This is a genomic window from Marivita sp. (assembly GCF_022763305.1).
Taxonomy (GTDB): Bacteria; Pseudomonadota; Alphaproteobacteria; order Rhodobacterales; family Rhodobacteraceae; genus Marivita.
The window spans coordinates 1-53126 of sequence record NZ_JALEGT010000014.1; the positions used below are offsets into that span (position 1 = coordinate 1).

The 53126-nt window shown below is 63.6% G+C and carries 60 protein-coding genes, 2 tRNA genes, 1 pseudogene and 1 riboswitch; of the genes and pseudogenes, 27 read left to right on the forward strand and 36 right to left on the reverse strand.

The window, feature by feature from the left end; genetic code table 11:
• Positions 1-278: 278 nt before the first annotated feature.
• From cutA to MRY75_RS01855, 14 genes and pseudogenes are all read left to right on the forward strand, one after another.
• On the forward strand, positions 279-587 hold the full coding sequence (gene cutA, locus MRY75_RS01790) for a divalent-cation tolerance protein CutA (RefSeq protein WP_292305434.1): 309 nt from the start codon (positions 279-281) through the stop codon (positions 585-587).
• A gap of 42 nt (positions 588-629) precedes the next feature.
• Complete coding sequence (gene rlmJ, locus MRY75_RS01795; RefSeq protein WP_292305435.1) at positions 630-1397, forward strand: 23S rRNA (adenine(2030)-N(6))-methyltransferase RlmJ; 768 nt, start codon at positions 630-632, stop codon at positions 1395-1397.
• Positions 1394-2062 carry a hypothetical protein gene (locus MRY75_RS01800; RefSeq protein WP_292305436.1) on the forward strand — a complete coding sequence of 223 codons (669 nt, stop codon included), beginning with the start codon at positions 1394-1396 and terminating at the stop codon, positions 2060-2062. Before rlmJ ends, MRY75_RS01800 begins: the two co-directional genes overlap by 4 nt.
• 39 nt (positions 2063-2101) lie before the next feature.
• Positions 2102-2539 carry a TerB family tellurite resistance protein gene (locus MRY75_RS01805; protein ID WP_292305437.1) on the forward strand — a complete coding sequence of 146 codons (438 nt, stop codon included), beginning with the start codon at positions 2102-2104 and terminating at the stop codon, positions 2537-2539.
• On the forward strand, positions 2536-3276 hold the full coding sequence (locus MRY75_RS01810; RefSeq protein WP_292305438.1) for a PhnD/SsuA/transferrin family substrate-binding protein: 741 nt from the start codon (positions 2536-2538) through the stop codon (positions 3274-3276). The genes MRY75_RS01805 and MRY75_RS01810 overlap by 4 nt, the downstream gene beginning before the upstream one ends.
• A 113-nt stretch (positions 3277-3389) precedes the next feature.
• The gene (locus MRY75_RS01815; RefSeq protein ID WP_292305439.1) at positions 3390-4163 is read left to right on the forward strand and encodes an ATP-binding cassette domain-containing protein; all 774 of its coding nucleotides are present in this window, start codon (positions 3390-3392) and stop codon (positions 4161-4163) included.
• A gap of 27 nt (positions 4164-4190) precedes the next feature.
• Positions 4191-4919 carry a transporter substrate-binding domain-containing protein gene (locus tag MRY75_RS01820; RefSeq protein ID WP_292305440.1) on the forward strand — a complete coding sequence of 243 codons (729 nt, stop codon included), beginning with the start codon at positions 4191-4193 and terminating at the stop codon, positions 4917-4919.
• A gap of 83 nt (positions 4920-5002) precedes the next feature.
• Entirely contained in the window at positions 5003-5884 is an 882-nt protein-coding gene (locus MRY75_RS01825; protein WP_292305490.1) for an ABC transporter permease, read from the forward strand.
• Complete coding sequence (locus MRY75_RS01830) at positions 5881-6687, forward strand: ABC transporter permease subunit (RefSeq protein ID WP_292305441.1); 807 nt, start codon at positions 5881-5883, stop codon at positions 6685-6687. Before MRY75_RS01825 ends, MRY75_RS01830 begins: the two co-directional genes overlap by 4 nt.
• Before the next feature lie 83 nt (positions 6688-6770).
• Positions 6771-8105 carry a glutamine synthetase family protein gene (locus tag MRY75_RS01835; RefSeq protein ID WP_292305491.1) on the forward strand — a complete coding sequence of 445 codons (1335 nt, stop codon included), beginning with the start codon at positions 6771-6773 and terminating at the stop codon, positions 8103-8105.
• 63 nt (positions 8106-8168) lie between these two features.
• Positions 8169-8852 (forward strand): type 1 glutamine amidotransferase, encoded by a 684-nt coding sequence (locus MRY75_RS01840; RefSeq protein WP_292305442.1) that lies wholly within the window; start codon positions 8169-8171, stop codon positions 8850-8852.
• Positions 8849-10201 (forward strand): annotated as a pseudogene (locus MRY75_RS01845) (glutamine synthetase family protein); the annotation flags it as partial. The gene MRY75_RS01840 and the pseudogene MRY75_RS01845, both read left to right, overlap by 4 nt.
• Positions 10202-10318: 117 nt before the next feature.
• Complete coding sequence (locus MRY75_RS01850; protein ID WP_292305444.1) at positions 10319-11623, forward strand: FAD-binding oxidoreductase; 1305 nt, start codon at positions 10319-10321, stop codon at positions 11621-11623.
• A gap of 85 nt (positions 11624-11708) precedes the next feature.
• A complete protein-coding gene (locus MRY75_RS01855) occupies positions 11709-12899 on the forward strand; it encodes an aminotransferase class I/II-fold pyridoxal phosphate-dependent enzyme (protein WP_292305445.1) in 1191 nt (396 codons plus the stop codon).
• Here MRY75_RS01855 and phaR read toward each other — a convergent pair whose 3' ends face one another.
• The 3 genes from phaR to phaC all read right to left on the reverse strand — a co-directional run bounded on the left by phaR (position 12900) and on the right by phaC (position 16022).
• Entirely contained in the window at positions 12900-13475 is a 576-nt protein-coding gene (gene phaR, locus MRY75_RS01860; RefSeq protein ID WP_292305446.1) for a polyhydroxyalkanoate synthesis repressor PhaR, read from the reverse strand.
• Positions 13476-13642: 167 nt separating this feature from the next.
• Complete coding sequence (locus MRY75_RS01865; RefSeq protein ID WP_292305447.1) at positions 13643-14092, reverse strand: phasin family protein; 450 nt, start codon at positions 14090-14092, stop codon at positions 13643-13645.
• 136 nt (positions 14093-14228) lie between these two features.
• The gene (phaC, locus tag MRY75_RS01870; RefSeq protein WP_292305448.1) at positions 14229-16022 is read right to left on the reverse strand and encodes a class I poly(R)-hydroxyalkanoic acid synthase; all 1794 of its coding nucleotides are present in this window, start codon (positions 16020-16022) and stop codon (positions 14229-14231) included.
• A 111-nt stretch (positions 16023-16133) separates the two neighbouring features.
• On the opposite strand from phaC, the gene phaZ reads away from it, so the two are divergent.
• Positions 16134-17408, forward strand: coding sequence for a polyhydroxyalkanoate depolymerase (gene phaZ, locus MRY75_RS01875; protein ID WP_292305449.1), 1275 nt, complete (start codon positions 16134-16136; stop codon positions 17406-17408).
• 50 nt (positions 17409-17458) lie between these two features.
• Here phaZ and MRY75_RS01880 read toward each other — a convergent pair whose 3' ends face one another.
• The 3 genes from MRY75_RS01880 to MRY75_RS01890 form a co-directional block, all read right to left on the reverse strand.
• The gene (locus MRY75_RS01880) at positions 17459-18427 is read right to left on the reverse strand and encodes a Gfo/Idh/MocA family oxidoreductase (RefSeq protein WP_292305450.1); all 969 of its coding nucleotides are present in this window, start codon (positions 18425-18427) and stop codon (positions 17459-17461) included.
• Positions 18428-18518: 91 nt separating this feature from the next.
• Positions 18519-19415 carry an RNA polymerase sigma factor RpoH gene (gene rpoH, locus MRY75_RS01885; RefSeq protein WP_292305451.1) on the reverse strand — a complete coding sequence of 299 codons (897 nt, stop codon included), beginning with the start codon at positions 19413-19415 and terminating at the stop codon, positions 18519-18521.
• A 153-nt stretch (positions 19416-19568) separates the two neighbouring features.
• The gene (locus tag MRY75_RS01890) at positions 19569-20594 is read right to left on the reverse strand and encodes an RluA family pseudouridine synthase (RefSeq protein WP_292305452.1); all 1026 of its coding nucleotides are present in this window, start codon (positions 20592-20594) and stop codon (positions 19569-19571) included.
• On the opposite strand from MRY75_RS01890, the gene MRY75_RS01895 reads away from it, so the two are divergent.
• Positions 20593-20898 carry a DUF6476 family protein gene (locus tag MRY75_RS01895; RefSeq protein ID WP_292305453.1) on the forward strand — a complete coding sequence of 102 codons (306 nt, stop codon included), beginning with the start codon at positions 20593-20595 and terminating at the stop codon, positions 20896-20898. The two genes, MRY75_RS01890 and MRY75_RS01895, sit on opposite strands and share 2 nt — an antisense overlap.
• 3 nt (positions 20899-20901) lie before the next feature.
• Here MRY75_RS01895 and MRY75_RS01900 read toward each other — a convergent pair.
• Together MRY75_RS01900 and MRY75_RS01905 are read right to left on the reverse strand one after the other, a co-directional pair.
• Positions 20902-20978: transfer RNA gene (locus MRY75_RS01900), tRNA-His, on the reverse strand.
• Positions 20979-21030: 52 nt separating this feature from the next.
• Positions 21031-21516 (reverse strand): GNAT family N-acetyltransferase, encoded by a 486-nt coding sequence (locus MRY75_RS01905; protein ID WP_292305454.1) that lies wholly within the window; start codon positions 21514-21516, stop codon positions 21031-21033.
• Between the two features lie 90 nt (positions 21517-21606).
• Between MRY75_RS01905 and MRY75_RS01910 the strand changes: the two genes are divergently transcribed.
• Complete coding sequence (locus MRY75_RS01910; RefSeq protein ID WP_292305455.1) at positions 21607-21810, forward strand: DUF6324 family protein; 204 nt, start codon at positions 21607-21609, stop codon at positions 21808-21810.
• Between the two features lie 167 nt (positions 21811-21977).
• Here the strand turns inward: MRY75_RS01910 and MRY75_RS01915 are convergent, their stop codons facing one another.
• The 7 genes from MRY75_RS01915 to rlmB all read right to left on the reverse strand — a co-directional run bounded on the left by MRY75_RS01915 (position 21978) and on the right by rlmB (position 26939).
• Positions 21978-22457, reverse strand: a complete 480-nt coding sequence (locus MRY75_RS01915; RefSeq protein WP_292305456.1) for an MmcB family DNA repair protein — start codon at positions 22455-22457, stop codon at positions 21978-21980.
• A 265-nt stretch (positions 22458-22722) separates the two neighbouring features.
• Positions 22723-23055 (reverse strand): hypothetical protein, encoded by a 333-nt coding sequence (locus MRY75_RS01920; RefSeq protein WP_292305457.1) that lies wholly within the window; start codon positions 23053-23055, stop codon positions 22723-22725.
• Between the two features lie 363 nt (positions 23056-23418).
• On the reverse strand, positions 23419-23907 hold the full coding sequence (gene nusB / locus MRY75_RS01925) for a transcription antitermination factor NusB (protein WP_292305458.1): 489 nt from the start codon (positions 23905-23907) through the stop codon (positions 23419-23421).
• The gene (locus tag MRY75_RS01930) at positions 23904-24455 is read right to left on the reverse strand and encodes a 6,7-dimethyl-8-ribityllumazine synthase (RefSeq protein WP_292305459.1); all 552 of its coding nucleotides are present in this window, start codon (positions 24453-24455) and stop codon (positions 23904-23906) included. The genes nusB and MRY75_RS01930 overlap by 4 nt, the downstream gene beginning before the upstream one ends.
• On the reverse strand, positions 24455-25597 hold the full coding sequence (gene ribB, locus MRY75_RS01935; RefSeq protein WP_292305460.1) for a 3,4-dihydroxy-2-butanone-4-phosphate synthase: 1143 nt from the start codon (positions 25595-25597) through the stop codon (positions 24455-24457). The genes MRY75_RS01930 and ribB overlap by 1 nt, the downstream gene beginning before the upstream one ends.
• Before the next feature lie 186 nt (positions 25598-25783).
• Entirely contained in the window at positions 25784-26110 is a 327-nt protein-coding gene (locus MRY75_RS01940; RefSeq protein ID WP_292305461.1) for a hypothetical protein, read from the reverse strand.
• A 49-nt stretch (positions 26111-26159) separates the two neighbouring features.
• Positions 26160-26939, reverse strand: coding sequence for a 23S rRNA (guanosine(2251)-2'-O)-methyltransferase RlmB (rlmB, locus tag MRY75_RS01945; RefSeq protein ID WP_292305462.1), 780 nt, complete (start codon positions 26937-26939; stop codon positions 26160-26162).
• A gap of 120 nt (positions 26940-27059) precedes the next feature.
• Between rlmB and MRY75_RS01950 the strand changes: the two genes are divergently transcribed.
• Positions 27060-27143 (forward strand) — tRNA-Tyr (locus MRY75_RS01950).
• Positions 27144-27231: 88 nt separating this feature from the next.
• Positions 27232-28497 (forward strand): DUF4147 domain-containing protein, encoded by a 1266-nt coding sequence (locus tag MRY75_RS01955; protein WP_292305463.1) that lies wholly within the window; start codon positions 27232-27234, stop codon positions 28495-28497.
• On the opposite strand, the gene MRY75_RS01960 is transcribed toward MRY75_RS01955, so the two are convergent.
• From MRY75_RS01960 to mraZ, 20 genes are all read right to left on the reverse strand, one after another.
• Entirely contained in the window at positions 28473-29255 is a 783-nt protein-coding gene (locus MRY75_RS01960; RefSeq protein ID WP_292305464.1) for a 5-oxoprolinase subunit PxpA, read from the reverse strand. The two genes, MRY75_RS01955 and MRY75_RS01960, sit on opposite strands and share 25 nt — an antisense overlap.
• 3 nt (positions 29256-29258) lie before the next feature.
• Positions 29259-30281, reverse strand: a complete 1023-nt coding sequence (locus MRY75_RS01965) for a biotin-dependent carboxyltransferase family protein (RefSeq protein ID WP_292305465.1) — start codon at positions 30279-30281, stop codon at positions 29259-29261.
• Positions 30278-31024 carry an allophanate hydrolase subunit 1 gene (locus tag MRY75_RS01970; protein ID WP_292305466.1) on the reverse strand — a complete coding sequence of 249 codons (747 nt, stop codon included), beginning with the start codon at positions 31022-31024 and terminating at the stop codon, positions 30278-30280. The genes MRY75_RS01965 and MRY75_RS01970 overlap by 4 nt, the downstream gene beginning before the upstream one ends.
• A 38-nt stretch (positions 31025-31062) precedes the next feature.
• On the reverse strand, positions 31063-31254 hold the full coding sequence (gene yacG, locus MRY75_RS01975; RefSeq protein WP_292305467.1) for a DNA gyrase inhibitor YacG: 192 nt from the start codon (positions 31252-31254) through the stop codon (positions 31063-31065).
• A complete protein-coding gene (locus MRY75_RS01980; RefSeq protein WP_292305468.1) occupies positions 31251-32276 on the reverse strand; it encodes a ribonuclease E/G in 1026 nt (341 codons plus the stop codon). The genes yacG and MRY75_RS01980 overlap by 4 nt, the downstream gene beginning before the upstream one ends.
• Positions 32273-32851, reverse strand: a complete 579-nt coding sequence (locus tag MRY75_RS01985) for a nucleoside triphosphate pyrophosphatase (protein ID WP_292305469.1) — start codon at positions 32849-32851, stop codon at positions 32273-32275. The genes MRY75_RS01980 and MRY75_RS01985 overlap by 4 nt, the downstream gene beginning before the upstream one ends.
• Positions 32852-32858: 7 nt before the next feature.
• A complete protein-coding gene (gene infA / locus MRY75_RS01990) occupies positions 32859-33077 on the reverse strand; it encodes a translation initiation factor IF-1 (RefSeq protein ID WP_005978431.1) in 219 nt (72 codons plus the stop codon).
• An 82-nt stretch (positions 33078-33159) separates the two neighbouring features.
• Complete coding sequence (locus MRY75_RS01995) at positions 33160-34044, reverse strand: carbon-nitrogen hydrolase family protein (RefSeq protein ID WP_292305470.1); 885 nt, start codon at positions 34042-34044, stop codon at positions 33160-33162.
• Entirely contained in the window at positions 34041-34637 is a 597-nt protein-coding gene (locus MRY75_RS02000) for a GNAT family N-acetyltransferase (RefSeq protein ID WP_292305492.1), read from the reverse strand. Before MRY75_RS02000 ends, MRY75_RS01995 begins: the two co-directional genes overlap by 4 nt.
• The gene (locus MRY75_RS02005) at positions 34637-35032 is read right to left on the reverse strand and encodes a ketosteroid isomerase-related protein (RefSeq protein ID WP_292305471.1); all 396 of its coding nucleotides are present in this window, start codon (positions 35030-35032) and stop codon (positions 34637-34639) included. Before MRY75_RS02005 ends, MRY75_RS02000 begins: the two co-directional genes overlap by 1 nt.
• Positions 35029-35478: a low molecular weight phosphatase family protein gene (locus MRY75_RS02010; protein WP_292305472.1), complete on the reverse strand. Its 450-nt coding sequence runs from the start codon at positions 35476-35478 to the stop codon at positions 35029-35031. The genes MRY75_RS02005 and MRY75_RS02010 overlap by 4 nt, the downstream gene beginning before the upstream one ends.
• 3 nt (positions 35479-35481) lie before the next feature.
• The gene (locus MRY75_RS02015) at positions 35482-35961 is read right to left on the reverse strand and encodes a UPF0262 family protein (RefSeq protein WP_292305473.1); all 480 of its coding nucleotides are present in this window, start codon (positions 35959-35961) and stop codon (positions 35482-35484) included.
• Between the two features lie 68 nt (positions 35962-36029).
• A complete protein-coding gene (locus MRY75_RS02020) occupies positions 36030-37250 on the reverse strand; it encodes a Coenzyme F420 hydrogenase/dehydrogenase, beta subunit C-terminal domain (protein WP_292305474.1) in 1221 nt (406 codons plus the stop codon).
• A gap of 243 nt (positions 37251-37493) precedes the next feature.
• On the reverse strand, positions 37494-38576 hold the full coding sequence (gene mraY, locus MRY75_RS02025; protein ID WP_292305475.1) for a phospho-N-acetylmuramoyl-pentapeptide-transferase: 1083 nt from the start codon (positions 38574-38576) through the stop codon (positions 37494-37496).
• Positions 38577-38583: 7 nt separating this feature from the next.
• Complete coding sequence (gene murF / locus MRY75_RS02030; RefSeq protein WP_292305476.1) at positions 38584-40026, reverse strand: UDP-N-acetylmuramoyl-tripeptide--D-alanyl-D-alanine ligase; 1443 nt, start codon at positions 40024-40026, stop codon at positions 38584-38586.
• Complete coding sequence (locus MRY75_RS02035; protein ID WP_292305477.1) at positions 40023-41507, reverse strand: UDP-N-acetylmuramoyl-L-alanyl-D-glutamate--2,6-diaminopimelate ligase; 1485 nt, start codon at positions 41505-41507, stop codon at positions 40023-40025. The genes murF and MRY75_RS02035 overlap by 4 nt, the downstream gene beginning before the upstream one ends.
• Before the next feature lie 44 nt (positions 41508-41551).
• Positions 41552-43339 carry a penicillin-binding protein 2 gene (locus MRY75_RS02040; RefSeq protein ID WP_292305478.1) on the reverse strand — a complete coding sequence of 596 codons (1788 nt, stop codon included), beginning with the start codon at positions 43337-43339 and terminating at the stop codon, positions 41552-41554.
• Positions 43336-43689: a cell division protein FtsL gene (locus MRY75_RS02045; protein ID WP_292305479.1), complete on the reverse strand. Its 354-nt coding sequence runs from the start codon at positions 43687-43689 to the stop codon at positions 43336-43338. The genes MRY75_RS02040 and MRY75_RS02045 overlap by 4 nt, the downstream gene beginning before the upstream one ends.
• Complete coding sequence (gene rsmH, locus MRY75_RS02050; protein WP_292305480.1) at positions 43689-44681, reverse strand: 16S rRNA (cytosine(1402)-N(4))-methyltransferase RsmH; 993 nt, start codon at positions 44679-44681, stop codon at positions 43689-43691. Before rsmH ends, MRY75_RS02045 begins: the two co-directional genes overlap by 1 nt.
• 6 nt (positions 44682-44687) lie before the next feature.
• Positions 44688-45197, reverse strand: a complete 510-nt coding sequence (gene mraZ, locus MRY75_RS02055; protein ID WP_292305481.1) for a division/cell wall cluster transcriptional repressor MraZ — start codon at positions 45195-45197, stop codon at positions 44688-44690.
• Positions 45198-45871: 674 nt separating this feature from the next.
• Positions 45872-46054, forward strand: a riboswitch (cobalamin riboswitch).
• Positions 46055-46160: 106 nt separating this feature from the next.
• Here mraZ and MRY75_RS02060 point away from each other — a divergent pair.
• The 7 genes from MRY75_RS02060 to MRY75_RS02090 are packed head-to-tail and all read left to right on the forward strand — an operon-like array spanning position 46161 to position 51040.
• Positions 46161-47141 (forward strand): iron ABC transporter permease, encoded by a 981-nt coding sequence (locus MRY75_RS02060; RefSeq protein WP_292305482.1) that lies wholly within the window; start codon positions 46161-46163, stop codon positions 47139-47141.
• The gene (locus tag MRY75_RS02065) at positions 47138-47896 is read left to right on the forward strand and encodes an ABC transporter ATP-binding protein (protein ID WP_292305483.1); all 759 of its coding nucleotides are present in this window, start codon (positions 47138-47140) and stop codon (positions 47894-47896) included. Before MRY75_RS02060 ends, MRY75_RS02065 begins: the two co-directional genes overlap by 4 nt.
• Positions 47893-48681, forward strand: a complete 789-nt coding sequence (locus MRY75_RS02070; protein WP_292305484.1) for a cobalamin-binding protein — start codon at positions 47893-47895, stop codon at positions 48679-48681. The genes MRY75_RS02065 and MRY75_RS02070 overlap by 4 nt, the downstream gene beginning before the upstream one ends.
• Positions 48675-49295, forward strand: a complete 621-nt coding sequence (locus MRY75_RS02075; RefSeq protein WP_292305485.1) for a MotA/TolQ/ExbB proton channel family protein — start codon at positions 48675-48677, stop codon at positions 49293-49295. Before MRY75_RS02070 ends, MRY75_RS02075 begins: the two co-directional genes overlap by 7 nt.
• 1 nt (position 49296) lies before the next feature.
• On the forward strand, positions 49297-49671 hold the full coding sequence (locus MRY75_RS02080; protein WP_292305486.1) for a biopolymer transporter ExbD: 375 nt from the start codon (positions 49297-49299) through the stop codon (positions 49669-49671).
• Entirely contained in the window at positions 49668-50057 is a 390-nt protein-coding gene (locus MRY75_RS02085) for a biopolymer transporter ExbD (protein WP_292305487.1), read from the forward strand. The genes MRY75_RS02080 and MRY75_RS02085 overlap by 4 nt, the downstream gene beginning before the upstream one ends.
• The gene (locus tag MRY75_RS02090) at positions 50057-51040 is read left to right on the forward strand and encodes an energy transducer TonB (RefSeq protein ID WP_292305488.1); all 984 of its coding nucleotides are present in this window, start codon (positions 50057-50059) and stop codon (positions 51038-51040) included. Before MRY75_RS02085 ends, MRY75_RS02090 begins: the two co-directional genes overlap by 1 nt.
• Positions 51041-51089: 49 nt before the next feature.
• Here MRY75_RS02090 and MRY75_RS02095 read toward each other — a convergent pair whose 3' ends face one another.
• Positions 51090-52157, reverse strand: a complete 1068-nt coding sequence (locus MRY75_RS02095; RefSeq protein ID WP_292305489.1) for an Mrp/NBP35 family ATP-binding protein — start codon at positions 52155-52157, stop codon at positions 51090-51092.
• Between the two features lie 271 nt (positions 52158-52428).
• Between MRY75_RS02095 and MRY75_RS02100 the strand changes: the two genes are divergently transcribed.
• Positions 52429-52602, forward strand: a complete 174-nt coding sequence (locus MRY75_RS02100; RefSeq protein ID WP_138488115.1) for a DUF1127 domain-containing protein — start codon at positions 52429-52431, stop codon at positions 52600-52602.
• The last annotated feature ends 524 nt before the right edge of the window (positions 52603-53126 follow it).

Consider the following 53126-nt stretch of genomic DNA (forward strand, 5'->3'; position numbering starts at 1 on the left):
GCGATACCGTAACCGACAACTTCCGCGTCGTATCCCTAGAAAAATACAAAATCGTCTGAAACGACATCAGGTCAATTCAGGCGCATGAGTATAAAATTGCGAAATTCATTGAAAAAAGATATATTTAGAAGCTGTAAAGGATATTCGCGCGGGAGACTGCATCAACCCGGTTTATAGGCTGCCTACCCGCACGTACCGCCAAACGCGGCCTCGAGGCCTCGCCGCGTCGACGCGGCGAGCCCCTTTCCCAAACCACCCGCGCCCGCTACTCTCGCGCCATGCCCCTCGCCGCCTTCACCACGATCGACAGCGAAGACGCCGCCCGCAGCCTTGCGCGCGCCGCCGTCACGGCCAAACTCGCAGCCTGCGTGCAGATCGAAAAGATCACCTCGGTCTACGAATGGAACGGCCTGCAGGAGGAACCGGAATACCGCCTGCTCTTCAAGACCAGCGCCGCCGCGTGGCCCGCGCTCAGGGCGCTGATCCTGCGCGATCATCCCTATGACGAACCGGCGCTCTGGGCGGTCGAGATGACGGATGGCTCCGAAAGTTTCCTCACCTGGATCGACACCACCGCCACCGGCTGAATCCCCCTACCCGATCCGCGCCAACTGGCCTATCACGGGCGCATGCTGTCCTACCAACACCTCTATCACGCGGGCAATGCCGCCGATGTGCACAAGCACGCCGCCCTTGCGCTGGCGCTCGACTACCTGACGCAAAAGCCCAAACCGCTGAGCTATCTTGAAACCCATGCAGGGCGCGGGCGCTATGACCTGAGCGCGCCCGAAGCGGTCAAGACCGGCGAGGCGGCGCAGGGCATCGCCCGGCTGCGCGACGGGTTTGCCAAGGACCATCCCTATATCCGCGCGCTCAAGGCCCAGCCCGACGGTCTCTACCCCGGATCGCCCGCCATCGCACAGGCGCTGCTGCGGCCCGAGGATTCGCTCCATCTGGCCGAACTGCACCCGCAGGAACATGCCGCGCTGCGGTCGAACCTGCGTGCGGCCAACACCCATGTCTACCATCAGGACGGTCTGGAACTCGCGCAAAGCCTCTGCCCGCCCACACCGCGCCGGGGGCTGATGCTGGTTGACCCGAGCTACGAGATCAAGGCCGAGTACGGCCAGATCCCGAAATGGCTGGCGGCGATCGTCCGCAAATGGAATGTCGGCGTGGTGATGATCTGGTACCCGATCCTCACCTCCGGCGCACACCGCTCCATGCTGCGCGCCCTGCAGGCCGATTACCCCGAGGCGCTGACCCACGAGGTGCGGTTTCCGCCCGCCCGCGACGGGCACCGCATGGTCGGATCGGGCCTCTTCGTGGTGAACCCGCCCTTCGGGCTTGAGGCCGGGCTCAAGCCGCTCACCGCCGCGTTCCGCAAGCTGACATGATGCGCCTCTGCGCCGCGCTGCTGTGTCTGCCAGGCCTTGCCCTGGCCGATGTGCAGCCCGTGCTCTATGACAACCTCAAGGCCCAGCCGCACCGCATCGAACCCTTCGACACGTTGCCCAGCGCCCCCGAACCCGGCCACCGCATCGACCAGCACTGGCGCGCGGCGGGGCTGACCATCGGCGAACGGCTTGCCGGGCAGACAGTCCACGACACTGAGGGCTTCGACGCCTTGCGCGGGGCACCAACCCAACCGCTCCGCGTCCTTCCCGGCGCACCGGGCCAGACCTTTGCCGTCGCGCATCACGCAGGTTTCGGATCGAACGCGCTGTTTCCCGTCGGCCCCAAGGGCGCAGACCTGCCAGACGGTCGCGGCGAAGGCAGCGCGGCCCTTGTCTTCGACACACCGCAATCCGCCATCGGCCTGCGCCTGCACGCCGAATATCCCGATCCGCTGGGCCAGCGGCCCGCACCCAGCACCGCGCGTCTCACCTTCCACCACGCAACCGGCCAGACCACCGACCTCACCCTGCCGCTGGCCCACGGCGTGATGTCGCTGGCATGGCGCAGCGCCACCGGGATCACGGCGCTGACGATCCAGACCACTGATCCCGGCGGCATCGCGCTCGACGACATCCTCTACGATGTGACCCCGCTGGCCGGATAACCCATTGGCGAAGCGTCCCGCGCGGCATATATCGACCTCATGTTTGGTGATTTCCTCAAGCGCCTCACCGCGCCCGACCCCGCCCCGCTGCCCGATGCCGATGCGCGTCTGGCCCTGACCGCCCTGCTGGTCCGCGTCGCCCGCACCGATGGCGATTACGACGAGAGCGAGAAAACCCGCATCGACCGCATCGCCGCCGCCCGCTACGGCCTGTCGCCCTTCGAGGCGACCAAGCTGCGCGGCGAGGCCGAGGCGTTGGAGGCCGAAGCGCCCGACACCGTGCGATTTACCTCGGCGATCAAGGCAGCCGTGCCCTATGAGGACCGCATCGCGGTGATCGAGGCGCTGTGGCAGGTCGTGCTGGCCGATGGCGTGCGCGAGGCCGAGGAAGATGCGCTGTTGCGCCTTGTGGCCAAGCTTCTGGGCGTCAACGACCGCGACAGCGCGTTGGCCCGGCAACGGGTGGACACGGCGTGACACTTGCCAGCCTGCCGATGTACTGGCGGGCCGAGACAGCCGCCTATTGGCAGTCGTTCTGGTCCGTCGTGCAGGATTGCGCCGCAGATGACGGGATGTCGCTGCCCGACCTCACCCCGCCCGACGCGCTGCCCAGCGATTGGCACGCGCATTGGCGATCGCCGGACCTCGTTCTGTCGATGACCTGCGGTCTGCCCTTCCGCACCGCGCTGCGCGATCAGGTTGCCTATGTCGGCACGCTGGATTTCGGCCTTGGCGGACCCGTCGGCCATTACCATTCCCAGGTGATCGCCCGTCGCGACCTGACCGGCTCGCCCCGTACGCTGGCGTTCAACAGCGCCGACAGCCAGTCGGGCTGGGCCGCAGCCCAGGATCTGCCTGATCGCGCCGGGATCACCACGTTCCGCGCCACGGGATCCCATGCCGCCTCGCTTGCTGCCGTGGCGGAGGGCTCGGCCGACATCGCCTGTCTGGATGCCGTGACCTGGCGCATCCTGAAGGCGGTCGATCCCAACGCTGCGCGGGTCGTGGCGCGCAGCACCACCCGGCCCACCCCGGGACTGCCGCTGATCACCGCGCGCGGCAGCGATCCCGCCCCGCTGCGTCAGGTCCTGTCGCGGGCGGTGACGCGCTTTACGGCACCCGCATCCGGTCCGATGGGCGCCGCTCCCGGCTTCTGCGTGCTGGACGAACAGACCTACCTGCAAGAGCCCATTCCCGCGCCACCCCCGGCATGACGCGGGGTCACAGCGGCCTCCGGGGCAGAGTTCCGCGATTTTCCGCATTGCATCGCCCCGGTCTTTGGCTGCATCCTGCGTCCCATCCTTGACCCAACCCGCCCGAGCCCTTCGTGACCGCCACGCCCGTCCTGGAAATACGCAACCTGCACAAGCAGTACGGAAACCTTGAGGTCATCAAGGGGGTCGACATCACGGCCCATCGCGGAGACGTGGTCTCGCTGATCGGATCATCAGGATCGGGCAAGTCCACCATCCTGCGCTGCGCCAATCTGCTCGAGGACAGCCAACAGGGCGAGATCCTCTTCAAGGGCGAAGCTGTGCACTGGAAAGGCAGCGGTCTGGGTCGGCATCCTGCCGATCCGAAACAGGTGCTGCGCATCCGCACGAACCTCAGCATGGTGTTCCAGCAGTTCAACCTCTGGTCCCACATGACCATCCTGCAGAACGTGATGGAGGCGCCGCTCACCGTGCTTGGCCGCGACAGGGCCGAGGTGGAACAGGCCGCGCGGGGCTATCTCGACAAGGTCGGGATCGGCGACAAATGCGAGGCCTACCCGGCCCAGCTCTCGGGCGGACAGCAGCAGCGCGCGGCCATCGCGCGGGCGCTCTGCATGGAACCCGAGGCGCTGTTGTTCGACGAACCCACGTCGGCGCTGGACCCGGAGTTGGAACAGGAAGTCGTCAAGGTCATCAAGGATCTCGCTTCGGAAGGCCGGACCATGCTGATCGTCACCCATGACATGAAGATGGCCCGCGACGTGAGCAATCACGTGGTGTTCCTGCACCAGGGCCTGATCGAAGAAGAAGGTGCGCCAGACGCTCTGTTCGGCGCACCCAAGTCAGAACGGCTGCGGGGATTTCTGTCCTCGACCATGGCCGATTAACCACTCAAGAAACCGGGAGAACCAATCATGAAAAAGCTCATCCTCGGCACCGCCGCACTGGCGCTGACCGCTTCGATGGCCTTCGCCGGAAGCCACTCCGTTGTCCGTCTGGGCACCGAGGGCGCCTACCCTCCGTACAACTTTCTCAATGACGCTGGCGAGGTCGACGGCTTCGAGCGCGAACTGGGTGACGAACTCTGCACCCGCGCCGAATTGACCTGCGAATGGGTCACGAACGAATGGGACAGCATCATCCCGAACCTCGTGGCGGGCAACTACGACGTGATCATCGCGGGCATGTCGATCACCGCGGAACGGGACGAAGTGATTGATTTCACGACAAACTACACCCAGCCCGATCCGTCGGCCTATCTCGCGCTCGACGGGGCGGATGTCGATTTCGACGGGGGTGTGATCGCGGCACAGGCGGGCACGATCCAGGCGGCGCATATCGCCTCTTCGGGCGCGACGCTTGTGGAATTCGCCACCCCGGACGAAACCATTGCCGCCGTGCGCAGCGGTGAGGCCGACGCGGTTCTGGCCGACAAGGCCTATCTTGCTCCCATCGCCGAAGAAAACGCCGACGTGGCGATCGTTGGCGAGGACGTGCTTCTGGGCGGAGGCATCGGCATGGGCATCCGCGAAAGCGACACCGAACTGCGCGACAAGTTTTCCGCCGCGATCGAGTCGATGAAGGCGGATGGTTCGCTCAACGCACTGATCGAAAAGTGGCTGCCGGATTCGGCCACGTTCTGAGGCTGATCCCTGAAGGGGGCGCATAACGCCGCCCCCTTCCTCCTGTTTCGAAGACACATCGCTCAACCGTCCAGAGTCGCGCCATTTTCAGTTTCTGCACAGATCCGGACACGCTCGGCACCTTCCGGTGGTTCGCGTGTTACCTGACGACCGGCAAGCATATGGGCCTGTACTGGTCCTTCGGCACGGTGCTGCTGCTGCTTGCCATCACGGCACCTGCGGCCCTTGCGTTCGGCTTTGGCGGAGCGTCCGCCGCGCGGTCCCGGATCGCGCCCCTGCGCTGGCTGGGCAAAGGCTATATCGCCATCGTGCGCGGCGTGCCGGACATCGCTTTCTTTCTCTTTTTCGTGCTGGCGCTCGACATCTTCTTCGAATGGATCCGGCACGAGATCAAATGCCCGGACTGGACGGACAGCATCTGGCAGGGCAATGACTTCGTGGTCTGCGACATCGCCAAGCTGCCGATGAACAATGCCCCGCAATGGGTGCATGAAACCTACGGGTTCTTCCTCGCCGTGCTGACCTTTGCCATCGTCTTTGGCGCCTTCGCCGCCAATGTGCTCTACGGTGCGATGCGCGCGGTGCCCCACAACCAGCTCGAAACGGCCGAGGCCTATGGCATGTCCCGCCGCCAGGTCTACTGGCGCATCCTCGTGCCGCAGATGTGGGTCTTTGCCCTGCCGGGCCTGTCGAACCTCTGGTTGGTTCTGATCAAGGCCACGCCGCTGCTGTTTCTGCTGGGGGTCGAGGACATCGTCTACTGGGCGCGCGAACTGGGGGGCGCCAAGACCCCACGGTTCACCGACTATCCGCATGGCGATTGGCGCATGTGGTACTTCCTCGGCCTGCTGATCTTCTATCTCGCCTTCACGCGGGTCTCGGAAATCGTGCTCGACAAGCTGATGCTCCGGCTCACCCATGGGCAGGCCACCTTGGGTGGTGAAACCCAGAGGAAAGCGGCATGAGCTGCTGGGAGACCATTGCCGATTACGGTCTGCGTTCCATCGGGATCGGGGAACGCGTGCTGCCGCGCGAAGGCTTCACGCTGTGCCAGCAATTCACCCTGATCGGATCGGGGATGATCTGGAACATCTATTTCGGCGTGCTCGCCTTGGCCGCCGGGTTCTTCCTTGCCACCGCCGTCGCCCTCGGCAAGGCCTCGCGCAATGCCGTGATCCGCAAGGCAAGCGCGTGGTTCATCTTTCTCTTCCGGGGCTCACCGCTCTTCATCCAGTTCTTCTTTGCCTATTTCCTGTTCCTCGCGCTGAAACCGGTCTCTCCGATCTTCGATCCGTTCACCTCGGCATGGCTCGGCGCGCTGATCGTGCTCTTCCTGAACACCGCCGCCTATTCCGGCGAGATCTTCTACGGCGCGCTGCAATCCGTGCCGCGCGGCGATATCGAGGCCGCAGACGCCTATGGCATGTCCGGCTGGTCGCGGTTCCGACGCATCACCTGGCCCACAATGCTGCGGCTGGCCTGGCCCGCCTACACGAACGAGGCGATCTTTCTCTTTCACGCCACGACGCTGGTCTATTTCTCGGGCTTTCCGGCCTGGCAACAGCGGGGCGACGCGCTCTATTACGCCAATTTCTTTGCGGACAAGACCTTCAACCCGTTCATCCCCTACCCCATTCTCGCCTTCTACTTCATCCTGCTGACGCTCTGCATCATCGGGCTCTTCGGTTTGATCAATCGCCGACTGAATCGGCATCTTCCGCAAGAGACACGCGCACGGATGAAGCTGAAACTCAACGTCATTCGCTGAATTTCGCTTGCCACGAGAGGGTCACAGCGCCTATCTCTGAATTTGATCAAATTTTTGAAAACGGCACTTCAATGGACTCCCATATTCGCAACTGGCTGCGCAAGAACCCGCAGGTCCGCACCATCCGCGTGGCAGCCTCCGATCTCAACGGCCAACCGCGCGGCAAGCGCGTGCCCTCGCGCTTTGCGGACAAGGTGCTGGACGGCGGCACCCGGTTTCCGCTGTCGGTGCTGAACCTCGACATCTGGGGCGAAGACATCGACGACAGCCCGCTCGTCTTCGAGGCGGGCGACGCCGATGGCGTGCTCTGGCCCACCGGGCGCGGCTTTGTACCGATGCCCTGGCTCGAAGCGCCCAGCGCGATGCTGCCACTCTGGATGTTCCGCGAAACCGGCGAACCCTATGAGGGCGATCCGCGCCACGCGCTCAATTCCGTGGTCCAGCGCTACAAGGCGCGCGGGCTGACCCCCGTTGTGGCGATGGAGCTCGAGTTCTTTCTGATCGACGACAGCACGCGGAACCTTCAGGTCCCCGCCTCGCCCCGGTCGGGCAAGCGCCGCAAGGCCGGCGAGATCCTGTCGATCCGCCTGATCGACCAGTTCGACCGCTTCTTCACCGATCTCTACGACGCCTGCGAGGCAATGGACATTCCCGCCGACACCGTGATCTCGGAAGCCGGTCTGGGCCAGTTCGAAATGAACCTGATGCACAGCGACGATGCGCTGCGGGCCGCCGATGACGCGTGGCTGTTCAAGCTGCTGGTCAAGGGACTTGCGCGGCGGCACGGCTTTGCCGCGTCCTTCATGGCCAAGCCCTATCCCGATTATGCCGGATCGGGCATGCACACCCATTTTTCGGTGCTGAACGAACAGGGCGACAACATCTTTGACAATGGCGGACCGGAAGGCACGCCACTTCTGCATAACGCCATCGCAGGCTGCCTCAACGGCATGAACGACAGCACGCTGATCTTTGCGCCGCACATGAACAGCTATGACAGGCTGGTGCCCGAAGCCCATGCCCCCACCGGCATCGCCTGGGCCTATGAAAACCGCACCGTGGCCATCCGCGTGCCCTCGGGCAGCCCGTCGGCCCGGCGGATCGAACACCGCGTCGCCGGGGGTGACGTGAACCCCTACCTGACGCTCGCGGCGATCCTCGGCGCGGCGCTCACCGGCATCGAAGACGGAGCAACCCCGCCGCCGCCGGTCAAGGGCAACGCATATGCGCTCGACCTGCCGCAAATCCCCGCCGACTGGCCGGGTGCCGTGACGGCTTTCGAGACCAGCACGCTGATGCCGCGGATCTTCCATGACGAGCTGATCCGCAACCTCGTGCTGACGAAGAAACAGGAAATCCACTACATGGATGAACTGACGCCCACCGAACGGGTCGAGATCTACCTCGATACGGTCTAGGCGGCTCCCTTGCTGCGCGTCCACAGAACGCATAGCTTGGATCTACAAACACCTTGGTGCTTCATGAAAATCGGAATCTTGCAGACGGGTCTTGCGCCGGACGAACTCAAAGGGTCGTTCGGCGAATATCCCGGTTTCTTTGAACGGATGCTGGCCAACAAGGGCTTTACCTTCGAAAGCTGGTCGGTGGTCGAAAACGTCTTCCCGGACGGGCCCGAGGATGCCGATGGCTGGCTCATCACCGGCTCCAAACACGGCGCCTACGAAGATCACCCCTGGATCCCCCCGCTGGAGCAGCTCATCCGCGACATTGTCGCAGCCGACCGCCCGTTGATCGGGGTGTGCTTCGGCCACCAGATCATCGCGCAGGCCATGGGCGGCACCGTCGAAAAGTTCAAAGGCGGCTGGTCCGTGGGCCAGCAGGAGTATGATTTCGGCGGCGAGACCATGACCATCAACGCCTGGCACCAGGATCAGGTGGTCACGGTGCCCGACGGGGCCGAGGTGGTGGCCTCCAGCGCGCATTGCGCCAATGCCGCCCTGCTCTATCCCGGCAAGGCGTTCACCGTGCAGCCCCATCCCGAATATGGCGATGACTTCATCGCCGGGCTGATCGACACGCGCGGCAAGGGCGTTGTGCCCGACGATCTGATGCAGGCGGCGCGCGCCCGGATGGGCCGACCGCTCGACAATGGCCGCATGGCCGATCAATTCGCAAAATTCTTCCGCGAAGGAACGCTCTCATGACCGACTGGACAGACAGTCTTCCCGAACCGGCCCGTGCCTTTCTCGAAGGCCGCCGGCTCGACGAGGTCGAATGTATCATCGCAGACCTGCCCGGGATCGCCCGCGGCAAGGCGGTGCCGGCTTCGAAATTCGCCCGACAGGAATATTTCCACCTGCCGGATTCCATCTTCTTCCAGACCATCACCGGCGATTGGGGTGAGGCCGCGGACGAGGATGATGGCGGCTTCATCGAACGCGACATGATCCTGAAGCCGGACATGAGCACCGCCACCGCCGCCCCCTGGACGGGGGACTGGACGCTGCAGGTGATTCACGACGCCTACGACCGCAAGGGCAATCCCGTGCCCTACGCTCCGCGCAACGTGCTCAAACGCGTGGTCGAACTCTACCGCAAGCAGGGTTGGGAACCGGTGGTTGCGCCGGAGATGGAGTTCTTCCTGACCGCGCGCAACCTGGACCCGGCCAAAGCCATCGAGCCGATGATGGGGCGGTCCGGCCGCCCTGCCGCCGCCCGTCAGGCCTATTCCATGACCGCCGTCGACGAATTCGGCCCCGTGATCGACGACATCTACGATTTCGCCGAAGCCCAGGGCTTCGAGATCGACGGCATCACCCAGGAAGGCGGAGCCGGCCAGCTCGAGATCAACCTGCGCCACGGCAATCCGGTCAAGCTTGCGGACGAGGTGTTCTACTTCAAGCGCCTGATCCGCGAGGCGGCCCTTCGCCACGACTGTTTTGCCACCTTCATGGCCAAGCCGATCGAGAACGAACCCGGCAGCGCCATGCATATCCACCATTCGATCATGGATATCGAAACCGGACGGAACATCTTTTCCGGACCGCAAGGCGGCGAGACCGATGCCTTCTTCCACTTCATCGGCGGCTTGCAGACCTATACGCCCTCGGCCATCGCGGTGCTGGCGCCCTACGTCAACAGCTACCGCCGTTACGTCAAGGACCACGCCGCGCCGATCAACCTCGCCTGGGGCCGCGACAACCGCACCACGGGCATCCGCATTCCCCTGTCCGGTCCGGCCAGCCGCCGGGTCGAGAACCGGCTCGCCGGGATGGATTGCAACCCCTATCTCGGAATCGCCGCCTCTTTGGCCTGCGGCTATCTGGGGCTGATGAACGAGGTCTGGCCGTCGAAGCCGCTCAAGAAGGACGCCTACGAGGGCGAGGCGGACATCCCTCAGGTTCTGGGACAGGCGCTGCAGCTTTTCGAAGAGGCCGCACCGCTGCACGCGGTTCTGGGTGAGGACTTCTGCCGTGTCTATTCCATCGTGAAGCGGACGGAATACGAGGAATTCCTGCAGGTGATCAGCCCGTGGGAGCGCGAGCACCTTCTGCGCAAGGCCTGCCACTGGGGTTTCGGCCCGGCGGCGCCGGTCCGCCCGGAGGGGGGGACGCTGTCCCCCCAAACCCCCCTGAAGTATTTGTAAACCAGAGAAGATCAGGACCGCCTTTTGAACCTGTTATTCAGCAATGACACCCGAGGGGCCTACCCCCAAAGCTGGTATGCCGCGACGACCGAACCGCTGGCACCCTTTGCTCCGCTGCAGGGCGAAACCCGCGCCGATGTCTGTATCGTCGGCGGCGGGTACACCGGCCTCTCGGCCGCGTTGCATCTGGCGGAACAGGGTGCGGACGTGGTTCTGCTCGAGGCACATCGGGTGGGTTTCGGGGCATCGGGGCGCAATGGTGGCCAATTGGGATCGGGTCAGCGACAGGACCAGATCACGCTGGAAAAGATGGTCGGAGAGGAAGCGGCGCACCTCCTTTGGGACCTGGGGGAAGACGCCAAGGCCCTTGTGCGCGACCTGATCACAAAGCACAGAATCGATTGCCACCTGAAAGACGGCATCGCCTGGGCCGGATCGACACAATCGGATGTGCGCGACCTGCATGCCTATGCCGAACACCTGCAGACCCGCTACGGCTATGATCAGATCGCGGCACTGGACCGCGACGCTTTCCGCGCGCTCTGCCCGTCGCCCGATTACATCGGCGGCACGCTCGACATGGGCGCGGCCCACCTGCACCCGCTGCGGCTCGCCCTGGGTCTGGCCGACGCCGCATCCCGGGCCGGTGCGCGCCTGCACGAGCGCAGCCATGTGCATGACATCCGTCATGGATCAAAGATCACGATCCGCACCGATGCGGGCCACGTCATCGCGGATCAGCTGATCCTTGCCGGGAACGGCTATCTGGGCGGGCTCGACCGTCAGGTCACGGCACGGGTGATGCCGATCAACAACTACGTCATCGCCACCGAACCATTGGGGGACGACGCGGCAAAGGTGCTGACGCGGGATGTGGCGGTGGCGGATTCGCGCTTTGTCGTCAATTACTTCCGACTGAGCCACGACAAGCGGCTGATCTTCGGCGGCGGCGAAACCTATGGCTATCGCTTCCCGTCGGACATCGCCGCCCTTGTGCGCAAACCGATGTCGGTGATCTTTCCGCATCTTCGCGATGTGAAGATCGACCACGCCTGGGGCGGCACGCTGGCCATCACGATCCGGCGCATGCCCTATCTGGCCCATCTGCGCGGCAATGTCCTGTCGGCCTCGGGCTATTCCGGCCATGGCGTCGGCAATGCGATCCAGGCGGGCAAGCTGCTGGCCGAGGCGACGCGCGGGCCCTCCGAAGGGTTTGCCGCCTTCAACACCATCCCGCATACGCCCTTCCCCGGCGGAGGGCTGTTCCGGACACCGATTCTCAAGCTCGCCATGTCGTGGTATGCAATGCGCGACAGGCTGGGAGTGTGACCCTGCCATGAGCCTGTGTCATACCTCTGTCATATCGGCGTGACAGCGGGTATGCTGCAGGCAGCGACAGATCAGAGGCGGTGATATGGCAGACCTTCCGAACATGCATGACGCAGAACCCATCCCCGAGTCCGCGCGGCAGGAGATCGACCGCCTGCTGCAGTCCGGGGACCTTTTCCGCTACACGGCTCCCGAGGACGCACCCGTCTCATTGCTCGAGGCGGAATTCGCCGAGATGATGGGCGTCAAATACGCGCTGGCCGTCAGCAGCTGTTCGGCGGCGCTCTTCCTGTCGCTCAAGTCGATGGGTCTGCCGCGCGGTGCCAGGGTGCTGATCCCGGCCTTCACCTTTGCCGCCGTGCCCTCGTCGATCGTGCATGCCGATTGCGTTCCGGTCCTGTGCGAGGTCGATCACAGCTATCGCATCAATCTTGCGGATTTCGAGGCGCGCCTCGACGATGTGGATGCGGTCATGATCAGCCACATGCGCGGCCACACCTCGGACATGGACCGCATTCTCGAACTGGCTGACGCGCGTGGCCTTCCGGTGATCGAGGATGCCGCCCATTCGCTGGGCACGCTGTGGAATGGCCGGAAGATCGGCACGCTGGGCCGCGTCGGCTGTTTCAGCTTCCAGAGCTACAAGATGATCAATGGCGGCGAAGGCGGCATCCTTCTGACCGACGATGCGGATCTCATCGCCCGCGCCGTGATCCTGTCGGGCGCATACGAGCACAACTGGAAAAAGCACCCTGTCCTGCACGACGCTTTTTCCAAGTGGCAGAACCAGCTGCCGCTCTACAATCTGCGCATGTCGAACCTGTCCGCCGTGGTGATCCGTCCGCAGCTGGCCGAACTTGACCGCCGCGTCCGGGATGGCCGCCGCAACCATGATCACGTCGCCGCCCGCATCGACCAGTCGCCCTGGATCACCGTGCCTCCGTCCCTGCCGCAGGAAGAGCGCGCTCCGGACTCGCTCCAGTTCAGCCTCTGCGACATGACCGATGGCGACGTGGATGCCTTTGTGGACACCGCCAAGGCGATGGGCGTGTCGATTCAGGTGTTCGGCCGCAGCAAGGACAATGCGCGCGCGTTCTGGAACTGGGGCTTCCTCGGCCCGGCACCCGACCTGCCCAAGACACGGGCCATGCTGTCGCGGGCCTGCGATTGCCGTCTGCCCGCGCGTCTGACGGTCGCCGAGTGCGATGCGGTGGCGGATGTGATCCTCTCCGCCATCGACCATGTCATGCGCCCGCCGGTGCAGGCGCTGGCCTGATCACTTGTCGAGCTTGGACAGCTTTTTCTGAAGCTCCGCGAGCTGCGTCTTGATCGCGTCAAGATCGTCCGTCTCGGATTTCGGTCCCTTGCGGCCTTCAGGCGCGTCGTCGTCCTTGGACGGACCCGACCAATTGCCCGACATGCCGCCGGTCATCGCTTTCAGGAATGCCTCCTGTTGCGCCTGGATGGCCTCGAAGCCCGGCACACCCGACATCGGGTTGGCCTTGCTCATGTTCTCCATCCATTTCGACTGGCTGTCGCGGAACATCTCGAAACTGGCGGCAAGGAATTGCGGCACCGCGCTGGTGGCCTGTGTCGTGTAGCTGCGCACGAGGTCATTGAGCACGTTGGTCGGCAAGACGCTTTCCCCCCGGCTTTCGTGTTCCGCGATGATCTGCAACAGGTATTGCCGCGTCAGGTCATCGCCGGATTTCAGATCCACGATCTTGACCTCGCGACCACCGCGGATGAACCCCGCAATGTCCTCGAGCGTCACGTAATCGGATGTTTCGGTGTTGTAGAGACGTCGGCTCGCGTAACGCTTGATCAAAAGCGGATTCTGGTCTTCGGCCAAGGTGTCCCCTCCCCCGTTATCTTCGCTGCATCGCAGCCTAAGCACATGCAGCACAAAAAGAAAGCACTGCCGTCACCCGACGCGGACAAAAAAAGGCCGGATCCACGAGGGACCCGGCCAGAAGATAGCGTTCCGATTTGGGAGGAGAGAACGCTAATCCCTGAAGCTTACTTCGCAGCAGCAGTTGCCTTCTTGGCAGCAGCAGTTGCATCAGCCGTTGCTTTCTTGACTGCGGCAGTCGCGTCTTCCGACAGGTCCTTGCCAGCGGCCATCATCAGCTCCACTGTGTCCATCTGGACTTTCTTCGCGATCTCGGCGAATGCGGCCATGTTCTCGGCAGCAACTTCAGCCTGAGCCGATGCGAAATCGGTCATCGCTTTTGCGTAGTCAGCCGGCTCGGACTTTGCTTTGGACATTTCGCCCAGCTTTGCCAGCGTTTCTTTCGTCCATTTTGCGGAAATCTCGGACGACTTCTCAGCCGCTTCCAGAGCCACGTGCGACAGCTTCTCGTTCAGAGTTGCGGTCGTCTTGAACGCGTCTTCCATTGCTTTGGTGTCGACCGGGAATGCACCCATCATTTCTTTCAGGGTCGCGGTCATGTCGGTTGTCTTAGCCATTGCTCAAATCCTTTCCTGCGCTGCGGGCCCACCCCGCTGTCTTGTGCAGATGCAGAATATATACATGCCGCACCGCAGCATTTCAACCCTTTTTCTGCACTGCAGCAAAAAACTTTGACGTAGCGTCAGAGTCCGATCAGGCGCGCGCCTTGATCCGCACATAGGTGCCCGGCGCAGGCGCCAGGGGCGGATGGGATTTGTCGCCCACTTCCCGTGCCTTGACCCATTTGCCCGCACGTTTCGCCAGCCATTTCTCCCAGACGGGCCACCACGATCCCTCTGTATAGGAGGCACCGGATTTCCAGTCGTCCGGCGCAAGAGACAGGTCCTCGTTCGTGTAGTGACCGTACTTGTTCTTGGTCGGCGGGTTCACGATTCCTGCGATATGGCCCGACTCGGACAGGATGAACTGCTTGGAGCGCGATCCCATGTTCTGCACGCCCCGATAGCAATCCTTCCACGCGGCGATGTGGTCGGTCTCGCAGGCAATCGAGCAGAGTGGCACGTCTACATCGCGCAGCGACAGCGTGTGACCCATCAGTTCGAACCCGCCTTCAGCAAACTTGTTCGACTGGCACAGACCCCGAAGGTACTGGATCGCCATCTTGCCGGGCAGGTTCGCCCCGTCCCCGTTCCAGTAGAGCAGGTCAAAGGCGGGCGGTGTTTCCCCCATCATGTAGCTCTTGATGGCGGGCCCGTAGATCAGGTCGTTCGACCGAAGAAAGCTGAAGGTCCGCGCCATGATGAAGGACTTGAGCAGACCGGTTTCACCGATCTCGGCCTCGATCCCGTCGATGAAATCGTTCTGCAGGAAGGGCGTGAACTCCCCCTGATCCGAAAAATCGGTCAGCGTGGTAAAGAAGGTGGCCGACTTGATCGACGTATCGCCCCGCTGTTTCAGCAGCGACAGCGTCAGGCTCAGCGTGGTGCCCGCGATGCAGTAGCCGATGGCATTGACCTTATCGACATCGCAGATCGCCTTCACTTCGTGGATCGCACGCAGATAGCCATCCTCGATATAGGTCTCAAGCCCCACATCCTTGTAGCTTTCATCCGGGTTGATCCAGCTGACCACGAACAGCGTGTAGCCCTGATCCACCACCCAGCGAATGAACGAATTTTCCGGTTTCAGATCGAGAATGTAGAACTTGTTGATCCAGGGCGGGAACAGGACGATGGGGGTTTCGCGCACTTTCTCCGTGGTCGGCGCGTACTGGATCACCTCCATCATGTGATTGCGATAGATGACCTCGCCCTCGGCTGTGGCGATGTTGGCACCGATCTCGAACGCACCTTCATCCGCCAGCCGCACCACCAGCTCGCCGTTATTGGCCTCCAGATCGGCGACGAGGTTCTCCAGCCCCTTCACAAGGCTTTCCCCCTCGGTCTCGAGCGCTTTTTGCAGCGCATCCGGGTTGGTGGCAAAGAAGTTGGTCGGTGCAAACATGTCGACGATCTGCTGGGCAAAATAGCGCAAGCGCTTCTTCTCGGTCGCGTCCATGTCCTCGACATCATCCACGGCGTTGCGGATCGCCTCGGCATTGATGAGGTATTGCTGCTTGATGAAATTGAAGTAGGGATGCTCGTCCCAAAGCGGGTTCTTGAACCGGCGGTCTTTGGGTCCGGGATCGGCGGGCGGCTGCAATTTGCCCTTGGCAAGCGCCTGCTGCGCCTCGACATAATGCGTGACCGACTTGCCCCAGTATTCGATCTGATGCTCGAGGATCTTGGCGGGGTTCTGCATCCATTCCTGCCAATAGGCCTGCAGCGCCTTGCCGTAGAGCATGGCATCGGGACCGTGCAGCGAAGGGTTGATTTGCTTCTTGTGCGAAAGCGCCGACATCAGCCGCTGGGTCAGCGTTTCGATCTTTTGCAAATTGGCCTCAAGTTCCGCGCTCATTTCCGGTGCGGCAACGTCGTTGGTTGTCATGGCCAATATTCCCCCCTATTCATGCTGCCATGCAGAATACAGTCGCCTGCGGTGGGAGGCAAAGCGACGAATTGGCCCGATTTTTGGGCAAACGCTGAAGGAGACGCCTCTATGCGCTACATGATGACCTATGATCTCATGGAGACACTTCGCAATACAAATCAATGGCTTGGCGCAACCGCGCGCACCATGGCCTCCTACCCGGCATGGGCCATGATGCCCAACCCGGCCATGCAATGGATGGCCGCCTGGGGCGAAGTCACCGAGCGCAGTTTCGAGCGGATGGTCGTCAAACCCGACTGGGGGATTCGAACCTTCACCCATGAAGACGGCAAGGATCACCTTGTCGAGGTTAAGACCATAGTCGAACGTCCTTTCGGGAATCTGATCCATTTCGACGTGATCGGCCGCAAGGAACAGCCCCGCAAAATCCTGCTGGTGGCACCGATGTCCGGGCACTACGCGACACTCCTCCGCTCCACGGTGAAATCCCTAATCGTGAACTGCGAAGTTTACGTGACGGATTGGAACAATGCGCGCGACATCCCCGTGAGCGCGGGCAAGTTCGATGTCGAGGATTACACCCTCTACCTTATGGAGTTCATGCGCGAACTGGGACCCGACACCAACGTCGTGGCCGTCTGCCAGCCCGTGCCCCTGACGCTCGCCGCAACCGCCTATCTGGCCGAGCTTGACCCCGATGCACAGCCGCGCACGCTGACCCTGATCGGCGGCCCGGTCGATCCCGATGCGACCCCCACCGACGTGACCGACTTTGGCCGCCGCGTGACCATGGGTCAGCTCGAGGAAACCATGATCCAGCGCGTCGGTTTCAAATACAAAGGCGTGGGCCGCATGGTCTACCCGGGCCTCCTGCAGCTTGCTTCCTTCATCTCGATGAACGGCGACCGGCATCTCAGCGCCTTCTCGAACCAGATCCAGAACGTGATGCGCGGCGAAGCCTCGGATCACGATCCGCACAACCGCTTCTATGACGAATATCTCGCCGTCATGGACATGCCCGCCGAATTCTACCTCTCCACCGTCGACCGTATCTTCAAGAAGCGCGAGATCGCGAAGAACGAATTTGTCGTCGCCGGTCACAAGGTCGATTTCGGCGCCATCACCAAGGTCGCCGTCAAGACCGTCGAGGGCGAGAAAGACGATATCTCGGCCCCTGGCCAGTGCCTTGCCGCGCTGAACCTCTGCACCGGCCTGCCGGACAGCATGAAGGCCAGCCATGTCGAACCCGGTGCCGGCCATTACGGCATCTTCGCCGGCAAGAGCTGGCGCAACAACATCCGGCCCCTCGTGCTCGATTTCATCGACAGCAATGCGGGCCCGAAACCGGGCAAGGCCAAACCGGCCAACACCAACGCCGCCTGAAGCAAAAGGGCTGATCTTCGGATCAGCCCTTGTGGCATCCGGCCCCGGCTTTACCCTTCGGCCGCCCAGATCATGTCGATGGCCCGCTGCGTGCCCTTGCTGAACTCCAGCGGACAGGGATAATCCGCCTCGCCGCGCACCGCAGCCACAAAGGCCTCGATCTGCCGCACATAGTGGTTCACCCCCGGATAGTGCAGCACCTCGGTCGGCTGACCCGGCCGCACCAGCCGCACCGTGCTGTGCCCATGCACCTGCGGATTGAACCCGGTCACAACCTCGATCACCCCGGCCGAGCCGTGAAACACCACGCTCTGATGCGGCGTCATCCGCATCGAGGTCAGCGACGTCAGGGTGAACCCGTCGAATTGGAGCACCGCCTCGGTCCGCACCTCGACCCCATGCTCCCGGCGGATATCGGCGAACAGCACGGCCTCGGGCTCCTGCCCCGTCACGAACCGGGTCGACCCGAGCGTGTAGACCCCGATGTCCGGAAGACTGCCACCTCCCAGATCAACGCTGTTGCGAATATTGCCCGGATCAGCCGAGTTGTCATAGCTGAAGGTGGCGTTGACCCGCAGCACTGACCCGATCGCCCCGCCCTGAACCCAGTCGCGCACCTGCTGCCATTGTGGATGATGCACGATCATATAGGCCTCTGCCGCGACAAGCCCTGTGCGGTCGCGCAGCGCGATCAGCGCGTCGATTTCGTCCGCCTGCATCGCGATGGGCTTTTCGCACAGCACGTGTTTGCCCACCTCGAGCGCCTTGCGAGTCCACTCCACATGCAGCGTGTTGGGCAGCGGGATATAGACCGCGTCGATCTCCGGATCGGCCAGCAGAGCGTCATAGCTGTCCACCACCCGCAACCGGTCGTCGATGGCCTGAAACGGCGCCGCCTTTGCCGGGTCCGACGTCGCCAACATCGCCAGACGCGATCCCTTCGCGGCATGCAGTGCCGGTGCCAACTGGTCCCGCGCAAATTTCGCAGCCCCAAGCACTCCCCATCGCAGATCTGTCATACCAAGTCCCTCCCCTGTTTGATCCGTGCCTTAACACGAAAAAACGCCGGGCACAGGCCCGGCGTTCATGTCGCTCCACTCCGTCAGAGGCTCAGACTGCGCTCAGCAGCCCCTGCTCACGGGCAAGATCACGCATCCGCTTCTGCAGCTTCTCGAAAGCGCGCACCTCGATCTGGCGAATGCGCTCGCGGCTCACGTCATACTGGCTCGACAGATCCTCGAGCGTCACCGGCTTGTCCGCCAGACGGCGCTGGGTGAGGATATCCTTCTCACGGTCGTTGAGAACATCCATCGCCTGCACCAGCATGGCCCGACGCGCTTCAAGCTCATCACGTTCCTCGTAATCCGTCGCCTGATCCGCGCTTTCATCCTCGAGCCAGTCCTGCCACTGCATCGACCCTTCGCCCTCGGACCCCACGGTCGCGTTCAGCGAGGCATCGCCCCCTGAAAGACGCCGGTTCATCGAGATCACCTCGTCCTCGGTCACACCGAGATCAGTTGCGATCTTCTCGACATGCTCGGGGCGCAGATCGCCGTCTTCCAGCGCACCAATCCGCGACTTGGCCTTGCGCAGGTTGAAGAACAGCTTTTTCTGCGCGCTGGTCGTGCCCAGCTTCACCAGCGACCAGGACCGCAGGATGTATTCCTGGATCGAGGCGCGAATCCACCACATCGCATAGGTCGCCAGACGGAAGCCCTTTTCCGGATCGAACCGCTTGACCGCCTGCATCAGGCCGACATTCGCCTCCGAAATCACCTCGGCCTGCGGCAGACCATAGCCACGATAGCCCATCGCGATTTTCGCCGCGAGGCGCAGGTGGCTTGTGACCATCTTGTGCGCGGCTTCGGTGTCTTCCTGCTCGACCCAGCGCTTGGCGAGCATGTACTCTTCTTCAGGTTCCAGAAGCGGAAACTTCCGGATCTCCTGAAGATAGCGACTCAGTCCGGCTTCCGGTGACGGGGCCGGGAGATTCGCATAATTGGCCATACCCTTGTCCCTCCAATGTTTACGGGCTTAACATCCAATTTGGGAAGCAGCCCGACGATTTCAAGTATCTTCGTTTCGTTAAATCTAATTTAACGCACATCTGCTCCGGTGTAAGAGGCATGTCAGTGCGCTCACGCACATGCGACGATTGTTTCAGCCACGCAAACTTGTGATCAGATCATCCATGTCTTGGGGTAACGCGGCCTCGAACCGGATGGTTTCACCGCTCACCGGATGCTCGAACCCCAACACAGCCGCGTGCAGCGCCTGCCGGTCGAACGCGGCAAGCCGCGCCGTTACCTCATCCGGCAACGCCCCCTTTGCCACCTTGCGACGTCCGCCATATACCGGATCACCGATCAGCCCATGCCCGGCATGCGCCATATGCACCCGGATCTGATGCGTCCGACCGGTTTCCAGCCGACACTCCACCAGTGACACCTGCGGCGGCGTTCCGAACACCTCCAGCACACGCGCCCGCGTGATCGCGTGTTTGCCGTGGCCAAAGAACACCGCCTGTTTCTGCCGGTCGGTCTTGTGCCGCGCCAGATCGCTTGTAACCTTGATCACCGCCCCCGGTTCGATGGACACGCCCCGCACTCCGCGCAACCGCGGATCGGCCGGGTCCGGGTGCCCATGCACCAGCGCCAGATAGAGCCGCTCCACACTATGCGCCGCAAACTGCTCGGCCAGCCCGTGATGCGCGCGATCCGACTTGGCGATCACCAGAAGCCCGCTTGTGTCCTTGTCGATCCGGTGCACGATCCCCGGCCGCCCCACACCGCCGACACCCGACAGCTTGCCTCCGAAATGATGCAGCAGCGCATTGACCAGCGTCCCGCCCGGCGTTCCAGGCGCCGGATGCACCACCATCCCCGCCGGTTTCATCACCACGATCAGGTCGTCGTCTTCGTACCGCACATCCAGCGGCAGCTCTTCCGCGCCGATATGGCTTTCCGCCACCTCGGGCAGCGCGATCTCGATCACGTCGCCCTCCGCCACCTGCGCCTTTGGATTGCTCAGCACCTCCCCGGCCCGGCAGACGGCCCCATCGTCGATCAGCTTGGCCAGCCGCGTGCGCGACAGCGCCGCCTCCTCTGGCACGTCCCGCGCCAAGGCCTTATCAAGGCGCGGCGGCGGTTCGGCCCCGATGGTCACGCGCAGAATGGAGTCAGACATGGACAACGCCCCCGAAGATCAGGCCCCCGAACCGGCCAATTTGCGATTCCTGCGGCGGCTGGTGACAGTCCTGACCGCAACGATGATCGGCGGGGTCATACTCATCGTGGCGCTGATTGTCATCCGCTACAATCAGTCCAGCACCCCTCTGCCCGATGTCATCACCCTGCCCGGCGGCACCACTGCCACCGCCTTCACCCAGGCGCGCAACTGGTATGCCGTCGTGACCGAGGACGACCAAATCCTCATTTTCGCCCGCGACAGCGGGCGGCTGCTGCAGACGATTCAGATCGAAGCCAAGTAAGGATGGTACCGACACCCCGGCTCGAACGGGGGACCTCTTGATCCACAATCAAGCGCTCTAACCAACTGAGCTATGTCGGCACTGAGGGGGCAATTACCGGGACGGTTCGGGCAATGCAAGCCCCATCTGGCATCACAGGTTCACTTCCCAGGATTGTTCGACCAGATCGACGCCAAAGCTGTGCACCGGCTTGGACGATATGCAGCGCCACCCATGTGAGCGGTAGAGCGCACAGGCCGCGCGGTGGCTTTCATGGGTCCAAAGCTGCATGCGCGCATACCCCGCATCGCGCGCAAACCCCATGCAGGTCTGCAACATGAGTTTGCCCAGACCTGCGCCGCGCGCCTCTGACGACAGGATGAACAGCCGCAGCTTGGCCGTTTCCGCGTCGAGCCGCACGCAGAAGATGCTTCCCAACCGCGCACCGCCCCGCACCGCCACCCAGCCGCGTTCGCAGATCGGGTCCTGCTCGGCTTCGAAATCACGCAGGATCGTGGCGACGAGCGGGGCGAAGGTGCCGTCAAAGCCTTCGGCCTCGGCATAGTGGCGGCCGTGCAGATCGACCAGCCAGTCGAAATCGCCAGGACCATAGGCGCGCAGGGTGACATCATCGGACATGCGCGCACTCTGCATCGGCACGCGCTTGCAAAACAAGCCCCCCGGCGCTATGGCCCGTGTCCTGAGCCGCAACTCCGCCGGAGACCAGCCATGGGCATCAACACCGAACGCGACATCGAAGCCAACCTGCAGATCGGCCCGACCGACATCGGCATGGTGCGCCTTTTCGTGCTGGCCGACGGGATCGAGATTCCGATGGATTTCTCCCCCGAGGAAGCCGACGAGATCGCCGAAGAAATCCGCCTCGCCGCAACCGCCGCGCGCAAGGTCAAACCCAAGTCCAAGCGCAAGTAAGCGCGCCGTCCCAGCGTTACCGGGACCAAGCATGACAACTGCGGCTACCCTATGCCAGACGCCTACCGCCGCTCTGGTACGCCCCTACTGACCCTGCGACATCCGTCACGGACTGACAGACGCCCATCTATGCGCCGACGCCGCAAACGACGCCAAAGCACCCAGCCTCACGCCCAAGCGCTCAGCGCCGCCTCCGGATCGCGCAACGCATGAAGCCGTCGTGCTGCGTGGGTCGCGAACTTCCGGATCAACACATTCCGCCGCGCGCCCGCAAGCTTGTCCTCCGGGGCCATACGCACGATTTCAGCGTCATACCCATCCGCAATGATCAGTCCGGTTTCCACCGGCAAAAGCTCGGACGGAAATTCCAGATCGACCGCCCAGAAATACCGGTCACACCAGTCCAGATACCCTTCCCATTTGTGATCCGACTGAAAATCCGCCCGCGAGGATTTGCATTCGACGATCCAGATCTCGCCTTTCGGCCCCAACGCCATCACATCAACCCGCAGGCCGCGATCCGGCACGAATTCCTCGATCACCGAAAACCCATGGCTGGCAAGGTGGCGGCACACCCCCCGCGCCAGGATTTGTCCCGGCTGCAAATCGGCCCCTGCGCCGATGCGCTGATCAGGTAGAACGGTCATACCCAATAGACATGAACAAAGTGTGAACAAAAATCAAGCCATCTGAAAGATCGAGGCGAAAACCCCCTTGTCAGATGCGGCCAACGCGCCTACCTCAATCGCAGGCGGGTTTCTGCGCTACGCGTGACAGGTTGCATTCCGGTGGCCTTAAGCAATTCCGAGGGAGTTGGCTCTGTCCGGGCCCTGGTCCGGTTACCCGACGCCCACCTGTATATACAGGTCCTCGGGAATGAGAGAACCGCACGGTTGCCGTGGTTCCCGCCGCTTATTTCCTGAAAATCTGACGGGTTTGTCCCCGCGCACGCGGGCGTTCGATGGGGACGGGAACGGTGCGGATCATCATCCCGCGATGATCGTCATCATCCTCGTCGTCCTCGTCATAGGTCATCGACATGATCGAAATACCGAACTGCACACCGGCGAACACGATCCCGTTGAACAGCCAGAGCAGGAACACCGCCAGCACACCCACATCGGTATGCGTCACCAGATGCCAGAGATTGGCGACGTTGAAATAAAGCAGCAGCGCCACGAATACGGCTGCCAGAACAAAGCCCAGCGCGCTCTGGCGGATGTAGTGTTTGATGAGATCCGGCATGACGCGCCTCGCTTTCCTAGCTATCCACCTAGCCTGCTGCACTGCGATTTCAAAGTCTCAAACACCGAAGGGTGCCGCGCGCGGCTCAGGAGGACCCGTCTGAAGGCGGCCTTTTCGCCTGATCCCGCTCTTTTTCAAGCAGCTCCCGGATCTCTTCGGGGCTGACAGGTTTTTTCTTGCAGGCCCGCCAATCCGGATCACCCTTGGTGACAAGCATATGAAAATATTTGAAATCTTCTGCGATCTCCCGAAGGAAGTCGCGCAATGGATGAAACATGCCTGATCCGTTCCGGTCTCGTCAGAAACTGGAACGGCCGAACTCAGGGGAAGATTACAAAATTTTCCGCAAACCGCGGATCGGCGTCAAAACGCCTCGGGTCGCGCCTCGCGCGCCATGTGATCAAGAACCGCGTTCACGAATTGCGGCTCTTTTCCCTCGGGAAAGAACGCGCGTGCCACGTCGACATATTCGTTGATGATGACCTTGGGCGGTGTTTCGGTCGCCACAAGCTCGGCACCAGCGGCCCGGAACAGCGCCCGCAGGGTCGGGTCGATGCGCGCGATGGGCCATTTCGCCACCAGCCCGCGATCGGTCATCTGGTCGATCTTCGCCTGCCAGTTCACCGCTTCTTCGGCGATCCGGCGGAAGAGGTCCACATCGCCCTCGACAAGCTCTGCACCGTCGTCCTGTGCCAGCCCGAACCGATGATCGAGGAATTCCACCGCCACGGAATCAACCGACTGGCCGGACTGTTCCATCTGGAACAGCGCCTGCACGGCATAAAGCCGCGAGGCGGACCGTTTCTGGCGTTTCTCATCCACCTTTTTGGGCGTCTTGGCAGCAGGGCTCATGCGATGTTCGGGTCCTTGGTGTCACCAGCGATCTGGTACTCGTCTTTCGTGGGGACAAACCCCACTCCCTTGCGGGCAGAGCCCCACTTACGGCTGAGCGCGATCAGGTGCAAGGCAGCAGCGGCCGCCCCGCCCCCTTTGTTTTGTCCATCCGCCTGCGCCCGCACTTCAGCCTGCGCCATGTTCTCGACCGTCAGGATACCATTGCCGATGCACAGCCCCTGCAGCCCAAGCAGCGTGAGCCCGCGCGAGCTGTCATTGCAGACCGTGTCGTAATGCGTGGTCTCGCCCCGGATGATACACCCAAGCGCCACGTATCCGTCGAAATTCGACATGCGTTCTGCAATGCCGATGGCCGTCGGAACCTCCAACGCGCCGGGCACCTCGACCAGCTCATGTGTGCCGCCACAGGCCTCTATCTCGGCCCGCGCCCCGGCGATCAGTTGATCCGCGATATCCTTGTAATAGGGCGCAACCACGATCAAAAGCTTAACAGGCTTGTCGAATGTGGGACGCGCCAGCGTGTAATGTTCAACAGATGCCGCCATCAGCCCAACTCCGAAATTTTGCGTGTTCCCACGATTTCAAGCCCGTAGGCATCCAGACCGACCACTTTGGGCGTCGGTGAATTCGTCAGCAGCGTCAGCTTCGACAGACCCAGCGACGACAGGATCTGCGCCCCGAGCCCGTATTGCCGCAGCGTCTTGGGCGATACTTCATCGCCCACATCCAGCTTCATCGACGTGTCGCGCAGCAGCACGACAACGCCCCGCCCTTCACTGGCCACCGCCTGCATGGCGTGCTGAAACTCGTCCGCCCGCCCGCGTGGTCCTGTGCCCACGACATCCAGCATCGGGTCCAGCGCGTGCATCCGCACCAGCACCGGATCATCGCCCGACAGATCGCCCTTGGTCAGCACGATATGCTCATCGCCATGCGTTTCATCGGTGTAGATCCGCATCTGCCATTCACCGCCGAATTCCGACGTGATCGTCTCTTCCTTGCGCACCCGCACAAGGTTGTCGTTACGGCGGCGATAGGCGATCAGATCGCTGATCGTCCCGATCTTCAGGTTATGCCGCTGTGCAAAAGCCACCAGTTCCGGCAGCCGCGCCATGCTGCCGTCCTCGTTCATGATCTCGCAGATCACGCCCGCCGCGTTCAGCCCCGCCAGACGGCTCACATCCACTGCCGCTTCGGTATGGCCCGCGCGCACCAGCACGCCCCCGTCCTTGGCGCGCAGCGGGAACACATGGCCCGGCGTCGCGATGTCCTGTGCCCCCTTGGTGCCGTCGATGGCCACCGACACGGTGCGCGCCCGGTCCGCCGCCGAGATCCCCGTCGTCACCCCTTCACGCGCCTCGATCGACACGGTGAAGGCGGTCTCATGCCGGGACGAGTTGTTCGTCGACATAAGCTGAAGCCCCAGCTCCTCGATCCGCTTCGAGGTCATCGCAAGGCAGATCAGCCCGCGCCCATGGGTCGCCATGAAGTTGATCACATCCGGCGTCGCCCATTGAGCGGGAATCACCAGATCGCCCTCATTCTCGCGATCCTCGTGATCGACAAGAATGAACATCCTACCATTGCGCGCATCCTCGATGATCTCCTCCACCGAGGAGATGGCATCCTTCCAGTTCTCTTCGACCGGACCGGGGGTTTCAAATGTCGTCACGCGGACCTCCGTCATTGTCCCTGAGCCATTAGAACACAGCGCTCCGATTGACCAGTGAAACGTCCCGTACGGATGACCCGCACGGTTCGGAAGAGCTAATCGAACGGTTTTCGCCTGGCTGAGCCCAAATCGACGAAAAAACGCCAAAAACCGGAGTCTTGGCTGTCCCAACCGTACGGACACCGTCCCCAAGCGGACGGATCAGTCGAAAATATCCTCGATCACGTCAAACGCCTCTTCAAGGAACCGCCGCGCCAGCGTCTTCCGCTTCTTCGGCTTGGTCTTCTTTGCACGCTTTGCATCGCGATCCCATGCCGGGAAAGGCGCAGGCGCCGTCTTGGGCTGACTGGCGTGCCGGTGCTGCGTTGCAGCCGGACGCTCCGCAGGTTTCGCGTGCAGCATTTTCATCTCGTGCAACGGTGCGCCACAGGCCGAGCAGCTCAGCTCGTGCCGGGATTCGCCTTTAAGAACAAGGGCTGCACGCGTTCCGCAGTAACAGCAGGTCGCAATTTTCGTTCCGTGGGGCATGGCGTCTCCTTCGTCAGGGATATTGGCACGCCACACCCTGACCGCAAGTTCAGACCCGTGCGGCGTAAAGCGCCACAGCCGCGGCGTTCGACACGTTGAGAGACCCGAACGCCCGCGCAAAGGGGATCTTCACCAGCGCGTCGCAGGTCTCTTTCGTCTTCGGCCGCAACCCCGGCCCCTCGGCCCCCAGCACCAGCGCAATGGGCCTGTCCCGCACCGGGGCCAGCGCGTCGGCGATTGTCTGACCGGCCTCGCCATCCAGACCAAGGATCACGTAACCCATTGACCTCAAACGCTCCATCGCGTCCGCAAGGTTGCGCTCGCGCAGATAGGGCTGCCGTTCCAAAGCCCCCGACGCGGTCTTTGCCAATGCTCCCGTTTCCGGTGCCGAATGGTGCAATGTGCCCACAACCGCCGCCGCGCCGAACACTTCGGCAGACCGCAGGATCGCCCCCACATTGTGCGGGTCCGTCACCCGGTCGAGCAGGACAACACGCGGAGGCCCGTCAGGGCTGTTAAGTGCCACGTCCTCCAGCCGCCCCCAGTTCAGAGGCTTCACTTCCAAAGCCGCACCCTGATGCACGGATTGCGGATCAAGCGGCGCTTCGAACTTCCGCGGATCGCTGATTTCCGGTTCGAGTCCAGCAACTTCGATGGCATCCGCCAGCTTGTCCATCGCGTTGCGCGTCACCACCAGCCGCAACCGGTCCCGCTTGGGATTAAGCAGCGCGTCACGCACCGCATGGAGCCCAAAGAGCCATACCGTTTCCGCCGCAGCCGCCTTCCTAGACTGTTCCTTGGCCACCACCCATTTCGGTTTCTTGGCCATATCAGCCCCCTTTGTTCCTTCGGAAAAATGCGTTTCCGCTTGATGGGATTTTCCTGTTGACGCCGCAAGGGGGCAATTGTAATCACCCGCTCACGCCAAGGGCAGGGTCCTTGGCCAAGTGGGCGACAGGCCGCAAGGTGTGGCAGGGGACTGTAACTCCCTCGCGGAGACGCACGCCTGGTTCGATTCCAGGGTCGCCCACCACTTTCCCCGAAAAACCGCGGTAACGTGATGCGTCAAGACCGATGCGCAAGCATTTGACTTTCATCGGATTCGCAGACCTAATCCCGGCATGACCCAGATCGACACGCTTCGCACCCAGGCCCGCCTTCTGTTCGATGCAGCCGTACGTGCCGCAGATCCCGCGCACGCGGTCCAACGCGGTTTGGCGACAGCCCCTGTGCCGCCGGCGAACCCCGGCGGACGCACGTTTCTGATCGCCATCGGCAAGGCGGCGCCGGCCATGCTGGGTGAAGCGATGAAGGCTTTTCCTGACGCCCATGTGGCTCTGGTCGTCACCCATCACGAGAATGACGCCACTCTGCCCAAAGCCGATGTGATGCGGGCCGGACACCCCGTCCCCGACGAAGCTGGCGCCCGTGCCGCGCAGCGCGTGATGGAGATCCTGTCCAATGCGACCGCAGAGGACCGCGTGATTGCCCTGATCTCGGGCGGCGGATCGGCGCTTCTGCCCGCACCGCCTCCCGGTGTCAGTTTGACCGAAAAGGCGCGGCTCAACGATCTGCTGTTGTCCGCCGGGCTCGACATCGTGCACATGAACCTCGTGCGCCAACAGGTGAGCCTGCTCAAAGGCGGCGGCTTCGTCCGACAGGCCGCCCCTGCTCCGGTCTACGCCTATCTCCTGTCCGACGTGATTGGCGACGATCTGCGCGCCATCGCCTCCGGCCCCACGGTCAGCCCCATCGGCACTCCCGCCGAGGCCATCAGGACGCTGCAAGACGCCGGCATTTGGGACGTCACGCCCGCATCGATTCGCACCCATCTCGAGCAGGCGCAGCACGATACGCCCGCGCCCCTCCCGGTGGCCACGAACACTCTGGTCGGATCGAACCGCCTGTCGCTCGAAGCCATGCGCGACACTGCAGAAGAGATCGGCCTCTCCACCCGGATCGTCAGCGATGCCTTGACCGGCGATGTGGGCGATGCCGCGCAGGAGGTGCTGGCCGAGCTGATTGCACGTCCCGAGCCCACGGCGCTTCTCTTTGGCGGCGAAACCACTGTGAAACTCACCGGCACCGGGCGCGGCGGCCGCAATCAGGAACTGGCCCTGCGCGTTGCGACCCAAGCCCCTGATATCACGGCCAACTGGGTGTTCCTGTCAGGCGGCACCGATGGCCGCGATGGCCCGACCGACGCGGCGGGAGGACTGGTCGACGCAGGCACCCTGCCCCGGATCACTGCCGCCGGTCAGGACGTCACCGCTCTTCTGGCCAACAATGACAGCTACGCCGCCCTTGCCGCTGCAGGTGACCTGCTGATGACCCGCGCCACCGGCACCAATGTGGCGGATGTTCAGGTCCTGCTGATCGCGCCCTGACGCCCCTCGAACCGCTGCAGGGCCACACCCGCCTCTGCGAGGGCACCGCGCACGGAGCGTGCGATCTGCAGCGCCGTTGCGCCATCCCCATGCAGACAGATCGTGTCCACCGCAGCCGGGATGTGCCTGCCGCTTTCGGTGATGATCGCACCCGCCTTGACCATCTCGACCATGCGCCGCCCGGCCACGTCCGCGTCATGGATGACCGCCCCCGGCAGGCTGCGGTCCACCAGCGTTGCATCGTCGTTATAGGCGCGATCCGCAAAAATCTCGCCTGCCCAGCGACAGCCCAGCGTCTCGACCGCCGTTTGCTGCTGTGTCGCGGCCAGCACCATGATGATGATGTCCGGATCCACCGACAGCGCCCCTTCGTAACAGGCCGTCGCCATCGCAGCGTCCTCGGACGCCATGTTGGCAAGCGCACCATGCAATTTCAGATGCCGCACTGCGCCACCCACCGAACGCGCCATGGCCTGCGCCGCACCCAATTGATATCGCACGAGATTCCGCAACGAATCGTGGCTCAGATGCATGCGGCGCCGCCCGAATCCCTGCAGATCGGGAAAGCCGGGATGCGCGCCGATCCCCACATCATTTGCCACCGCCAGAGACATGGTCTGCGCCATCACATCCCAGTCGCCCGCATGGAAGCCGCAGGCGATATTGGCCGAGGTGATCACGTCGAGCAGCGCCGCATCCGATCCCATCGGCCATGGTCCAAAGCTCTCTCCCATATCCGCGTTCAGATCGACATGCATGGCTCACTCCTTTTCGTCACGGGCGTCACCTGCCGTGACCCCGCTGATCAATTGATAGCTCAGCAGATCACGAATCTGCGCAGGATCGCGCACCAGTGGCGTGCAGAGTTTCGGCAAATCACTCAGATGGTCGCGCGCCTTGCGCTCTACCGCCAGCGCCTCGTCCCGAGTGACAAAGCAGAATCGCAACGCCGCGCCCGCAGGTGTCTGCACCGCGCGGGGCAGATCGGCGGGAATCACCGTGCAGATCCGTGGATAGCCTCCGGTTGTCTGACTTTCCCACAACAGCAGGAAGGGTGTGCCGTCCCCGGTGATCTGGATATCACCCGGCAGAATCGACTCCGACAGGATGTTGAGTCCGCCCTTCGCCGCGAACCCCGTACCATCGGAATTGAGACGCATTCCCATCCGGTTCGCCCGCGCATCGCGGGAAAAGCAGGTCTGCGTGAACCGCTCGCGCGTGTCAGTGTCGAAGAGGTCTGTCTGGAAGCTTTCGACGACGCGCAAAACGCCACCGTCAAACCGGTTGTCCTGCGGCAGGCAGAGACCAACCGGGTCACCCCCGTCGATCCCCACGGTCAAACTGTCCCCCGCCTGAACAGCAGCGCCGATGCCAGCCGCCAGATGCGCCGAGCGTGATCCAAGCCGCTGCGGCAGGTCAAATCCACCACCCACGTGCAGATAGCCATAGCTGCCCGATGTGGCGCCCCCGATCTCGATCCGGGCGCCTGCGGGCACCGCGTGGGACGCATTCCAGACAAGCGGCGCGCCGTCGACTGCCGCACGCATCGGCGCTCCGGTCAGCGCGATGCGCAGCGGCGCGGTCGCCTCGAACACGCCGCCCGATCCGGGAAGTTCCAGCGCGGCGCAGTCGGTCGATTGCCCCAGCACAGCAGCGCCTTCCGCCATGGCAAGCGGGTCCGCCGCCCCGCCTCTGGACACGCCAAACGCCCGAAATCCCGCGCGCCCCATGTCCTGCACGCTCGCTCCCGGCGCGATGCGCTTTACGACAAGCGCGGCCGTCACGGGATCGCCTCGATCACGGCACCGCCATCGGGATCGTCCGCGTGACGCGCCAAAACATCAGCACTGGCCTCGACGAACTGCACCTCGTCACCGGGCCGCAGGAAAAACGGCGTGTCACTGTCAGGACGAAACAGCTTGAGCGCCGTTTGCCCGACATGCCGCCAGCCGGTCGGGCTCGACACCGAGAACAGGACGAACTGCCGGATCGCCACGACAAGCGCCCCTTCCGGCACCGCCTTGGTCAGCGCGGTCTGACGCGGGATGTCCCAGTTTTCCGGCAGCAAGCCAAGATAGGGCTGACCCGGCGCGAACCCGATGGTCTGCACCCGCACCCGTGCTTCGGACATCTGCCGGACCGCATCCGCAACCGAGACTCCCGCCGCCTCTGCCGCCTCTTCCAGCTGCGGCGCATGATCGGCACCATAGACCGTAGGCACCCGGATAAAGCGCCGTCCGTCCGGCATCGACGCGGAAAACCAGTCGCGTTCCGCCAGAAGCGTGCTCAACCGTGCCCTGAGTGTGTCCAGTCCGAGATGCAGAGGATCGAACTGGACGAAGACCGACACAAGCGACGGCGCACAGTCTTCGACACTGTCGATCCCTTCGCGCACAACTGCGGATGAAAATGCCAGAGCGGCGCGGTTGGCCGGTTCCGTCAGCGTGTCTCCAAAGCTCACCAGAACGCCGTTCAACCCGGCCGGGCGGATTACGGGGTCAAAGGGTCGGGACGTCGCAGAAGTCATACCCAAGCCCTACCATGCAGACCGGGCGAGACAAGCCGCTAGTGCAGCTTGTCCGAGGACGCCGCCGCCTGCTCTGCGGCCTCGATCGCGGCTTCGATGTCTTCGGGGTCTTCGGAAGGCACCGCGTACTTGCCGTTCAGCCAGCGAGCCAGGTCCACATCGGCACAGCGTTTGGAACAGAACGGACGGACCTCTTGGTTGGTTTCCTTGCCGCAGATGGGGCAGCTCATTTCAGCACCTCGCTTAAGGACAGTCGGTCACGTTTGCGTTGTAACTCGATATGCCCCAGCGGAGTCCACCCCACGAACACGGTTTCCACGCTGTCCCGCTTCAACGCGCTGCGCAGCGCGCTTTCGATCTGACGGCGGTCTTTCTTGGCCGTGGGGGCCGGATCAATCACGATCTGCCCGCCCAGCCCCCGCAGCCGCAACTGGCGCGGCAGATCCTTGACCGCCGCCAGATTGGCCTTGAGCCCCGCCGCAGGGCTGGTGTCGCCCCCGGTGTTCACATCGACCGCCACCAAAGCGCGCGTGGGTTCGATCGCCATCGACGCCTGATCCCCCAGCGGCACATCGCGGGCCCTCAAACCGTCGAGAACGTCCAGAATGCCGTGCCGCTCAAAACTGCCATCGGCGCTGTCGATCTGCGCCTTGTCCGTCCATTCGCGCCACGCCAGAAGATGCGGCCCATCACCCTCGACCAGCGTTTCGGCATCGCCCTGCGAATCCGCCATCACCTTGGCCGCCAGATCGGCCATCGCCGCGATGTCATCGGCAATCTCGTCCGCATCAGCGCCTTCGCATGAGGACCGCAGGATCAGGCCGAACCCGTCACCCGCATCCATGATCTCATGCGCAACGGCCAGCAAATTTTCGCGCGCATCCTCGTCCTTGATCCGACGGGATACGTTGATCCCCGGAGCCTCGGGCGTGACGATGGCATAGCGGCTCTTGAAGAGCACCTTGTGCGTGACCGGGATCGCCTTGCCCGGCTCGGCATAGCCCGTGACCTGCACCAGCAGGGTCTGGCCGGGGGCCAACCCCTTGACCTGCCGCACGAAAGCCGCCCCATCGGGCGTGCGCAGGAACATCCCGCCCTGCCCCTTCATCGGACGTTCCACGATGGCGCGGTAGATCGTGCCGGGCGCAGGTTGGTCGGTCTCGAAAAACAGGTCCTCGACCTGTCCATCCACCATCAGCGCCGCCGCCTCGCGATCACCGACATGATCCAGTGCGATCAACCGACCCTTCATTCCGACACTCCGTAAACCGGATAGCCCGCCGCAACCAGCAGGTTGGCGGTTTCGGCCAAAGGCAGGCCCACAACCGCGCTGAAGCTGCCGCTGATCCACGGCACAAAGGCTCCTGCCGGGCCTTGAATGGCATAGCCCCCCGCCTTGCCGCGCCAGTCGTCACTGGCCAGGTAGGCGTTCACCTCGGCATCGCTCAGACGCTTCATCTTGACCTGCGTGACCACATCGCGTTCCCAGATCTGCGAACCGCGCCGCACAGCCACAGCCGTCACAACCCGATGCCTGCGCCCAGAGAGCGCAAACAGGAATTTCGCCGCTTCGGCCGCATCCGCGGGCTTGCCAAGGATGCGCCGCCCCAGCGCGACCGTTGTATCTGCGGACAGCACGATCTCATCGTCGCTCGCCGGAATCGCAAAGGCCTTTTCGCGCGCAAGACGCACGCAATACGGGCGGGGCAATTCGTTGGGGCGGGGATCTTCGTCGATGTCGGGCGGGCGGATGTCATCCGCCTCCACCCCGATCTGAGCCAAAAGCTCCCGCCGCCGGGGGCTGCCGGAGCCGAGGATCAGCTTCATGAAACGCTTACTTGAAGCGGTAGTTGATCCGACCCTTGGTCAGATCGTAGGGCGTCATTTCGACTTGCACCTTGTCGCCTGCAAGAACGCGAATGCGGTTCTTGCGCATCTTGCCCGCCGTGTGCGCGATGATCTCATGGCCGTTTTCAAGCTCGACCCGAAATGTCGCGTTAGGCAGGAGTTCCTTGACGACACCGGGGAATTCGAGCGTGTCTTCCTTGGCCATGGTTTCTCCTTAACTGATCGCCCCGTCATAGTGCGAGGCGCGCTACTAAATGGGCCTAAACGGCCAATTTATCAAGGCCTATTCAACCGAGTTTCCGCGCTGCGGCAATCACGTCACGTCCCGTCTGGTCCGTCCAGTGCCTTCGGTTGAGCACAACGCCATCTGCCCGAACATGCGCAATCCGGTCCAGATCGACCTCGGCATAGGTCCAGCCGGGCTGGTTCAACATACCTTCCGCAATCACGCCCGTGGCCGGAAATCCGGTGTCAGGTGGGCCGAAAACGCCCCCCATGCCGGTGTTCATGTCCACCGCTTCTGACCAGTCACAGGCACCAACAGTTGAGGACATGATCGTAACACACTGATTTTCCAACGCCCGCGCCATCGACCCGATCCGCACCCGCGAATAGCCCGTAAGCGCCTCGGTGCAGCTTGGCACAAGGATCAGATCCGCCTCGGCCATCGCCCGGCCCAGCAGAGGGAACTCGCTGTCATAGCAGATCAGGATACCGATCCTGCCAAGGCCCGTGTCGAACATCTGCAACGGCCCACCGGCCACGACGCCCCACTCCTCGCGCTCGAATCGGGTCATGATCTGTTTGTCCTGATGACCCATGTCGCCATTCGGCGCAAAGAATCGCGCGCGGTTCACCGGACGGTCGCCCAGATCGGGATCGAACACCGGGGCCGAAGCGGCAAGGATGTGCACCCCGAACTCCTGAGCAAGTTTGGCATGCAACGCATCCGCCTCCGGCACCCGGTCCGACACCGCCCGAAGCGACGCCTCAAGATCCAGCGCAAGATCGCGCCCGGCAAGCGTCGCCAGCTCCATCGCGCCGTATTCCGGGAACACCAGAAGGTCCGCCCCCGCCTCCACCGCCTCTTTCACCCATCGCGTCAGCTTTTCCTCGTAAGCCTGCCACGAGTCGAGGAAATCCATCGGATAGGCTGCCGCCGCAACTTTCATGTCTCACCCTCCGTCAACGCCCGTGTCCAGACCTGCAACGGTTTGCGCGTCGCCTCTGTCTCGCCCACGTCCTTCCACGAAAACCAAGCCACAGCCCCCTCTAGCGGCGCATAGCCCCGCTTGCGCCAGAACCTGTCTAAAGGCCGATACCCCTCGGGTCGCAACGGATGGTCGGCGGGCCGTACAACCCCGCAAAAGGCAGACATCGTGGCCCCCAATTCACGCCCATGCGCCTCGCGCAAATCAAAGAATCGATGTCCCACACCGCGTCCGCGATACTCCGGCAAGAGAACCGACTCGGCACAGTAGAAGATGTCCTTCAGCGCAAGCCCGCTTCCTTCAAACGCCGCCGCAAAATCATCCGCGTGATCCGCCATCGGCGTGCCGGTCGCCGCCCCAACAAGCCGCGTCCCGTCAAACGCGCCCACAAGGATCGCCGCATCCGAGGACCGATAAGTCTCCAGATACCCGCGCTCATAGTCCAGATCGCCGTCATACAGATACGGCCAGTCCCGGAACACCCGGATGCGCAGCCCCGCCACATCGTCCAGAGCCGCGTCCAGCGCCTCTCCGGTCAGTGCCTCGATCCGCATCACGAGACCTGTTTGATCCAGTCACTCAGGTTGTAATAGGTCACGACGCGGCTGATCTTGCCCTCGTGCAGCGAAAAGAATGACCCCGCAGGCAGACGATAGCCCTGTCCCTTGGCTTCGGGCAGCCCGGCATCGGTGGTCAGATAGGTGCCGTTCACCATGAATTCCGCCGCGCCCCGCGCGCCATCCTCGGCCACGAAGATCACCATTTCTGTCAGCGTTTCGTCATAGCAGCGCGCCATGTGCTGGCAGAACTCCGCGAAGGCGTCGCGCCCGATCCGCACGTTCCCTTCATTGACGTGATGCGCGACATCGTCCGTCAGGCAATCCAGCATGCCTGCAATGTCCTTGCGGTTGAACGCATCAAAATATCGCTCGATCGTGGCACGGCTCATAGCGCCCCTCCCCATTTTCGTTTCAGCTGTTCGACCAATTGGTCCCGCGTCTGCCGATAGGCATTCAACTTCTGCTCGCGTGTCTCGCCCAGACCGGTCGGGTCCATGATCGGCCAGTATTCCACCGTCAGGTGATAGAAGCGCGTCAGGTCCAGCGCCCGTCGCTGCGATGCCGGAGACAGCGCGACGATCAGGTCGAACCCCGACAACGCCTCACCATTCTCTTCCAGCTCGTCGAACGACCGCGACCGGTGGCGGCTCATTTCGACCCCGATTTCCTGGCAGACCGAGATTGCAAAGCCATCAATCTCGAGATCGTTGACCACGCCGACGGACTGCACATAGGTCTCGAAACCGTAGATCTTCTTCATGATGCCTTCGGCCATCGGGGACCGCACGGCGTTGTGGTCGCAGCAAAACAGGATCGACTGCGGCAGAGCTTTCAAAATTCAGCCCCCGAAATGCAGGACGCAGACCAGCGTGAACAGGCGCCGCGCGGTATCGTCATCCACCGTCACCTTGCCCTCGAGCCGTTCCTGCAGGATGCGCGCACCTTCGTTGTGAATACCGCGCCGCGCCATGTCGATGGTCTCGATCTGGCTGGGCGGCAAGGTCTTGACCGCATCAAAATAGGATTTGCAGATCTGGAAATAGTCCTTGACCACCTGCCGGAACGGGGTCAGCGACAGATGAAATTCAGCCGCCTTTTCGTGGCTCTCCGTGGTCACATCAAAGACCAGTCGCTTGTCCCGGATCGACAGCCCCACATTGTACGGCCCCGGAGGCACCGGACGTCCATCGCGGTCGGGCAATTGAAAGGTGTTGTGCTCCATCAGGTCGAACATCGCCACGCGGCGCTCCTGTTCGATCTCGGGGGTGGGCGGGGGCAGATTGCCGTCGTCCAGTTCGATATGGGCAATGCGTGTCATGGGCGGTCTTCCTTGATCTGCGCCCTCCCTAACGCGCGTTTCGGGGCCGCGCAATTGCGCCCTTTGGCTCAATCGCGCGTTTCGTCCTGTGTCGGCATCAGACCATAGCGGGCCGCGACGCGCCAGACATGGCGTGGCACCATGTTCTTGATCCGCGCCGGATGTGCCCGCCTGAGATGCAGAATGGTCTCGATCGCCTTCATTTCGACCCGCGCACGCGCGAATTCCAGCCCGCGCGGCCCGGTGCGCGGCTGCAGCCACGCCACGATGGGCCGCACCCAGTCGGGCATCCGCCGCAGAGGCAGCCCGCCTGCCGCGCGCTCGGTGTTCACCATGAACCCCTTGACCGCCGCCTCGCGCTTGCCCGTGTCGGTCAGGTCGCGCCGCACCACACGGTCGCCCAGCCGGTCGAGCACCGCCGCGCCCCGCGCATTGCGCACGATGAGCCACTGATCGCCGTCACCGCCCATATAGCCCACGGTGATGTCCGCCAGCCGGTTGGTGTAATCGACGCAGGTCTTGCAGGTCATCGGAAAGAAATCCGCCGGCAAGTCCGACAGCGGCAGCTTGAGAAACGGCACGAACCGCGGCTTGCGCCCGTCATCGAACCGCAACTCCACCCGGTAATCCGCGCGGAACTCCAGATAGGACACGGTCTCGGGCCTGTCGTCGAGCCGGGCGAGAAAGGCGTGGAAATTCTCGGTCGTGGTGTTGTCCGAACAGGGCGTGCCGATCACCGTGATCTCGTCGAACCCCAGCTCTGCCTCCAGCGCTCGCAGCGCATAGACCTGACAGGGCACGCCAACCACCGCAATCCGCCGATGCCCCGCCTCTCGCGCTGGCTCCAGCAAGGCCAGCAGAGGCCCGTACCCCATCCGCATCCCCCGGCACTGCGCCATCTGCTCGGCCTCGGTCACGATCACCGGCAGCGGCTTCCAGCGGTCGAGCGGATCAGGCGCGGTGGCCAGCACCGCATCCACCGCACCCGCGCGCAACAACTCCGCCGCAAGCCCGGTGGTCAGCCCGGTCCATTGCGCCCCCTCGGCGGCAGGCTCCAGCCGCGCCCGGTACATGGCCTGCGCCACACCGAAGAACGCCTCATCGCCCTCCCCGGCCACACGTCCGTGCACGGACCGTTCAAGTGTCTCGTAATCAGGTTGAATGAACTGGCAGGCCTTGCCGCATCCACGGCCATCACCCATGCGCGACACGCCACAATCGGTACACAGCCCCGCGCGCGGAGCGCCGCCGATCTCAGGCACCGTCAGGCCAATGCGACCACCATCCATGTCCGACTCTCCTTACCGCAACATGTCAACTTTAGTTGACACCTACGCGAAAAGCGAGTCCATGCTTCTTCTTTTTCCAAATATGCAAACGCAGCGCCGCAACAGGCGCGGCGTCCGAAAAGGACGTCACACCAACACAGGCCCGAGGACGTCGCCGAAGGCGAAAGGACGAGAAACCCTGCGCGCACGTCCAGTGCGCCCAATGCGACCCAAAACCGAAAACCACCTTTGGGATCGAGCGCCCTAACGCACCTTCAGCGTCGCAAGCCCGATCAGCGCGAGAATAAGCGAAATGATCCAGAACCGGATCACGATCTGCGGCTCGGCCCAGCCCTTTTTCTCGTAATGGTGATGGATCGGGGCCATCAGGAACACGCGCTTGCCCGTCCGCTTGAAGTACAAAACCTGGATGATCACCGACAGCGCCTCGACCACGAAGAGGCCACCCACGATGGCCAGCACGATCTCGTGCTTTGTCGCCACCGCGATGGCCCCCAAAGCGCCGCCCAAGGCCAAAGACCCGGTATCCCCCATGAACACCGCCGCCGGCGGCGCGTTGTACCACAGGAACCCAAGGCCCCCGCCGAAAAGCCCCGCAGTAAAGATCAGGATCTCCCCGGTGCCCGGCACATAATGCACATCCAGATAATCGGTGAAGTCGACCCGACCCACCGCATAGGAGATCACCCCCAGCGTGCCCGCCGCGATCATCACCGGCATGATCGCCAGCCCGTCAAGCCCGTCCGTCAGGTTCACCGCGTTAGCCGCACCCACGATCACGATGACCGCAAAGGGCACGAAGAGATAGCCGAGGTTCAGCAGCGTGTCCTTGAACACCGGGAAGGCCAGCTGGTTGGTCAGTTCCTCGGGGTGATATTGCGCCGCCCAGTAGCCCGCGATGGCCGCAATGAGAAAACCCAGCAACAACCGCACCTTACCGGACACACCTGCGGTGTTCTGCTTCTTCACCTTGGCATAGTCGTCGGCAAACCCGATCAGCGCGAAACTCATCGTGACGAAGAGCACCATCCAGACAAACGGGTTGTCCAGCCGCGCCCAAAGCAGCGTCGAGGTCAGCAGCGCGCCCACGATCAGCAAACCGCCCATCGTCGGAGTGCCCGCCTTGGTGAAGTGCCCCTCAGGCCCATCCGTGCGGATCGGTTGCCCCTTGCCCTGCCGCTTGCGCAGCACGTTGATAAGCGGTCTTCCGAACAGGAACCCGAAGATCAGAGCGGTCAGAAACGCGCCGCCCGCGCGGAACGTGATGTAGCGAAAGAGGTTGAAAAAATCCCCCCCGTCCGACAGTGCGGTCAACCAATACAACATGAGATCATTATCCTTCCGCCTCGTCGCGGGCGTTGCCTTGGCCCATATTCCGTATCGCGTCAACCACGCGCGCCAGCCGCATCGACAGCGATCCCTTCACCATCACAACATCCCCGGCGTCAAGCTGGCGGGGAAGCCGCGCCGCCATGTCGTCGGAGGCTTCGAACCACAAGCCCCTCTGCGTGTCGGGCAGCGCCTCGTGCAGGTGCCGCATCAATGGTCCGACGCAATGCACCTTGTCCAGCGCCCTGGTCGCCGGCAGATCCGCCAGCGCCGCGTGCAGGTCCGGCCCGGTCGGCCCCAGCTCTTTCATGTCACCCAGCACGGCGATCCGGCGTCCCTTGCTGACCCGCCCCACATCATGCTGCACTGGCGCTGCAGCCAGCACTGCCAAAGCCGCCGCCACCGAGGCCGGGTTGGCGTTATAGGCATCATCGAACAGCGCCAGCGTCGCCTTCGGGTCGGTGGAATCCAGATGGATCGTCACATGCGCCCCGCGCCCCGCGCCGGGATGCCACCGCCCCATCGCCGCCAGCGACAGCGCCCGGTCCAGCCCCAGCACCTCGGCCACCGCGAGAACCGCAGCGCCGTTGATGGCGAAATGCCGCCCCGGCGCGTCGATCTTGTAGAGCATCTCACCGCCGGAAAATGCTGCCTGCGCCACGCTGCAGGCATCCTGCGCCCGGACCGAGGTCACACGCATGTCGCAGCCGTCGGTTTCCCCGAAAGACACGCTGAGGTCGCCCATCTCTTCGGCCCGGGCTTGCAGAATACCGCTGGTCGGCAGATCACCGTTCCAGATCGCCACGCCACCCGGCTCCAACCCGTCGAAGATCGACGCTTTCTCATGCGCGATGCCTTCGATGCTCTCGAACGCCTCCAGATGGGCCGGGGCCACGATTGTGACGATGGCCACATGCGGCCGCGCCATCCGGCTCAGGGGCGCGATCTCGCCCGGATGGTTCATGCCGATCTCGATCACCGCGAACTCCGCATCGCGCGGCATCCGCGCCAGCGTCAGAGGCACACCCCAATGGTTGTTGTAACTCGCCTCGGCCGCATGCACCCGGCCATGCGCGCCCAGAACCGTGCGCAACATCTCCTTGGTCGAGGTCTTGCCGACAGACCCGGTCACGCCCACCACCTTGGCCTTTGTCCGCGCCCGCGACGCCCGGCCCAAAGCCTCAAGTCCGGTCTGTACATCGTCCACGATCAGAAGCGGCGCATCTTCGGCCACACCCTCGGGCACGCGGGACACCAAAGCCGCCGCAGCGCCCTTTTCCAGCGCCTGCGCGACAAAGTCGTGCCCGTCCCGCGCCGCCGTCAACGCGACAAACAGATCTCCCGGCTGGATCGTGCGGGTGTCGATGGACACGCCCGTCGCCGCCCACTCTCCGGTCACGCGACCGCCTGTCGCCTCTGCCGCCTCTGCGCTTGTCCAAAGGGTCATGCCAGTTTCCCGTCCAAAGCCGCCACAGCGACGCTTGCCTGTTCCACATCGTCAAACGGATAGACCGTGTCACCCACGATCTGCCCGGTCTCGTGCCCCTTGCCACAAATGAGCAGCGCATCGCCCGGCCCCACAGCATCGACACCGCGCAGGATCGCCTCGGCCCGGTCGCCCACTTCGGTCGCCTCGGGCGCGCCCTCCAGCACCGCCGCGCGGATCGAGGCCGGGTCTTCGCTGCGCGGGTTGTCATCCGTCACGATCACCTGATCCGCGAACTCCGCCGCCGCCGCCCCCATCAAAGGCCGCTTGCCGGGGTCGCGGTCGCCGCCTGCACCGATGATCGCCACCAGACGCCCCATCACATGCGGACGGATCGCCTGACAGGCGGTCGCCACCGCATCGGGCGTGTGCGCGTAATCCACGTACACCGCCGCACCATTGCTGCGCGTCGCGGCAAGCTGCATCCGCCCCCGCACCGTTTCCAGTTCGGGCAGGACCGAGAACACCCGATCCGGCGTCACACCGCTGGCAATGACCAGACCGGCGGCAACCATCACGTTTTCTGCCTGAAATCCACCGACAAGGTTCAGCCGGGTCTGAAAGGTCTCGCCACCAAACTTGATCCGCACATCCTGCCCGGTGGCATCAAAGCGCTGACCCAGCAGCACCATGTCGGCACCCGTGTCGCGCCCTACGGTCATGGTTTCCTGCCCACGGGCACGTGCAATCGCCAGCATATCCACACCGCGCGCATCGTCGATGTTGATGACAGCGATCCCGTCCTCGGGCAGTACGCGGGCAAATAGCCCGGCCTTGGCGTCAAAATACGCCTCGAAGCTTTCGTGATAATCGAGATGATCCTGCGTGAAGTTGGTGAACCCCGCTGCACGCAGGTTCACGCCATCGAGCCGCCGCTGCGCCAACCCGTGCGAGGACGCCTCCATCGCCGCATGGTCGATCCCGGCATCCGCCGCACCGGCAAGAGCGCGGTGCAACGTGATTGGCTCGGGCGTGGTGTGCATCAGAGGGGCCTGCCAGTCGCCTTCGACCCCGGTTGTCCCAAGGTTGACCGCAGGTATGCCCAGCAACTGCCAGATCCGCCGCACAAAGCTGGCGACGCTGGTCTTGCCGTTGGTGCCGGTCACGGCCACCATCGTATCGGGTTGCTTTTCAAACCAGAGCGCCGCGCAGAAGGCCAAGGTCTGACGCGGATCAGCCGCGATCACCACCGCCGCCGTCGGTCCCGCAAGCTCGTCTTTGGCGATCTCGGCGCCTTCCAAATCCGTCAGGATGGCCGCCGCCCCCATGCGCAGCGCGTATTGGATAAACTCCGCCCCGTGCATCTTGGTGCCGGGCAGCGCCGCGAACAGGTAGCCCTCTTTGACATCCCGGCTGTCCACGGCAAGCCCGGTGACAATGGCATCCGCGCCGCCGCGCGCCGTCAGACCCAGCGCGCTCAGGCTCTTGCCCTCTGCTGCCATGACGACCCCCTCGTATTCTGTGCCCCAGACCGGGGCGGACGCCCTCAGTTCGAGGTGTTGATGATGCCCGTCAAATGCCGTGTTTCGACCTCCGGACGCAAGCCCAGAAGAGGTGCGACGCGGCGGATCATTTCGGCGGCCACGGGCACGGCCGTCCAGCCTGCGGTGCGGCGCGGTTTCGTCCCGCTGGTTTCCACCGGCTCGTCCAGAGTCACGATCAGCACGTATTTCGGATCATTGGTCGGAAACACCGACGCGAAGGCGTTGATCACCTTGTCGTCGTAATACCCGCCGCCCCGCGCCTTGGGTTTGTCCGCCGTTCCGGTCTTGCCGCCCACCGAATAACCCGGCACCTCGCCAAAACTGGCGGTGCCCTCGGTCACGACTTTCCGAAGCATATCCAGCGACTGCCGCGCGGTCCGCTCGGACATCAGGCGCGGCCCGAGCTTGGGCCCGTCCTGCCGGAGCAGCGTCGGCTCGACCTTGTACCCTCCATTGGCAATCGCCGCATAGCCTGCCGCCAGATGCAACGGGCTCGAAGACAGACCGTGACCATAGGAGATCGTCACGCTCGACAGGTCGGTCCAGCGCTGCGGCACCAGCGGCTTGCCGCCGGCGGCCTCCACGATTTCGAGCGATGTCGGCTCGAAAAAGCCGAGCGACTTCAGGAACTCCTGCTGCCGCTGCGACCCGATGGCCAGCGCAAGCCGTCCCGTCCCCCGGTTCGAGCTTTTCACGATGATGTCCGAGACCGACAAAGGCCCGTAGTTCTTGTTGTTGAACTCCCCGATCTTGAACCCGCCCACCTTCATCGGGCCGGATGTGTCGATCACGGTCTCGGGGCTGACCAGCCCCAGTTCCAATGCCTGTGCCGAGGCGAAGATCTTGAAGGTCGATCCCAGCTCGTAGACCCCCTGCACCGCGCGGTTGAACAGCGGGCTGTCCGCCGCCTCGCCCTGGGTAAGAGGACGCGGGCGATCATTGGGGTCGAAATCCGGCAAGGAGGCAATCGCGATCACTTCGCCCGTGTAGATGTCCATCAGGATGCTGGCCGCACCCTTGGCGTTCATGAGGTTCATGCCCCCCTGAAGCACACGTTCCGTAGCCGCCTGAATCGTCAGGTCCAGGGAAAGCTCGAGCGGCGCGCCCTCGCGTGCGGGATCACGCAGCTCGTCGTCGAAGAATTTCTCGATGCCCGCCGTTCCGATAACTTCAGCAGAATGAACACCTTCGCGGCCAAAGCTCGCCCCACCAAGAATGTGCGACGCCAGTGCACCGTTGGGATAAAGGCGCATCTCGCGCGGCCCGAAAAGCAGTCCCGGCTCACCGATGTCGTGCACCTGCTGCTTTTGCTCGGGGCTCAATTTTCTGCGCACCCACATGAACTTGCGGGACCCGGTGAAATCTTTACGCAAACGTTCTTCGTCAAGCTCCGGAAATATCTTGACCAATTCCGCTGCAGTCCGCAGCGGATCGACCATCTGCTGCGGATGCGCATAGAGTGAGAATGTCTCCATGTTGGTCGCCAGAATGCGCCCGTGCCTGTCGACGATATCGGCCCGGCTGGCAATGATCGACGCGCCGGTCGCCTGCGCACGCGGCTCCTCCGGCTCGGACGCCGCGAGCGTCCCCATGCGCGCTCCGATCACGCCGAAGGCACAGAAGAACATCACCGCCATCACCAGAAGCCGACCCTCGGCACGCGACCGCGCCTTGTCGCGCATCTGCTCGTGCCGGATGCGCAGATTTTCGCGCTCGATGGCATCGGGGTTTTCGTCCTTGCGGCGGGCGTCGAGGATGCGCGCCAAAGGCCGAAGCGGCGTGCGGATCATGGTTCTTGCTCCTGTGCGCCTGCACTTGAAATCTCGACCGGATCGGTGATCGGCAATTCCGGTGGTTGCGGGTAGGCGATCTGATCCACCCGGCCGAACTGGTCCGGCTCGAAGGGCATCAGACCCAGACGTTCAAAATTCACCTCGGCCAGATCGCGCAGACGGTCGGGCCGGTTGAGGTAGGCCCATTCCGCCCGCAGCACCGCCAGACGCGCGCGGGCGTCGGCAATCTCCGACCGCACCGTCTGCGCCTCGCCCAGCGCCGCCTGCGTCTTGTAATTCTCGTGATAGGCCCAGAACGCGGCCCCGATCACGGTCAGAAAGGTCAGCACATAAAGCAGAGACCGCATCACCGATCCTCCTTCAACATTGGCAGGGCGATCTGCCCGGCGTCGATCTCGCCCGCTGGCGCATCCGTGCGCCGCGCGACCCGCAGCTTGGCCGAACGCGCGCGCGGGTTGACCGCCAGTTCGTCATCATCCGGACCCACCGCCTTGCGGGTCACGATCTCGAATGCGGGGGTTTCGGCTTCGATCTCGGGCGCATAGCGGTTGGCCCGCCCGGCCTGTCCGCCCCGCGCCTGCAGGAACCGCTTGACCATCCGGTCTTCAACCGAATGAAAGCTCACCACAGCCAGCAGCCCACCGGGTTTGAGCACCCGCTCCGCCGCCATCAATCCCCGCATCAACGCACCGTATTCGTCGTTCACCGCGATGCGCAGCGCCTGAAAACTGCGCGTGGCCGGATGCGATTGCCCCGGCTTCGGACGCGGCAGGCAGGTTTCGATGATCCCCGCCAGTTCGAGCGTGCGGGTGATCGGGTTGATCCGCCGCGCGCCGACGATCGCCTTGGCAATCCGGCGCGAGGCGCGCTCTTCCCCGTATGTGTAAAGAATGTCGGCAATATCGAACTCGTCCGCCGTATTGACGATATCCGCCGCAGACGGACCCTCTTGGCCCATCCGCATGTCGAGCGGCCCATCCTTCATGAAGGAAAAGCCCCGCTCCGCAAGGTCGAGCTGCATCGACGACACACCAAGGTCAAGCACCACGCCATCCACATCCGAGGCAATCTGGTCCATCTCGGCGTAATTGGCGCGGTGCAGTTCGATGCGCCCCTCGAAATCGCCAATCCAGGCCGATGCCATCTCGTGCGCCAGAGGGTCACGGTCGATGCCGATGACCTTGTCCGCCCCGGCAGCAATCAGTCCGCGCGCATAGCCCCCGGCCCCAAAGGTGCCATCAACCCAAACCCCCGCCACCGGCGCCACCGCCCGCAGGAGCGGAGCAAGCAGGACGGGAATGTGAGGATCAGTCGAAGGTGTGGCAGCGGCAGCAGACATGTCCGATCAGCCCCCCGGTTGCTGATCCAGGAAGATGAGCGGATCGACATCGTCGGGCAACTCGCCAAGCCACTCCTCCGTCGCGGCAAGCTCTTCGCTTTCATAGGTCGACGGCTCCCAGATCTGGAAGGTGTCGCCCGCACCGGTAAAGAGCGCCTCGGAGGTCAGGCCGATCTTGTCGCGCAGCTTGGCCGGAAGGACCAGGCGACCCGTTTCATCGACGCTTGTGGCATGTGATTGCGTGTTGAACAGACGCTGCAGCATCTTGCGCTCGACCGACCCACGCGGGAGCGCCTCGATCTTCTCGTCCACTTCCTCGATGGCCTGGACGGTGTAGCATTCAAGGTATTTGCGGCGGGAATCGCCATAGACGATGACCAGCTCGGGGTTCAGACCTTCGGTGAAGTTCGGATCGCCAGCTTCGAGAACACGGCGAAACGAGGCCGGGATCGACACCCTGCCCTTGCCATCAACCTTGTGATGACTTTCACCTCTGAACCTCAGCTTACGGCTCACTGCCTCACTGGTCCTCTCGTTGCCTGGGCCCGGATACGGAAACGGCGGGTTGATCTGCTGCCACTGATCAACCCGCCGTCCGTGTCCCGTTTCCGGGAAGTCCGACTGCGCGCGCCACCTGGGGGGATGTCTGCTCGCCCGCGCGCCGGATCTCTGTGTTCGATGAAAGCGGGTGCCTGTATGAAACCTGCTTTTTTTATTGTTTGGATACCGCGTCGAGGTCTGTGCGCCTCGTTTGCTGTTCCTGCTCTCATCTCGTGCATTAGGGATGCCATGGGAAAGCATGGGTCGCAACAGTTTTTTATGGGAATTCGACACCACATCCTGTTCCCACCCCACCCCAAGAGGCACATCTGGTGTCAAATCAGCCAAAAATTCGCAAAACTTGGCGGAGCCAATTTCAAAACCCACAAGATATAGATCAAACTCTAGCGCAACATGATTGCCCATAATTTCCCGTGGGTGAAACAAACAAACCAAGAACATCCAGATTGGGCACATCTCATCAGCTGCAAATTAACCGAAATTCGGCCGGATTCCCGACGAATCACTTGCCGGATTCGGAGCTGACCGCGCCAATTCCCGAACCTGTCCCATCAATTCCCATGACCCGTCCCACGCAATCCCATGCGCGCCCGCAGATCCGCGACGCTTGCAATGTGACCGGGCGGGTTGTACGCCCGATGCGTCACGGTCCGGGCAACCCCCGGTGAAAAGGGAACGTGGTGAAAACCCACGACTGCCCCCGCAACTGTAAGCGGCGAGCGTGTTCGGCACATGCCACTGGGAAACCGGGAAGGCCCGACACACGCAACGACCCGCAAGTCAGGAGACCTGCCGCGACGGATCACCCTACACCCGCGCGGGGCGCGCGGGATGTGACGGACCTCCGGTGTGGTGACAGTCACCGTCTTTGGGCGCGTCCCGAAGGCTTGATATGTTCGATGCGCGGGAGACAGAGCGATGAAGCTCTTTGGTGCGCTGATGGGTCTGACGGGTGTGATGTTCCTGGCATCGCTCTTCGTCGGCTATGCGGCGATCCCGATCCCCGAAGGACTGGCGGCCCTCTTCGGACAGGGCAACCCGCTCTTTGTCACCGTGATGCAGGAGATCCGCCTTCCGCGCACGCTGCTGGCGGCGATGATCGGTCTATCGCTGGGTTTGGCGGGTGCCGCCATGCAAGGCTTCCTGCGCAATCCGCTGGCCGAACCGGGCCTGATCGGGGTGTCGGGCTCGGCCGCGCTCGGAGCCGTGGTCGCACTGCAAACCGGGCTCGCAGCCGCCTTCATGCTGGCCTTGCCGATCACCGCTCTCGTCGCAGCCGCCTTGGGCGTGGGTCTGATCCTGCTGCTCGCCGGTCCACGCGGGTCGTCGCTCACCCTGATCCTCGCGGGCATCGCGGTTTCGGCCTTTGCCGCAGCGCTCACCTCGCTGGCGCTGAACCTGTCACCCAACCCCTATGCCGCGTCCGAGATCATGTTCTGGATGATGGGGTCGGTCGCCAACCGCGCGATGGATCATGTCTGGCTCGCCCTGCCGATCATGGCGCTCGGATGGCTGATCCTTGCAGGCCTGGGGCGCGGACTTGATGCGCTGACTCTGGGGGAGGACGCCGCAGAAGCGCTTGGCATTTCGATCACGCGGCTCCGGCTTCAACTCCTCGTAGGAACAGCCGCCGCCGTTGGGGCCGCGACGGCCGTCGCAGGTGCGGTCGGCTTTGTCGGTCTTGTCGTGCCGCACATCCTGCGCCGCTTTGCGCAGGGACGCCCCTCCACCCTGCTCTGGGCCTCCGCCCTTGGCGGCGCCGCCATGGTGATGGCGGCAGACCTTGCAACCCGCCTGATCCTGCCTGACAGGGATCTGAAGCTGGGAGTCGTCATGGCCCTGATCGGCGCACCGCTGTTTCTGCACCTGATCTACAAGACCCGGAGGGAAGTCGCATGACCCTCCTGACCGTACAGAACCTGACGGTGAAACGCGGGGAATGCCCTGTGGTCGACCACGCCTCCTTCACAATCTCCGCAGGCGAATGCGTCGGATTGATCGGTCCCAACGGGGCCGGCAAGACCTCTCTGCTGCGGGGTGTGCTTGGCCTCCTGCCGCACGAGGGGCACAGCTCGCTTGCCGCCATGGCCCCGAGACAGCGGGCCGCGCAGGCCGCGTGGCTGCCGCAGAAGCGCGAAATCGCCTGGCCCATGACCGTCGAACGCGTCGTGGCCCTTGGCCGTCTGCCCTACCTCGCCCGTGGCGCACGCCTGACGCCAGCCGATCAGAGCGCCGTTGATGCCGCGCTGACCCGCATGGGTCTCGCGGGGTACCGCGACCGGCTCGCCACAGCGCTGTCCGGCGGCGAACAAGCGCGCGTCTTGATCGCCCGAACACTGGCACAGGACACACCGCTGCTGCTGGCCGACGAACCCATCGCCGGGCTTGACCCCGCCGCACAGATCGCAACGCTGCAGGTGTTCGAGTCCCTCGCCCAGGAAGGCCGGGCCGTGCTCACATCCTTGCATGACCTTTCGCTCGCCGCCCGCTACTGCACCCGTCTTGTCATGATGAGTGCAGGTCGGATCGTCGCCGATGGCCCACCAGAGGACATCCTCACCGCCCAGCGCCTCGAAGAGGTGTTTCACCTGCGCGCCGAGATCATCCCGACCGCGCATGGCCCGCTGGTCCAACCCCACGGGGTGACGCTGTGACAGCCCCCACCCGCATCGTCTGCCTGACCGAGGAAACGGTCGAAACGCTCTACCTGCTGGGTCAGGAGGACCGCATCGTCGGCGTCACCGGCTATGCCCTGCGCCCCAAACGTGTGCGACAGGAAAAGCCCCGCGTCGGCGCGTTCACCTCTGCCGACATTCCCAAGATCCTCGAGTTGCGTCCCGATCTCGTCCTCACCTTTTCCGACCTGCAGGCCGACATCGCCGCCGACATGATCCGCGCGGGCGTCGAGGTTATGGCCTTCAACCAGCGCGACGTGGCGGGCATCCTGCGCATGATCCGCACGCTGGGTCGCCTCACAGATTGCACCGCCAAAGCCGAGGCACTGGCCCAAAGCTACGAGGCCCGCGTCGCCACCCTGCGCGCCAAGGCCCCGACACATCGCCCCCGCGTCTATTTCGAGGAATGGGACGATCCGATGATCACCGGCATCGGCTGGGTCTCCGACCTGATCGACATCGCGGGTGGCACCGATTGTTTTGCCCATCTGCGCCACGAACAGTCGGCAAAGAACCGCATTGTGACGCCTCAGGACGTGATCACCGCCGCGCCCGACATCATTGTCGCCTCATGGTGTGGCAAGAAGGTGAGACCGGAAAAGATCGCCGCGCGTCCCGGCTGGGATATGATCCCGGCTGTCGCGCAGAACCGCATCATCGAAATCAAATCGCCGCTGATCCTGCAACCCGGACCAGCCGCGCTGAGCGACGGGCTTGACGCCCTGATCGCCGCCCTCTGCCCTAAGGACGTGCCCGCATGCTGACCCAGATCACCGACTTCCTGAACATCGGCGGCCCGGCGCTTTGGGTGATCGCGGGGCTGAGCGTAGTCACCCTCGGTCTGATCCTATGGAAACTCTGGCGTCTGTCGCTGATGGGCGCATGGCGGAAGGGTGCGACCGAGGCGGCCGTGGGCCAGTGGCAGATTGGCCAATATGACAACGCCCTTGCCAGTTTGCACACTCGCACCGGCCTGCGTGCCCGTGTCGTGAAAGCGGCGATGCAGGCCAGCCAGACCCTCCCCCCCGAGGACGCCCGCGAAGAGACCACCCGCATCGCCCGTGGCGCGCTGATGGACGCGGGCAGCGGGTTGCGCGCGCTCGACCTGATTGCCACCATCGCGCCCCTTGTGGGCCTGCTCGGCACCGTCCTTGGCATGATCGAGGCCTTTCAGGCCCTGCAGGACAGCGGCGCCCGCGCCGATCCCTCGGCCCTTGCAGGCGGCATCTGGGAGGCGCTTCTGACCACCGCTGCCGGTATGGCTGTCGCGATCCCCGCGTCGATGGCGCTGAGCTGGTTCGACAGCATCAATGATCGCCTCGCCCATGATTTCGACGACCTCGCCACCCGCATCCTGACCAAAGGCAAACAGGGCTGACATGCTGAACCTCGCGCATCAGACACGCCGCCGCCGTATCGGGCTCACCCCGATGATCGACGTCGTATTCCTGCTGCTGGTGTTCTTCATGCTCGCCGCGCGCTTTGGCGTCACCGACGCGATCCCGGTCACTCTGTCAGGCGGTTCCGCGCAACCTTATGAGGGCCCGCCGCGCCTGATCACCGTCCTGCCGGGCGCGCTGCGTGTGAACGGCATCGACACCGCCGATCCGGTTGCCAGCCTGACCCCGCTCATGGGCACCGAGACCGACATCATCCTTCTGCGCGCCCGCGACGGGGCCTCGGTCCAGCATTTGCTGGACGTGATGGGCACCCTTCGCGCGGCGGGCTGGACCAACCTTGTGGTGCTGGAATGAGACGCCGGACGCGCATCGCGCCGGTATCCCGGCGCTCTTCGCGGGAACCGGTGGTCCCGATGATCAACGTGGTGTTCCTGCTGCTGATTTTCTTCCTGATGACCGCGCAGATCACCCCGCCTGCGCCGTTCGATGTCACTCTTCCGAATGCCAGTGGCGAGGACGACACCGGCCAGCGCGCGCTCTATATCAGTGCTGATGGCGAGATCGCATTCGAGACCGCCCGAGGCGACGCTGCCTTGGCCGAAGCGGTGCAGGCGTCCGACTCAGGACCCCTCCGGCTGAACGCCGACGCGACGCTTTCTGCTGCAACGCTTGCGCAGGTGCTGGGGCGGTTGACGGCTCTTGGGGCCACACGCGTCGATATCGTGACGGAGGGCGGGTGATGCGGGTCTTCGAGATCGTCGGGTTCATTGCTCTTTCGGGTGCCCTCCATGCGGCCACGCTGGCGATTGCGCCCATGCCGGGTGGCGGCAGCAGCGGTGGCGAAGGGGGCACGGCGGATGTCACGCTGCAGGCCGCGAGTCCGACCCTTGCCGCGATGGTCCAAGACTGGGAGCGCCCACCCGAGGTCAGCGCCGCCCCGGACCTGGCCCCGCCCACGATTGGATCGGAACCGGAGCGTCCCAGCGCCGACGCGCGATCTGAGCTGCGCCCGCCGCAGATGGCTCTGGCCGCGCCAAGCGCCGCACCTGACCGGCCTGAGGCCGACACACGGCTGCCTGCGCCGCCCGTCCCCTTGGCCGCACCCGCCCCGGATGATCTGCCCGTGCCGGAGATGCGCAACACCGATCTGCCGGAAGTGCCGCGTGCACATGCTGCGCCCAAGCGCGCCCTGCCACAGTTGGCAGCACCAACGGACGACGCCCAAAGCGCACCACGCCTGGACACGACGCCGGCCGAAAGCCGCACGGCACCGACGACCTCGCTGCGTCCCGCACCCCGGCCGAAGCGCGTTGCAGCGCAGCCCGCCCGGACACCGGACACGGTCTCGCGCCCGGCCCAGACAGCCAAAGGCGGCGGCGCAGCACCCAGCACGGCCCCGGCTGCTCCACGCGCGGCTCCCGCTGCCACTGGTCCGTCAAAGGCTCAGCTTGCGCGTCTGGAACAGCAATGGGGCGCACAGATCTCATCGGCGCTGCGCCGCGCGCACAGGCCACCGCGCGGGGTGGCCGGATCCGTGACGCTTGTGATCTCGATCGCGCCATCGGGACGGGTGGCCGGCGTTGCGCTGGCGGCCTCATCGGGCAACAGCCGTCTGGATCAGGCCGCCCTTGCCGCGGTCAAGCGCGCGCGGTTTCCCCGCGCGCCCGAAGGGCTGACACAGTCCAGCTACCGCTTCAGCCAACGTCTGACCGTGGCGCGGTGACGCTCCGTCGACGGAGCGTTGCGATGCGTCGACGCATCGCCCGCCCGCCTCAGGCCATACCGCCCTTGATCAGACCCTCGGCAAGTCTGGCATAGGCTTCGGCCATCGGCCCATCCCCCGCCGCCACCGGCACCCCGCCATCACCCGCCAGACGCGTGTCCAGATCCAGCGGCAGTTGCGCCAGCAACGGCACACCACGGGAAGACGCCTCGGCCACGGTGCCGCCCGATCCGAAGATATGGCTCTGCCCGCCGCAATGGGGGCAGGTGAACACGGCCATGTTCTCGATCAGCCCAAGCACCGGTGTCTTCAAAGTCTCGAACATGTCCAAGGCCTTGCGCGCGTCCAGCAGCGCCACGTCCTGCGGCGTGGACACCACGATAGCCCCGGACACCTGCGCCTTCTGGCAGAGCGTCATCGCCACATCGCCCGTCCCCGGCGGCAGATCGACGATCAGCACATCCAGATCCCCCCAGGCGACCTGACTCAGCATCTGTTGCAGCGCGCCCATGAGCATCGGCCCGCGCCAGACCACGGCCTTGTCCTCGGGCAGCATCAGACCGATGGACATGACCGTCACACCATGCGCCTTGAGCGGAACGATTGTCTGACCATCCGGGCTGTGCGGCTTTTCTGACACGCCCATCATGCGAGGCTGGCTTGGGCCATAGATATCGGCGTCGAGCAAACCGACGCGGCGTCCTGCCCGCGCCAGCGCCACGGCGAGGTTCGAGGACACAGTGGACTTGCCCACCCCACCCTTGCCGGACCCGATCGCCAGAATGCGCCCCACACCCGCGGGTTTGAGCGATCCGGCCTGCGGTTTCATGTGCCCGCCGATCTTCAGCCCCTTGGGTGGTGCGGCGGCCGGACCATGCGCCGTCAGCGCGACGGACACCTGCGCAACTCCCGGCAATTCGGCCACAACGGCTTCGGCCGCCTTGCGCACAGGCTCCATCAGACGCGCGATTTCGGGCGACGGGGCTTCGATGACGAACCGGACCGTGGAGCCGTCGATCCGGATCGCGCGCACGAGATCGGCCGATATCAGGTCCTTGCCATCCGGAATCGCCACGCGGGAGAGTGCTGCGCGAACCTGTTCTGATGTTACGGACATTCCAAACCTCTCGTAATTCTGTAACCTTGGTGGCCCCGCCCGGGAGGCGGATCCGGCGGCTGCGCTGAAAATAGCCCTGTTAGCGCAAAATGCACAAATTTGAACCATCTACCCTATGCAATTGCTGCATAGCAGCATTGTAGCAAATCCGGATTGTGCAGGCGCAGCATTCGCCTATTTTTGTCTCAAGCGAACGGAAACACGCAAATTCGAACAGAGCAGACAGATGGCTTACGAAACAAACACACTCGGCGCAGTCGGCAACGGCATCATGGATCGGGTCAACACCCTGATCGCCGATTACCGCGCCAAAGCGGCACGCCGCAAGATCTACCGCGACACCCTGCGCGAACTCAGCGCGCTGTCGCACCGCGAGTTGTGCGATCTGGGATTGAACCATTCCGAGATCAAGCGCGTTGCGTATCAGGCAGCTTACGAAAGCTGATCGACATTCGGTGAGCAAGCGCCCCAACGGGCCCCTCACCACACCGGCTCGGGCGTCCTCTCCTCCTCCCTGGACGTTCCGGACTTGACGGTGGCACCCCTCCTCCTCCCTGGGTGTCACCGTCGCAGAATTCGGGCTTCGGCCCACACGAGATCGGCATCCTCTCCTCCTCCCTGGATGCCGTGATCCTGACGGTGGCACCTCTCCTCCTCCCTGGTGCCACCGTCACAAGGTTTCGGGCTCCGGCCCACACGAGCTCGGCATCCTCTCCTCCTCCCTGGATGTCGTGATCCCGACGGTGGCACCTCTCCTCCTCCCTGGTGCCACCGTCACAAGTTTCGGGCTTCGGCCCATTCGAGATCGGTGTCCTCTCCTCCTCCCTGGACGCCGTGAACTGGAAACGGTGGTGCCTCTCCTCCCTTGGCACCACCGTTTTTTCTTTTCGGGCGACCGCGGTTCGACAAGCGGTGGACGGGGTTTCGAAAGAGCGGGGACAAGGGAAGTAGGACGAGGCGCAACAACGC

Coding starts and splice junctions, on each gene's coding strand:
- rsmH (WP_292305480.1), bottom strand. CDS start 44,681: ATGTCTGCTGCCGCTGCCACACCTTCGACTGATCCTCACATTCCCGTC.
- MRY75_RS01865 (WP_292305447.1), bottom strand. CDS start 14,092: ATGGCTAAGACAACCGACATGACCGCGACCCTGAAAGAAATGATGGGT.
- MRY75_RS01970 (WP_292305466.1), bottom strand. CDS start 31,024: ATGACTTCTGCGACGTCCCGACCCTTTGACCCCGTAATCCGCCCGGCC.
- MRY75_RS01980 (WP_292305468.1), bottom strand. CDS start 32,276: ATGAAGGGTCGGTTGATCGCACTGGATCATGTCGGTGATCGCGAGGCG.
- MRY75_RS01890 (WP_292305452.1), bottom strand. CDS start 20,594: ATGTCTGACTCCATTCTGCGCGTGACCATCGGGGCCGAACCGCCGCCG.
- MRY75_RS01855 (WP_292305445.1), top strand. CDS start 11,709: ATGGCAGACCTTCCGAACATGCATGACGCAGAACCCATCCCCGAGTCC.
- rlmB (WP_292305462.1), bottom strand. CDS start 26,939: ATGGCCAAGAAACCGAAATGGGTGGTGGCCAAGGAACAGTCTAGGAAG.
- MRY75_RS01910 (WP_292305455.1), top strand. CDS start 21,607: ATGGGCATCAACACCGAACGCGACATCGAAGCCAACCTGCAGATCGGC.
- yacG (WP_292305467.1), bottom strand. CDS start 31,254: ATGAGCTGCCCCATCTGCGGCAAGGAAACCAACCAAGAGGTCCGTCCG.
- phaZ (WP_292305449.1), top strand. CDS start 16,134: ATGCGCTACATGATGACCTATGATCTCATGGAGACACTTCGCAATACA.
- MRY75_RS02035 (WP_292305477.1), bottom strand. CDS start 41,507: ATGGCAGCAGAGGGCAAGAGCCTGAGCGCGCTGGGTCTGACGGCGCGC.
- MRY75_RS01985 (WP_292305469.1), bottom strand. CDS start 32,851: ATGAAGCTGATCCTCGGCTCCGGCAGCCCCCGGCGGCGGGAGCTTTTG.
- MRY75_RS01940 (WP_292305461.1), bottom strand. CDS start 26,110: ATGCCCCACGGAACGAAAATTGCGACCTGCTGTTACTGCGGAACGCGT.
- MRY75_RS02045 (WP_292305479.1), bottom strand. CDS start 43,689: ATGCGGTCTCTGCTTTATGTGCTGACCTTTCTGACCGTGATCGGGGCC.
- MRY75_RS01840 (WP_292305442.1), top strand. CDS start 8,169: ATGAAAATCGGAATCTTGCAGACGGGTCTTGCGCCGGACGAACTCAAA.
- MRY75_RS02005 (WP_292305471.1), bottom strand. CDS start 35,032: ATGAGCCGTGCCACGATCGAGCGATATTTTGATGCGTTCAACCGCAAG.
- MRY75_RS01830 (WP_292305441.1), top strand. CDS start 5,881: ATGAGCTGCTGGGAGACCATTGCCGATTACGGTCTGCGTTCCATCGGG.
- MRY75_RS01915 (WP_292305456.1), bottom strand. CDS start 22,457: ATGACCGTTCTACCTGATCAGCGCATCGGCGCAGGGGCCGATTTGCAG.
- MRY75_RS01995 (WP_292305470.1), bottom strand. CDS start 34,044: ATGAAAGTTGCGGCGGCAGCCTATCCGATGGATTTCCTCGACTCGTGG.
- MRY75_RS02090 (WP_292305488.1), top strand. CDS start 50,057: ATGCGGGTCTTCGAGATCGTCGGGTTCATTGCTCTTTCGGGTGCCCTC.
- MRY75_RS02100 (WP_138488115.1), top strand. CDS start 52,429: ATGGATCGGGTCAACACCCTGATCGCCGATTACCGCGCCAAAGCGGCA.
- MRY75_RS02075 (WP_292305485.1), top strand. CDS start 48,675: ATGCTGACCCAGATCACCGACTTCCTGAACATCGGCGGCCCGGCGCTT.
- MRY75_RS02020 (WP_292305474.1), bottom strand. CDS start 37,250: ATGGATGGTGGTCGCATTGGCCTGACGGTGCCTGAGATCGGCGGCGCT.
- MRY75_RS02080 (WP_292305486.1), top strand. CDS start 49,297: ATGCTGAACCTCGCGCATCAGACACGCCGCCGCCGTATCGGGCTCACC.
- MRY75_RS01820 (WP_292305440.1), top strand. CDS start 4,191: ATGAAAAAGCTCATCCTCGGCACCGCCGCACTGGCGCTGACCGCTTCG.
- MRY75_RS02065 (WP_292305483.1), top strand. CDS start 47,138: ATGACCCTCCTGACCGTACAGAACCTGACGGTGAAACGCGGGGAATGC.
- MRY75_RS01800 (WP_292305436.1), top strand. CDS start 1,394: ATGATGCGCCTCTGCGCCGCGCTGCTGTGTCTGCCAGGCCTTGCCCTG.
- MRY75_RS02015 (WP_292305473.1), bottom strand. CDS start 35,961: ATGACACGCATTGCCCATATCGAACTGGACGACGGCAATCTGCCCCCG.
- MRY75_RS01920 (WP_292305457.1), bottom strand. CDS start 23,055: ATGCCGGATCTCATCAAACACTACATCCGCCAGAGCGCGCTGGGCTTT.
- rlmJ (WP_292305435.1), top strand. CDS start 630: ATGCTGTCCTACCAACACCTCTATCACGCGGGCAATGCCGCCGATGTG.
- murF (WP_292305476.1), bottom strand. CDS start 40,026: ATGACCCTTTGGACAAGCGCAGAGGCGGCAGAGGCGACAGGCGGTCGC.
- MRY75_RS02000 (WP_292305492.1), bottom strand. CDS start 34,637: ATGCGGATCGAGGCACTGACCGGAGAGGCGCTGGACGCGGCTCTGGAC.
- MRY75_RS01905 (WP_292305454.1), bottom strand. CDS start 21,516: ATGTCCGATGATGTCACCCTGCGCGCCTATGGTCCTGGCGATTTCGAC.
- MRY75_RS02040 (WP_292305478.1), bottom strand. CDS start 43,339: ATGATCCGCACGCCGCTTCGGCCTTTGGCGCGCATCCTCGACGCCCGC.
- MRY75_RS01955 (WP_292305463.1), top strand. CDS start 27,232: ATGACCCAGATCGACACGCTTCGCACCCAGGCCCGCCTTCTGTTCGAT.
- nusB (WP_292305458.1), bottom strand. CDS start 23,907: ATGAGCCCTGCTGCCAAGACGCCCAAAAAGGTGGATGAGAAACGCCAG.
- mraY (WP_292305475.1), bottom strand. CDS start 38,576: ATGTTGTATTGGTTGACCGCACTGTCGGACGGGGGGGATTTTTTCAAC.
- rpoH (WP_292305451.1), bottom strand. CDS start 19,415: ATGGCCAATTATGCGAATCTCCCGGCCCCGTCACCGGAAGCCGGACTG.
- phaC (WP_292305448.1), bottom strand. CDS start 16,022: ATGACAACCAACGACGTTGCCGCACCGGAAATGAGCGCGGAACTTGAG.
- MRY75_RS02060 (WP_292305482.1), top strand. CDS start 46,161: ATGAAGCTCTTTGGTGCGCTGATGGGTCTGACGGGTGTGATGTTCCTG.
- MRY75_RS01805 (WP_292305437.1), top strand. CDS start 2,102: ATGTTTGGTGATTTCCTCAAGCGCCTCACCGCGCCCGACCCCGCCCCG.
- MRY75_RS02095 (WP_292305489.1), bottom strand. CDS start 52,157: ATGTCCGTAACATCAGAACAGGTTCGCGCAGCACTCTCCCGCGTGGCG.
- cutA (WP_292305434.1), top strand. CDS start 279: ATGCCCCTCGCCGCCTTCACCACGATCGACAGCGAAGACGCCGCCCGC.
- MRY75_RS01895 (WP_292305453.1), top strand. CDS start 20,593: ATGGACAACGCCCCCGAAGATCAGGCCCCCGAACCGGCCAATTTGCGA.
- infA (WP_005978431.1), bottom strand. CDS start 33,077: ATGGCCAAGGAAGACACGCTCGAATTCCCCGGTGTCGTCAAGGAACTC.
- MRY75_RS01930 (WP_292305459.1), bottom strand. CDS start 24,455: ATGGCGGCATCTGTTGAACATTACACGCTGGCGCGTCCCACATTCGAC.
- ribB (WP_292305460.1), bottom strand. CDS start 25,597: ATGACGGAGGTCCGCGTGACGACATTTGAAACCCCCGGTCCGGTCGAA.
- MRY75_RS02085 (WP_292305487.1), top strand. CDS start 49,668: ATGAGACGCCGGACGCGCATCGCGCCGGTATCCCGGCGCTCTTCGCGG.
- MRY75_RS01880 (WP_292305450.1), bottom strand. CDS start 18,427: ATGACAGATCTGCGATGGGGAGTGCTTGGGGCTGCGAAATTTGCGCGG.
- MRY75_RS01960 (WP_292305464.1), bottom strand. CDS start 29,255: ATGCATGTCGATCTGAACGCGGATATGGGAGAGAGCTTTGGACCATGG.